The organism is Candidatus Magnetominusculus dajiuhuensis, assembly GCF_046044395.1.
GTDB lineage: Bacteria > Nitrospirota > Thermodesulfovibrionia > Thermodesulfovibrionales > Magnetobacteriaceae > Magnetominusculus > Magnetominusculus dajiuhuensis.
This window is the reverse complement of sequence record NZ_JBJUSG010000006.1, coordinates 1-57,671: the sequence shown is the minus strand read 5'-3', so window position 1 is coordinate 57,671 and position 57,671 is coordinate 1. Positions and strand designations below refer to the sequence as shown.

The window sequence follows — 57,671 nt, the reverse complement described above, 5'->3', positions numbered from 1 at the left end:
TATGCCTCATACGGTTTTTCAGTGTGCCATCAACACCGGCAACAGATAGTGAATCAATAAATGTCTCCCTTAAATCCGGAGCGCGATAGATGGCCATAAGCAACGCCACAAGGTGGCCGGGACTTATGAGATTATAGTCCGATACCCCTGAACCGTCGGCGATTTCAAGGGCGGCGCTGTCTATGCCGATGCCACTGAGAAACTCCTTAATCTCTCCAATGCCTTTTGTTGCCGCTCCCGGAGGCGATTGAAGCTCCGCCCCAAGTGTCTTCATCAATAGTTCAGCGTAGAGATTAATGCTCTTTTTGTTTGTCTCTTTGATTATCTCAGAAAGCGGCGCCGAGGTGTACCTGAGAAGTTCAGTGCGCTCTTCGGCCACGGCGGCGTAATGTAACCCCTCCGCTATGCCGATGTTATTGGCCGCAAGGATTTCTGAAAAAAGTCGGCAGGTATAATGGGCAGGCTCAGTGATTTCGATAACGAAGGTCTGCTCAGGCTGCCCAACTGCCATGCCCCCTGTTACATTAATCACATTTTCCCGCTCGCGCCATCTTCTTTCCACATGAAGTTGATGCGCTTCGTCTGTAACGGCGGTGTTATTAATTGTCACATAGGATGTTTGCGGCTCAATGGTGACAGCCAGCGGCTCTCCCGCGCCGCTTCCCGGGCTGACCCTTACGGTAACGCAGTTATTGTTGGCGGTGAGACCTCCAATGGGTGCGAAGTGGCTTGAGGAGGCATCGTCCCACATCCAGCCCTTGCCGTAGTACCAGTTGTCAAGATAGGTCTCGTCGCAGACAAGGTCCCCTGTGATGCGCCGCAGCCCGCGCGCCCTTAATTGGACAGCCATCCATGACAGGGACTCTGTTGTGAGCCGCGGGTCGGCGAATCCTTTAAGGTAGAGATTCCCCTGCAGGGTGCCATCTCTGATATCAGGGGAATCCGCGTAAAGCACAGTTTTGAATCTGAACCCGCCGCCGAGTTTTGACAGCGCGGCGCTGGTGGTGAATAGTTTCAGGGTCGAGGCCGGATGAAACAGGTGCTTGTCAAAGGCGGCGTAAATTATCTCGCCCGTTTTCAGGGATGTGATTTTAATACCAATGTGGCTTTGTGAGAGGGCGGCGCTCTTTAAATACGTATCAATCTCGTGGCGCAGCGCGCGCACTGCGGGTGCGGCAGGCTCTGCCGTCACGGTGGACACGGCAATTACAACCCACAAAAGCGCAATGACAGCATGTCTTACAAGATGTCCGGCCATATATGGCAATTTTAACTTTCATGTCCGAGAAAAAACAACACACGCCGTGGCAATTCCCCATCTTCTATAAAATAGTCTTCTATAAAATAGTCTTGACAAATGTTAACATACGAGTTAACATATAGGCGTGGCAAAGACTGTTATCTTCTACACAACCGCTGACGAGAAGTGTCCGATGTACAATTTTTTTGATGTGCTTGATGGAAAGACGGCTCAAAAGGTAACATGGGTTCTCAAATTGATAGAGGATTTGGACTCTGTTCCATCAGGCTATTTCAAAAAACTCTCAGGGACAGAAGATATATGGGAGTGTAGAGTTACATTTGGCTCAAATACCTATAGGATATTCTGTTTCTTTGCGGATAATTCAACGGTTGTGCTCACTCACGGGTTTGCGAAGAAGAGTCAGAAAACGCCAAGGGCAGAAATTGAAAAGGCCGAATCTTACAGGAGAGAATTCTTAAACAGGAGGAATACGCGTGTGTGATTTGAGGACGTACATAGCCGAAAGGAAGAACAAAGACAAGGATTTTGCCGCTGGATATGATGAGGGGTACAAGCAGTTCAAGGTTGGTGTAATGCTCCGGCAGGCGCGTGAGGAGGCAGGGCTGACCCAGGAGGACCTCGCCCTCAGACTCCACACCAAAAAAACGGCTATATCCCGAATAGAAAACCACGCCGAGGACATAAAGCTGTCAACGTTGGAACGTGTCGCATTGGCCCTGGGAAAAAAGTTAGAGATTAAAATAGCCTGACGTTAAGTGATAATGCCGGAAAGCGCGGGTACATTCAAAGTCTCCAAAGTCATAGAAGGGTTAATAATCGATGTCAAGGAAATGTTCAGAATATATTGAGCATCCCATATTCATAAAATAATTTGAAAGCACTTAGTAATGAAGTGTATAATAGCGCCATGGCAAATTCAGACGGCACATCGCATAGGATAGTCATAGGCGACAGTCGGCATATGGACGCAATCGCCGACGAGAGCGTCCATATGGTAGTCACCTCGCCGCCCTATTGGCAGTTGAAGGACTACGGCACGGACTCACAGGTTGGCTTTAACGATACGTATGAAGATTATATCAATAACCTGAGCGTCGTCTGGAGCGAATGCGCACGTGTCCTTCATAAAGGCTGCCGTCTTTGCGTTAATATAGGAGACCAATTCGCGCGCGCGGCATACTACGGCAGATATAAGGTGATACCCATACGAACCGAGATTATAAAGTTCTGTGAAAGCGCCTCTATGGACTACATGGGCGCTATAATATGGCAAAAAGTAACCACCTGCAATACCAGCGGGGGGGCGACTATAATGGGCTCGTTCCCGTACCCAAGAAACGGGATTATCAAGCTGGACTATGAGTTCATTCTTATTTTTAAAAAGCACGGCGACCCGCCGCCGGTTTCAAAGGCGATAAAGGAGCAGGCTGCCCTTACCACAGAACAGTGGAATACGTATTTCAGTGGACACTGGCACTTCCCCGGCGAAAAGCAGACTAAACACCTCGCCGCCTACCCGATTGAGCTGCCCACGCGCCTTATCCAGATGTTTACATTTGTTGGAGAGACCATCCTCGACCCGTTTTTGGGGAGCGGTACTACCGCGCTTGCCGCCCAAAATCTAAATCGAAACTCCATAGGATATGAAATCAACGAGGAGTTTCTACCCATTATAAAAGATAAACTCTCAATAGGCCAGGACTTGTACAGCCATGCCGCATATACGATAGAAAATGCCTCACCCGCGGCGATAAGCCCTGATGAGAAAATCGCGGCTCTGCCATATATATTCAAAGACCCACTGAGGATTAATTTACAGGTAAACCCCAAACGCGTGAGATTCGGCTCCGCCATAGACGGCGAGGCGCGCCAGTGCGAGACTTACCACAGGGTGAAGGAAGTCCAATCCCCTCAGCGTCTGTTATTAAGTAGTGGCGCGTTAATCACGCTGATAGGTGTGGTAACAATTGAGGCCATGAGGGAAAAGGCTCAGGAGTTTTTAGATGATTTAACAAAAGGCCAGCGTGTATTTATAAAATATGATAAACTTATACCGGATGAGACGATGTGCTATTTATTTTTAAGCAATAAGACATTCGTCAACGCCCGTCTGATAAAGTCCGGCCTCGTCGGACCAGACACCAACACGGCATATAAACACAAAGAGAGGTTTTTGAGATATTTAAGCGAAAGAGCCACATAACAACAGGAGGCATTGAGATGACAAAGGACAAAGACAAGGACAAAGATAAGGACAAGAACAAGGAAAAGGCAATAGAGGCGGCCATAGCGCAAATAGAGAAGAATTTCGGCAAAGGCTCAATAATGAAACTTGGCGCAGATGCCATCGCCGAAGGGATAAAGGTAATCCCAACGGGTTCACTCACGCTTGACCTTGCAACCGGCGTAGGGGGAATCCCACGGGGAAGGGTGACAGAGATATATGGCCCTGAGTCCTCCGGCAAGACCACCCTGGCCCTGAGCACCATAGCACAGGCGCAGAAGACAGGAGGTGTGGCGGCCTTCATAGACGCTGAACACGCCCTTGACGTTAGTTACGCCACACGTATAGGGGTGAAGGTTGGGGATTTGCTCATCTCTCAGCCTGACAGCGGCGAACAGGGCCTTGAGGTGTGCGAAACCCTTGTAAGGAGCAATGCCCTTGATATTATAGTGATTGATTCGGTTGCCGCCCTTGTGCCGCGTGCAGAGATAGAGGGAGACATGGGCGACCAATTGCCGGGGCTTCAGGCAAGGCTTATGAGCCAGGCACTGAGGAAGCTGACTTCCGCCATATCCAAAAGCAACACGGCGGTGATTTTTATAAATCAGATAAGACACAAGATTGGCGTTATGTATGGAAGCCCTGAAACCACCACAGGGGGCAATGCGCTGAAATTTTACTCCTCCCTGCGCCTTGACATAAGAAAGATAGACAGCATCAAGGTAAATCAGGAGGTAATGGGGGGGCGCGTAAGGGTAAAGGTACAGAAAAACAAGGTAGCCCCGCCGTTTCGGCAGGCCGAGTTCGATATTTACTACAACGAAGGCATATCAAAGGCCGGAGAGTTGGTTGACATCGGCGCTGACAAGGGAATAATCGAACGCGCAGGCACATGGTACAGCTACGGCAGCACCAAACTTGGCCAGGGCAGGGACAACGCAAAGAAATACCTCCTTGATAACGAGGCCGTTATGTCTGAAGTAGAGGCCAAAATTCGTGAGCAGGGACACATCTCAATTGCCGAAATTGTCCCGGATGAAGATTAAAAGAGGAAGGATGAGAGCTGCCCCGAACATTAAGAGTTACGCGATTAAATTGCTCAGTGTTCGCAACAGGAGCGAACTTGAGCTTAAAACGAGACTACGTGAAAAGGGCTACGACGAGGAATTGATTGAGGGCACTATCGGACAGCTCAAGGCAGCCGGTCTCATAGACGACCAGAAGACGGCCGAATACATCATGCGCTACTGCAAAGAGGGGAAGATGCTCGGTGAAAATGGCTCAAAATACTACCTCAAAAAGCGCGGCATTCCTGACGAGATAATCTCCCGGATGGCCATATCTGCTGAAGAGCAGATGGAAATGGCAATAAAACTTATCGGCAAAAAAGAAAGGGCTTTAAAAAAACTGCCATTAAAGGTTAAAATCAACAGGCTCTACGGTCAGCTCCAGAGGAAGGGTTATGACTATGGGATAATCCAGAGGGCCATAAGACAATATGAAGGGCTGTGTGACCCTGAAGAGGGGCTATGTGAATATGAGGAGTCGGCTGAAATGGCAAAGGCTGGGAAGAGATGAAGGGAAAAGAGATAAGGCAGCGGTACTTGGAGTATTTCCGTGAACGAGGGCACGAAAGGGTAAAAAGTTCTTCGCTTATACCTAAGAATGACCCGTCGCTCCTGTTTACAAGCGCCGGTATGGTGCAGTTTAAGGGCGCTTTCTTAGGGACTGACGCACCCGGCTACAGCCGCGCCACGTCGTGCCAGAAGTGTATGCGCGCCGGTGGCAAGCAAAGCGACATAGAAAATGTCGGCTTCACCGCGCGTCACCACACGTTTTTTGAGATGCTTGGGAATTTCTCGTTCGGGGATTATTTCAAAAAAGACGCCATAGTATTTGCGTGGGAACTCCTGACAGGCTGGTATAAACTACCCAAAGATAAACTCTGGGTATCCGTGTTTGAAAATGACGAAGAGGCTATAACCCTATGGACAGAGAATACGGAGTTAAAAAAAGATAAGATCGTGAGGCTTGGGGCGAAGGATAATTTTTGGCAGATGGGAGACACCGGCCCCTGCGGCCCGTGCTCAGAGATAATCATAGACCAGGGCGAGGCTATGGGGTGTGGGCGGCCTGAGTGCGCCGTCGGATGTGACTGCGACAGGTATCTGGAGCTATGGAATCTGGTCTTCATGCAATACGACAGGGCGGTGGACGGCACGCTCACTCATCTTCCTAAACCCAGCATAGACACGGGCATGGGGCTTGAGCGTATTACGAGTGTACTGCAGAAGAAACTGAACAATTTTGATACCGATATATTTGCGCCAATCATAGAGGCCATAACCACGAAGGCCCACGTCACTTATGGAAAAGACAAGTCGCATGACGTATCAATCAGGGTGATAGCAGACCATATCAGGGCGGTCACGTTTTTGCTGTCTGAGGGGCTGATGCCGTCAAACGATGGCCGCGGCTATGTGGCAAGGCGTATAATTCGCCGTGCGTCAAGGCACGCCCGAAAACTAGGCGTAGGGAAGCCCTTCCTACACAGATTAATACGCGCCGTTGTTGAGGCCTCCGGGGATGTCTATCCTGAGCTGTCGAAAGAGAGGGAGCGCTCAGAGGAGATATTAAAGTTTGAAGAGGAGAGGTTTTTCAGGACGCTTGACCAAGGCTCAGAGCTGTTGGATGAGATAATCGCCTCGGTGAAAGTTGAAGGACTGGGCGTTATCCCGGGTGGTGAGGCCTTTCGGCTTTATGACACATATGGCTTCCCGATGGATTTAACGATGGAGGCGGCCAAAGAAAACGGCCTCGCGGTTGATGAGGATGGCTTCAATGAGGAAATGAAAAAACAGAGGACACGGGGAAAGCTCTCATGGGCGGAAGACCAGGCAGGGATAAGCGGCGTGGTGAGTTCCATCTATAACAATGCCGTAAGGATAAGCGGCGAGACATATTTTCTTGGTTATGAGCTTTTAGAGACCGACGCGTCAGTCAATCTCATTCTTAAAAACGGCGAACCTGTGGATGTTCTGCACAAGGGGGACGATGCGGAGATAATCCTCGACAAGTCACCATTTTACGGCGAGTCCGGCGGTCAGGCCGGTGACAGGGGCATTATTCAAACTGATAGGGCAACTCTTGAGGTCAGAGATACAAAAAAGACACCTAATAATTTAATCATACATAAGGTTCATGTAAAAACCGGCTCTTTAAGGCAGTCTGAGGCCGTCTCATGCAGGGTTGATAAGAAGCTCAGGGCTGCCACAATGCGCAACCACACGGCGACACACCTGCTGCAAGCGGCTCTCAGGAGCTTGATAGGCGACCATATAAAACAGGCCGGTTCACTTGTAACCCCTGACAGGCTGCGTTTCGACTTCACGCATTTTTATCCCATTACAGAAGAGGAGAAACACAAGATTGAGGACATGATAAATGGCAAAATACTGGAAGACCTGCATGTGGCAACGCACACAATGGGCATAAACGAGGCCATAGACTACGGGGCAACGGCGCTGTTTGACGAGAAATACGGTTCTGAGGTGCGCGTGGTAGAGGTGGAGGGTTTTAGTAAGGAACTATGTGGCGGCACACACTGCCAGGTGACGGGACAGATAGGCCCGTTTATGATTATAGCGGAGGGAAGCATTGCCTCAGGCGTGAGGAGGATAGAGGCAATAACCGGCACGGCAAGCCTCGCCCTTGCAAGACATAAAATCGCTGAATTAAAGACGGTCTCAGAGTTATTAAAGACAGAGACGCCGCTTGAGAAACTCCCTGCAATAATAAAAAGGTTAAAAGAGCTTGAAAAGGAACTCCAGTCTCTGAAGACAAAGGACATGGGACGCGACATCTCGTCATTTCTGCACGCGGTAAAGGAAGTTGATGGCGTAAAGGTGCTGGTTTCAAAACGGGACGGGCTTGACCAAAAGAGCCTCAGGGACTTTGCCGACAAATTAAAGGAAAAGCTAGGTTCAGGCATAATCATAGCGGCCTCGACAATGGACGGGCAGTCGTCATTCATAGCGATGGTAACAAAGGACCTGACGGACAAATACCACGCGGGGAAGATTTTAAAAGAGGTCGCAGACCTTGCCGGAGGCAGAGGCGGAGGAAGGGCAGACATGGCCCAGGGCGGCACCAAAGATCTTGACAAGGCGGACTTCGCCCTGAACAGCGTTTACCATATCATAAAGGCTGGCCATTAACCCATCTAAACAGATGTTCATTGTTTTCACTAAAAGAACCTGTAGATGGATGAAAGTGTAATTCGGATTTCAGACCTGAGACATGCGGCCTCGTCGATAAGAATATTTCAAAAATCAAACGGTGATTTAATTGACAAGCCAGCGAGCGGTTGTGTTACACTGAGTAAGGTGGTTTGGAAGATGACGGAATATGAGATTGATAGGCGGCGGGTGCGATAATACCAGTAGCATTACTTCGAAGCAATGACTTTGCCGAGAGGTTAAATCAAAGTACCTCAATAGAGGGTTTGCGTTCTTTAGAAATCGAAATTTTAGACTATTTGAAGAATAACCCTGATGATTCCGTAACAGCGATGATTATTTTGATAGGATGTTACATAAGGTTAAACGATATAGATAATGCCGATCTGACAATTAATAAATGTTATAAACTCGTTGGGAGAAACGTTCCCTTTGGTTTGGCGATGTCCAAGGCGATAATTGAAAATATAAAGGGCAACAAGAAAGAAGCCATTGCGATACTAATGAAGCTGATTAAGAATAAGAAATTGACAGAAGGTGAGAGGATAGTGGTGTTTGTTCAGCTTATTATATATAATTCTAATTTAGCATATTTCGAAGAAATGTATAATAAAGTAGTAGAATTATGGAAGATGATAAACCATAACTCAGAAATGGATTTTGATGGTAACTCCTTTTATTCCGAGGTGGCGAAGTACGCTGACCATCTGCCATTAATCAGTGCAATGGATGATCTTAAGTCATACTTAAATGGAAAAGAACTATTAAAAAAGGATGATAAATATTCAGAGATATATAGAGATGTTAAAGATTACACAAAGGATAATCGGCTGATAGAAGACATAATCCCATACGAGGAGGTTGATCTCGACTTTCCTGATGTAAAATACTTTTCTTTAAAATTAATCTCAAAACCTATGTCTGTCGGGGAGAGCCATAACCTGGAGATTCAAATTGAGAAATTAATTGAATCTAAATACCCGTGTGTATTAGTATTGGTTTACGTTATGGCACGTGAATAAGTATGTTTCATTTTGATTATTATAAAAAAATTGCCGATGATCTTCCTGGGTTTTATAAGGACGGAGATCATGTTGCCGATGCCGGCATAAGGACTTCGATTAGTAGATATTACTGTTACATATTTCATAAGTACAAAGAAACAATATATAATTTGCTAACGGTGCCGACTAAAGATGAGCTGTTGAAGATGAAGTCACACCGCATTCACGAGCTGATTTCAAATATCATGACGTATTGTAATAAAGCTACTGTAGCCGGTGAGCTAATTAAGTTAAGACAATTACGAAACTTATGTGATTACAACAAGACAAAAATTGTTGGAGCAATACAATATCTCTCAGCCCAGAGCAGCGTTTTAACTTTGGAACAGGAATTGTCATCCATAATAACAGGGATTGAATTAAACGGCGCTTTCAAGAGGGCACTGAGTGAAATAAAACAAAAACAACGCCAAGCTGCAAATAAATGAGCATCCTTCGACAGGCTCAGGTTGATTCAGGTATTATAACGGATGTTTCCCTGAGAAAACCATGATAATCATTTGTTTTGGGGGTGAGAATCAGACATGAGAGACTATAATTAATGCCCAACATTCATATATTAAAAAATATCAATGTGAGGAAATAATATGAGTGGAGCAGATAATATATATAAGGGAATATTAGATGACATGAGTAATGGCATTGTAATAATAGATATGGATTGTAATATTCAATATATAAATAAATCATTAGAATCAGAATTTGGCGTCCATGATGGGAAAAAATGTTATGACTATTTTAACGATAGGGCTACGCCATGTCCGTTTTGTAATAACGCGGAAATATCCAAGGGTAGGATTTTTGAGTGGGAATGGAGCTGTCAGAAGAATAACAAAGTTTATAAATTAGTAGATAAACCTATTGTATTTAATGGTATCATTGCGAAATTAGAGGTGTTTCATGATATAACAAAACAGAGGAAGTTTGAAGATGAATTGAAATTAGAGAAGCAGTTCGTTGAGAGTATTATTAGTACCGCGCAAGCTATTATATTAGTTCTTGACAGAGAAGGCAAGATTGTTACTTTTAACCCATATATGGAAGAAACATCTGGCTACTTATCAGAAGAAGTTATAGGGGAAGACTGGTTTGATAATTTTATACCAGAACGAGATAGAGAGAAAATCAGAACCGTGTTTAGAGCGGCAATAAACGATATTCAGACACGCGGGAATATAAATCCAATTGTGTGTAAGGATGGCAAAGAAATAATAATAGAATGGTATGATAAGACTCTAAGAAATATTGATGATGAAGTAATAGGGTTAATAGCAATTGGCCAGGATATAACCGCTCGTAAGGAATATGAAACCAAATTGATAAGTTCTCTCAGGGAAAAAGAGGTACTTATGCAGGAAATTCATCACCGTGTCAAGAACAATCTGCAAGTAGTTTCCGGGCTTATCGGACTTCAACTCAGTTACGTAGAAGATGAGACTTACAGGGCTATGTTTATTGAGAGCCAGAGCAGGATAAAATCTATCTCTTTGGTTCATGATAAACTCTATAGATCAAAAGGACTTGCCGAGATAGATTTAAAAGAATATATATTAAGCCTCTCAAACGACCTGTTGAGTTCTTTGGGCGTCGATAAAAGCAGCCTTATGTTGACTCTGGATGTGGAAACTGTCTTAATTGGCATGGACAAGGCGATTCCTTGCGGGTTGATTATAAATGAACTTTTTACCAATATCTTAAAACACGCCTTCCCCGATAAAATCATAGGTGAAATAAACATCTCTGTTTGCTCAAAGAACAATGACGATATTGAATTGACAATAAGCGATAACGGAGTTGGTTTCCCCGAAGATGTGGACTTCAGAAACTCAAAAAGCTTGGGTCTGCACATAGTAAATATACTTGTGAAGCAACTCGAAGGGACTATCGAATTAGACAGGACGCGCGGAAGCAAATTCCGTGTTATTTTTAATCACGGGCACAAGTAAAAATCAGGGACAGCGGCCACCAAGAGGGCACGCAGAATTACAAGCCTTGTCCTAACATCGTCCTTTCTTACGAAAGCAGGATGACTGCCTTTGCCTTTTTTCGGAGCGATTTCAATATGTGATGTGAATTTCTCTTCAGTCGTTAAACTTTCCTCTATATCCTCTATCAGACCGAGTGCTTCAGCGTTATCAAGATAAAGCTCTACTGCCTCACGCAGATTTTTTACGGCCTCAGAAATAGTGTCCCCGCAGCTTGCAACACCCAACTCAGGGCATTTAGAAACATATCCCTCCTGTTCTTTCCACACAACTACCGTACAATCAAGAATTCTCATGAACTCACTCCCGTTGCCCGAATATACCGCATAATCTATTATATCAGATTTAAGATGGGTTATTGTTGAAAATTCGATTGTATTACAGGGCAATCGCATTAGAAACATCCTTTTCTGGATTCCAGCTTCCGCGGGAATGACAGACAACAAATGAACGCCTAAATATGTCAATGCCGCCCTCATTTTTGTCATTCCGGCTTGTCCGGAATCTGTCCTTATGCCTCAGAATAGGCAAAATCATCAAGAAACACCCACTTAAGGGAAGATTCCGGACAAGCCGGAATGACGGAGAGGGACAAGCCGGAATGAAGACATAGGCAATTTCTGCTTTTTTTCCTAATGCGTTTGCCCTGGATCGGATTAAGGATATGCGGCAAAAATCCTTGACAAATGACCCCTTTTTTGGGTTAAATACCCTATGGGTTTTAAACTCGAATGAGCGTGCGCTAAAAATGGAGGAACACATGAAGATATACAGGCCAGTCTTTATCCTGTTAATTCTTTCCCTGTTGGCATTCTTAACCTTTGGATGTGCAAAGACGTCAGGGATTGAGGGCAAGGTAGTAAATGGAAAAAACCAACCTATTGTCGGGGTAAAGGTAATAGCAAGACAAAACCAGCCTACTAAAGGCTATGAGCAATTTGAAGCAACCACGGGACCAGACGGCAAATTCACTTTTAACAAGTTATTACCTTCCTCGGCTTACACACTGTCAATTTGGCATAAAGACTGGAAAACCGATGCTACTATGGCCGTAGAAGCCGTTGAGGGGGAGACAACACCCTTAAAAGAGCCTATGAAGGTGCTCCTGACATCAGACAACGACGGGATAGTTACAAGCACTGCCACAGGACTTCAGTGTTATCTTGGCCCTGATATGGATACAAGTTGGGACCAGGCAAATACATGGGTTAAGAGCCTGTCAATCAGCGGTGGTGGCTGGCGTATGCCTACCAGAGCGGAACTGCGGGGTCTTTATGATGCTGGCGGGAGGCGTAACAATTGGGTATGGTCAGGCGAGCTTAACGGCCCGTACGCCGCGTGGGCCTTCTACTTCAACAATGGCAGCGAGGGTGCCTACGACCGCAGAGCCTCCACCTTGCGGGCCATTGCGGTACGTTCCAGGTAATGTTGAAAAGACTGGTTGAATAAATCAGCAACTCTAAAAAGTGAAAAAATGTTAACGGGGGCTTACAATGGCTATTAATCCACTGGTTGAGCTGCACAAGGCAGGGCAGAGTTTCTGGTATGACAATATCAGCAGGGGGCTTATAAACTCCGGCGAGCTACAACGCCTTATAACGGAGGACGGCGTCAGGGGCATAACCTCAAATCCAAGTATATTTTATAAGGCCATAAAGGATGGCTCCGACTATGCGGTGCCATTGTCTGAATTGTTTAAAAACGCGGCTCTCTCCGCCAAAGAAATCCTCTATGAACTCGAAATCGCCGACATCGCATCAGCAGCCGACGCGCTGCTTCCAATTTACGAATCATCAAAGGGCGTTGACGGCTACGTCAGCATAGAAGTTGACCCGCGCTTCGCCTACGATTCAGAGAAGACCGTATCTGAGGGCAGAGAACTCGTCAAACTCATCGCAAGGCCAAATATCATGATTAAGGTACCGGCAACTAAGGACGGCCTTGCTGCCATCACAGAGCTAATCGCCGAGGGCTGTAACGTCAACGCCACTCTGTTGTTCTCAGTACAAAGGTATGCCGAAGTTGCAACGGCATATTTGGATGGTTTAAATAAACGTATAGATGCCGGAGAGCCTATTGATTCAATAGCGTCAGTGGCCAGCTTCTTCATCAGCCGCATTGACACCGCCGTTGACAAGGTCATTGACAGCAGAGTAGAACACGCCTTAAACGACGCTGAAAAGGAATGGGCACTATCCCTCAGGGGAATGGCCGCCATATCCTCCGCAAAGGAGGCCTATCAAACAATGATAGCGCTGTTCTCGTCTGATAGGTTTATAGAGATTAAGCAAAAAGGTGGTAACGTCCAGCGCCTGCTCTGGGCAAGCACAAGTACAAAAAACCCGGCCTATCCCGATTGTCTCTACGTGGATTCATTAATAGGCCCCGGCACCATTAACACCATGCCCGTGGACACAGTTAAGGCCTTCAAAGACCACGGCAAGGTATTGAGGACCATAGACGCTGACCTCAAGGCAGTTGATGAGACACTCAGCTCCCTCACGGAATTAAATATTAATATAGAATCCATAGCGCAACAACTTGAAGACGAAGGAGTAAAACTCTTCAACGACGCCTTTGGCGCGCTGCTTAATCTGATAGAAGATAAGCGAAACAATCATTAGAGGATTAACGACGAAGGGGGGGTAACCCCCCCTTCACCCCGTATTTTTGCAACGTTTTATCTATCGCGTTTGGGCTGCCGCCGACAAGACGGGGGATTATCCCCCAGTTGGCGGCTTCGGTGTTCCTATTCATATTTCATGAATTCCATCCAGATAGGCAGCGCCGCGTGTGCCCCGGTTTCTTTCTCCCCAATGGGTTTGTGGTTGTCCCTGCCAACCCATACCCCAACGGCCAGCTTGTCGTCAAAGCCGAGAAACCACGCGTCTACGTAATCGTCCGTAGTGCCAGTCTTGCCGTAAACCGTTCGTGGCAGTGCCATAGCCGCATTACCCGTGCCTTCTGTCACGACCGCCCTTAGTACCGTTTTCATCTCCTCTATGACGGAGTTGTCTAATATAGCCTTTGGCGGCATCGCCTTTTGTTCCTCCAGAAGCAGGCCATCTCTATCAACTATCCTCTCCACCGAAAGGTGGTCAAATCTCTTCCCCGTTGCAAACGCCGCATACGCATATACCAACTCTATGAGTGTCATGTCCGACGCCCCAAGCGCCGAGGGCATGTATGGATGTATGGTGCTCTTTATGCCAAGCATTTTTGCGGTATCTATGACGTTCTTAATTCCAACCTTATCTGCCAGATATACGGTGGCCGCGTTCAGAGAATGAGCAAGGGCATATCTTATCGGCACGTCACCCTTGTACTCGCGTTCATAGTTTTGCGGCACCCACACGTCCGCCTTGTTTCTGCCGGTAAAACTTATCGGCCCGTCATATATAATGTCCTCAGGGCTGAATCCCTGATTAAACGCGGTTAAATATACTACGGGTTTAAAGGATGAACCCGGCTGTCTTATGGCCTGTGTGACCCGATTAAACTGTGTCTCCCAGAAATCAGTGCCTCCAACCATCGCCTTTATGCCGCCTGTTTTAAGGTCAATTGCAAGGAGCGCCGCCTGGATGTTTTTTCTGCCCCGTTTGTTCAGGCTCTCAATGCCAAATTCCACGGCGCTCTCAGCCGCCTTCTGCATTTTATAATCAAGGGTTGTATATATCTTTAGCCCCGCCGTGTATAATTTTTCATCGTAATCGTCCTCAAGCTCGTTTTTAACGTAATCCATAAAATACGGCGATTTGTATCTTCGTGTGTGCGGTATTGTAGGCAGTGGCTCGTTCAGCGCGGCGTCGTGCTGCTTTTCGTCAATAAAACCATTTTCAAGCATCTTTCTTATGGCGTAGTTCCTTCGATTCAGAGCCTTTGGGGCGCTTTTAAATGGTGAATATGAAGAGGGTGCCTTGGGTAGGGCGGCAAGGAGCGCCGCCTCGGCTATGCTTAAGTTGCTCGTCGTCTTTCCAAAATATGTATAAGCCGCCGCCTCTATGCCGTAGGCGCGTGTGCCGAAATAGGCCTGGTTCAGATAAAGGCCGATTATCTCGTCTTTTGTATAGTGTCTCTCAATCTGAATGGACAGCGCCGCCTCTTTTATCTTTCTGTTGATGCTGCGCTCCGGTTTCAGGAAAAGCATCTTGGCAAGCTGCTGCGTTATAGTGCTTCCGCCCTGGACAAACCCTCCGGCCTTTAAGTCTTTCACCACCGCCCCAAGCATTCGTACAAAATCAATCCCCTTGTGTTTGTAAAAACGGGCGTCCTCAACCGCTATAAAGGCATTTTTGACGTGCTGCGGAATGCTGAAATAGGGTACAAACGTCCGCCTTTCCACAAATAGCTCGGCCAATATCTCATTATCCGCAGAATACACAATGGAAGACTCAAGCGGCGTATATTGCTCAAGCTGCCGGATCTTCGGCAAATCCGAAAACGCCCAGAACAAATACCCGCTGAAAAATCCCAGCGATATCGCTATCGCAATCACTACAAGAGGAAGTAATACAAAAGACCCCTTTTTCTTTGGGTTCCTCCTCGCAATCGTTTTCTCGTTCGCAGTAGTTTTCTTAGCCACGCCGCCATTATAACAAAAAGGCCATGCGCCTGTCTTGATGGCAAACAGATAGGCACGGTAATTTTGTTCTAACGAATAAAACAAGTTATCACGGGAAGTTGTAATGATTTCCAGACTATTCTTTTCTTTGGCTGTCATTCCGGCTTGTCCAGAATCTGTCCTTATATCTCAGAACAGGGAAAATCATCATGAAACAACCATTTAAGGGACGATTCCAGACAAGCCGGAATGACGGAAAGGGACAAGGATGACAAAAAACCAAGCAACTACCGCTTACTTATGATGGAGAACAAATTTATCGTGACATATAGGGCATATTTGTGGCCAACATATGTTTGACATATTTTAATATTTGTGATATAGTAGCGGACTTGTGGCTGGTCATAGAGGGTATGAATAAAGTGATTGAAAGGGGTTGAATAAATGTGCCGTTTAAGTGCTATAACCGCGAAGGACTACTTCTCACCCGTTGAGAATATCCTGACGCTTGAGACAATGAAAGAGGGACATGACGGCTCAGGCATGGGCCTCATCCTGAAAGACCTCGGCGGTGAGTTCGAGGCTCTGAAGGACAAGCCGGTACTGTCGGGTATTTGCTCCACAGGCGGGCTTGAGATGTTGGACACTTATATGGACGAGGCGGGATTCAGACTCGTTCACCAGTGGACGCCAAAGATTAAGCCTGTCAGGGGAATTACCGCACGCGATAATTACTTCGCACGATTCTATGACTACCCGATAAGTACTAAAATACTGAATAATGACGAAAAAGAAGCGCTGCTCCTGCATACTCGCCTCTCGCTTCGTAAGATGGGGCAGGAGGACGAATCCATCATCGTGTTCTCTTTTTACCCCGATGTGATTACACTCAAAGAGGTGGGCGACCCGCTTGAGCTTTGTGAGTTTTTCGGTCTTGATAACTCGCCCCTCAAGGCGAAGATAATATTTGCCCAGGGCAGGCAAAACACCAACTATGCAATAAATCTCTACGCCTGCCACCCGTTTTTTATTCAGGGCTTCGGCTCAATGACAAACGGCGAGAACACCGCCTTTGTCCCCATCAGGGAATTTCTGGCAAGCAGGGGATTCCCCGGATATATAGGATATAACAGCGACAGCGAAGTTTTTACTCATATACTGCACTATGCGGCAAGAGGACTGAGCTACCCGCTTTATTACTATAAGGACATCATAACCCCGCTTAAACCGGCGGAGATAGAGAGTCGTTCCGATAAAGAGTTTGTAGGGCATTTAAAAAAATCGCTGCGGCCACTGTGTATTGACGGCCCGAACTGTGTCATAGGGTTTACGCCTGACGGGCAGTGCTTTATGGTTCAGGACTCAAAAAAGCTCAGGCCGGGAGTTGTTGGAGGCATAAAGGGCAAGATTTCCCTTGTCTCTGAGGAATGTGGCCTCAACAGGGCAGTGCCAGGCAGAGATACTGAAAAGGATATATTCCCCATGAGATACGACATGGTTATCGTCTCGCCCGGGGCAGAGGAGGTAAAGGTATGGAACCAACTGCAAGGTTGGACAACAACCATGAACTGACCTTAAAGGAGTTTCCATATATCATCAGGTGGAGAGACGACAGGTGCAAGCGCTGCGGCAGGTGTACCGCCGTCTGCCCGATGTTCGCTATCACGCCCACGGTGATTGCCAAAAGGGTGGTCAGCTCCTCAGGGGCAACGCCAACCCCGCAGGTGGACAGACAGGTCGTCACGGTGATAAAACAATCAACGGCTATTGCGAATTACTGCACGGGCTGCGCCACATGCTCACTCGTATGCCCAAATGAGGCCATTGAGCCGGAGTTTAATCCGAACAATAAATTTATAACTCATAAAAATGCAGGTGGGACTGCTTACACCAGAGGCGGCAGGAGAAACGACCCCCTTGTCTCAACGCTCGACAGGCTCAAGTTCACAAGGATATCCATGCTCACAGACCCCGCACTTGATGCGGGGAGGCATGAGTTTCGCATTCGCACGTATCTTGGCAGGATACTGCCAGCAGAAGACCTGCCGGTGAAGTTTGTAAACGGCAAGGGAGAGATAGACGCCTCAGTTGGCAAGTTCATCCCTCCGGTCAGGGAGATTTATCCCGTAATGATAGGAAGCATGTCCGTAGGGGCACTCTCTCCAACGATGTGGGAAGGCCTCGCTATGGGCATTACATATTTAAACGAAGTCGAGGGGATGCCCGTTGTGATGTGCTCCGGTGAGGGCGGGATGCCGTTGAGGCTGCTCAAGTCGCGGTTTGTGAAGTATTTTATACCGCAGATTGCCTCCGGGTATTTTGGATGGGATGAGATAATCAGGGCAATACCGCACATGACAGAAGACCCGTGCGCGATAGAGATAAAGTATGGCCAGGGGGCAAAGCCCGGCGACGGCGGTCTGCTCATGGCACATAAGGTGCTCAAATTAATATCAGAAATTCGTGGTGTACCGCAGGGCGTTGATTTACCCTCCCCCCCCACGCACCAGACCAAGTACTCAATAGAAGAGGCCGTTGCCAAGATGATCCAGTCAATGTCAATGGCATGGGGTTTTAGAGTGCCCGTGTATCCTAAGATTTCAGGGACGCGCACCGCAAAGGCCGTCCTGAATAATCTCGTCAGAAACCCGTTTGCCGCCGCCCTGTCAATAGACGGCGAGGACGGTGGCACAGGTGCCGCGTATAACGTCTCAATGGACAAGATGGGGCATCCAATTGCCTCCAATCTTAGGGACTGCTATCTTGATTTGGTAAAACAGGGCAAGCAAAACGAGCTTCCATTAATAGCCGCGGGCGGTGTAGGTAAAAAGGGGAATTTGGCGGCCAACGCGGCTGCCCTGATAATGCTTGGCGCGTCGGCTGTCTCTATAGGAAAGTATATCATGCAGGCCGCCGCCGGTTGTCTTGGCGATGAGAACAACCGATGCAACGTCTGTAACTTAGGGCGCTGCCCGCGCGGCATAACCACGCAAGACCCTAAGCTCTACCGAAGGCTTGACACCGACAAGGTGGCCATGCGGGTAGTAGAGGTATATAAGGCGCTTGATACGGAGTTGAAGAAAATTGTTGCCCCGTTGGGAAGAAGCACAGAGCTTCCAATAGGGATGTCCGACGCGGTCAGCGCGGATGACCCGGCAATTGCTGATAGATTGAACATCAGTTATGTGTGCTAAGAGAGCCAGAAAGAGAGGTTGAGAAGACTGATATGGCAGATATAGAGATAAAAGGGAATATAGACGGCAAGCGTGTGTCCTCGAAAATTATGGAGGAGCAGATCCAAAAGGCTGTAGAGGGCGGTGACAGAGATATATTGGTCACAGCCGACGGGCAGCACGGCATCGGCGGGCGGGTGTGGCCGCAAGGGCATAGCGTATCGGTAATAGTGGAAGGCCCGGCCGGACAGCGTCTTGGCAGCATGGGGATGTTCGGCACGGAAATACTGCTCAAAGGAAACGCCTCTGACGATGTGGGCTGGCTCAACTGCGGCGCCAATATCACAGTCTTAGGCGACGTGACAAACGGTGCCCACAATGCGGCAGCCCAGGGGAAGCTCTATGTACAGGGCGGTGGCGGCGCGCGCTGCGATACGATGACCAAACATAATCCGAAATTCGCTCCCCCCGAATCGTGGTATTTTAGAGACGTGGGCGACACGTTTGCGGAGTTTAAGGCCGGAGGCATTGCCGTTGTGTGCGGTGTCAATCCAAGGAATCCCGTCAGCATACTAGGCTACAGGCCGTGCGTTGGGATGGTTGGTGGGGTGGTTTATTTCAGGGGCAAGATTGACTCAACATACAGCCAGGGCGACGTAAGGCTGCTGGATTTGTCAGACCAGGACTGGCAGTGGCTTAATGAAAATTTAAAGACATATCTTAAGGCCATAGATAGGGAAACATTCTACGAAGAGCTCTCATCGCGTGAGGCATGGAAAAAACTCCTGCCATATACAGCACAGGAGAGGGCAAAGCGCAGCCCGGTTAAAAAGACGATGGCCGCGTTTCGTAAGGACATATGGGAAAACACAGGCGGCGATAATAAAGGGGTAGGGAAGGGCGGCATATTTGCCGAGTACGTAACACATCCCCTGACCCCGCTTCCATATATAACCACAGGGCAGGACAGGAGATTTCGCCCGGAGTGGCATAACGCCAAATACGCACCGCCGTGCCAGGGCGCCTGTCCAAGCGATATACCTACGCAACGGCGCGCCGCTCTGATTCGTGCCGATAAGATTGAGGAGGCACTGGAGCTTATATTACAGTATTCGCCGCTTCCTGCCAGCGTCTGCGGTGAGGTATGCCCTAATCTTTGCATGGCCGCCTGTACCCGGTCACATCTGGACAGGCCGTTAAATATTAAAGGGATGGGCGCGGCAAGCCTCAAGACAGATGCCCCAACGACCGGTCAAAAGACAGGTAAAAAGGCCGCGGTAATAGGCGGAGGCCCCGGCGGGCTTTCGGCGGCGTGGCAACTGGCTTTGAAGGGACACGAGGTAGAACTCTATGAGGCGGAGGAGAAACTCGGCGGCAAACTTGAGCTGTGTATCCCAAGAGAAAGGCTGCCACAAGAGATACTCACATATGAACTTGAAAGGTTTAAGTCAATCGGCGTCCATGTGCACCTGAATGCGAAGGTTGACGCGGCCATGTTTGATAAGATATATAAATCTAACGACGCGGTAATTGTCGCCTGTGGGGCGCATAAGGCCAGAAGGCTAAATATACCCGGAATTGAAGACACAATCAACGCGTATGATTTTCTCAGGGCGATTAACACCGGACAAAGGCCGGACTTTAAAGATAAGCGTGTTGTAATTATAGGCGCGGGAAATGTTGGGATGGACGCGGCGGCTCAGGCCTTCCACTGCGGCTCACAGGGCGTAACGGCCATAGACGTTCAGGAACCGGCGGCCTCTGGCAAGGAGCTTGAGATTGCAAAGGCGCTTGGCACGAATATCGTCTGGCCGAAATTTACTGATAGATATATTAAAAGCGAGCGCAAGCTATACTGTACCGATGGCAGCGCCCTTGAGGCCGATGAGGTAATCGTGTCCATAGGGGATATGCCCATCACCGATTTCCTGCCGCAGACGGTTCATACCGACAAAAACGGCTGGATTAAGTCAGACGAGGCCGGGCATACCTCAGACCCTAAGGTGTTCGCTATCGGGGATGCTACGAATCTGGGGCTGGTAACGCACGCCATCGGCCACGGCAAAAAGGCGGCAGACGCGGCACACGCCCTGCTTTCGGGGCGGTCATACAACAGGCCGGCACCCAAAATGCAAATCCCTTATGCGAAGGTAAAAGACGCCTACTATGAAAGATGCAATGACACATTGTTTACGCCTCAAAAGGAGGCCCACAGGTGCATGTCCTGTGCTGTCTGCAGGGATTGCCACATGTGCGAGGCCGTCTGTGCCTACGGGGCGATAAGCCGGAAGGAGACGTCTGACGATGTCGGCTATGAGTATGTAGTGGATGCCGCTCTGTGCATAGGCTGCGGTTTTTGTGCCGGGGTGTGTCCCTGCGGCATATGGGAAATGGTCGAGAATATATAATGGGTTTTACCCCATGCCGGCCCCTGATTGCTTAATTGATTGTCTTACTACAAAAATCTGAACATACAGGAGTATAAAACTATGGCAAGTGTACACAAGGTACCCGGCTCACCGTGGAGAGCAATAATTGAGAGCGCGATGTATGCTAATTCCGTAAGAAAGACCAACATGAGGGAACTCTATGAGTATTCCATCAGGCAGCCCGAGGTTATTGTAACCACAGAGCCGATGTATAAGCCGGAGGTCTATGGGCTTCCCGCTGATGCGAAGGTGCTTGTCTCAAACGATGGCGTTATCGTGGGAAGGACAGCAAAGGCCAGACGACTTGTCAGAGAAATGGGCGCGGAGAAGGACAAGTACATGACAATCCTGCGTGAGGCCGTCTATCAATTCAACAAAAAAGAGACTTTTCTCATGGAAGGCATCGTCGGCGTACATCCCGATTTCATGCTGAGGGCGCAGCTTGTAAGCCAGCGCACCGACGCCAAAAATATGCTCGACTGGGCGTTTAACTTCGCCCCGTGGATGGCGCCATGGACAGATACATACGAAAAATCCCGCAACCTCGACGAGCAGGACATCATGGTCATGGCCGATTCGGACTGGTCACACCCTGACTTTCCCGACGGGCTGATAATCGTTGATGAGATGCAAAACTGTATCGCCATATTAGGGCTGCGTTACTTCGGTGAGCGCAAAAAAGGCACCCTCACACTGGCCTGGGCAATAGGCGTAAGGCAGAACATGGTCGCCTGTCATGGTGGCATTAAAAAAATTGGCAATAACCTGCCGGTTGCGGTGTTTGGCCTCTCTGGCAGTGGCAAATCCTCCATCACCAACAGCCATGACCACGACGGCACGCTAAACGCGGACGAGCCTGTTACAGTCATCCACGACGACGCGTTCCTCATAGATTTAAATAGCAATTTCTCAGTTCCTATTGAGCCAAGCCTGTTTGACAAGACCGACGCGGTTGCGTACGAAGACCCGATAATCAAGTATTTCTATACAGCTCAAAACGTCGGCGTTACGAGGCTTCCTGACGGGCAGATAAAGCTCGTCTGCGAAGACATTCGTAACAGAAACGGCCGCTGCATAAAGACCCGTGATATGTTTAACCACACGGACTACTGCGAAAAGCCGGGCAAGGTCATATGGCTGCAAAAAGACCCGTCGCTGCCTCCGGTGTGTAAGATAAAAAACCCGTGGCTTAAGGTATCCATGGGTGCGTCTCTTAGTACAATGAGGGCAAAGGGCGTGGAGAATGTTGACTCCAGAGAGTTCGGCAAACTCGTTATTGAGCCATTTGCAAACCCCTTCAGGGTGCATCCCCTGATGTGGGACTGCCAGCAGTTTAACAAGCTCTTTCTCTCCGGCACAGAGTGCTACATAATGAATACACACGCCTTCGGCACGCCTGACGAGCTTACTGATATTCCAAAGTCCCTGTCCCTAAAGATCATGACCGAACTCATTCGCGGCACTATCGAATGGAAGGAGTGGAAGGCATTCCAGGGGCTTATGATCCCCAAAAATGGCAAAGAACTCTTCGGCGCTGACTTTGAAAAGAAATACAAACCCTCAAGAGACAGGCGCTATCTGTCTTACCTCAGAGAAAGGATGCAGGACAGGATAACATTCCTTACCAACAAGAGAGAGGCAAAGGACATGGACAGCGTGATTATAGACCCGATCGTTGCCGCAAGGACGATAATAGACAAGATATTAAGTGAAATCTGACCATTGGATATAGTCAACATACTGAGGAGTTTGACGGTTGCGGCGATACCGATTCTCTTCGCGATTACGTTTCACGAGGTGGCGCATGGGTGGGTTGCTGATAAGCTCGGCGACCCAACCGCCCGCTCTATGGGCAGACTCTCATTTAATCCTCTGGCGCATATAGACCCGGTCAACACTGTGGTACTGCCAATAGTGCTTTTTATCGTATCTAATGGGACGTTTATCTTCGGCTCTGCCAAGCCCGTCCCCGTGGATTATCGTAATCTTACAAATCCCAGAAGGGACTCCGCCCTTGTCTCTGCCGCCGGGCCGGTTATGAACATCATCCTTGCGATTTTCAGTCTCTTTACTCTGCTTATGCTTTATAAGGTGCTGCCGCACTTTATTGAGGGTTCTGATTTGCTTTCGTCTAAGATTATCCCGCCGGTGCTGCAGATGCTCCAGTACGGCGTGTCTTTTAATATTTTTATAGCGGCCTTTAATCTAATCCCCATACCGCCTCTGGACGGGGGCAGAATCGCCCTAAGCCTGCTGCCCCCAAGACAGGCTTACATGTTCAGCAGGCTTGAGCCTTACGGGATTTATATTGTACTAATCCTGTGGATGACCGGGCTGGCGAGGATAATAATATACCCCATACAGGTGTTTATTAAGTTTCTGATAAGCCTGTTTATTATACCGTTTGGGGGTTTAATGTGAGGAGTGTTATATGAAAGACAGGGTGTTAAGCGGGATGCAGCCAAGCGGGTATCTGCATCTGGGAAATTTCGCCGGGGCGCTTAAAAACTGGGTGCGGGCGCAGGACATATATGACTGCTTCTACTGCATAGTTGACTGGCACGCCCTTACGAGCAATTACGCCAATCCCGCGCCGATAGCGGACTACAAACGAGATATGCTCATTAATTTTATCGCGGCAGGGCTTGACCCGTCGAAATGCACGATATTTTTGCAATCCGTGGTGAAGCAGCACGCCGAATTGCATCTTTTATTAAGTATGATAACCCCGCTTGGATGGCTTGAGCGCGTGCCGACGTATAAAGAAAAGCAGACCGAGATAAAAGACAAGGACTTAAACACATACGGGTTTCTTGGCTATCCCGTGCTTCAGGCCGCCGATATATTGATTTACCGGGCGCGGTATGTCCCCGTCGGGGTTGACCAAATCCCGCACCTTGAGCTGACGCGCGAGCTGGCGAGGCGTTTTGAATTTCTATACGGCAAGGGGATACTGATTGAGCCTGAGGCACTGCTTACAGAATCGCCGAAAGTGGCTGGACTTGATGGAAGAAAGATGTCAAAGAGCTACGACAATGCCGTATATCTGAGCGACACGCCGGAGTTAATTGAAAAAAAGATCAGGACAATGATGACCGACCCGGCGAGAAAGCGAAGAACGGACAAAGGCGACCCGGAACTCTGCCCAGTTTATGCGCTGCATAAGATATTTTCGTCCGCCGAGGAAATAGGGCGTGTTGCGGCTGCCTGTAAGACCGCAGGGATAGGTTGCATTGACTGTAAACGAATTCTAATTAATAATATCCTCAAAGAGCTTGAACCGCTGTGGAACAAACGGCATGAGCTGATTAACAACCCATCCATGCTTGACGATATTCTAAATGAGGGGAACAAGCGCGCCGCGGCAGAGGCCGAAAAGACGATGGTGGATATAAGAGAGGCAATGAAACTTTCCTGAACTTATTTATTAAATAGACATCTGAGGAGGACTGATTATGCCGATTTTTGAATATAAATGTAGTAAATGTGACTGCGATTTTGAGCAGATAGTTAGTAAAAACACGGTGGTGCAGTGCGAGAAATGCGGCTCAAAGGACGTAAAGAAGAAGATGTCACTGTTTGGAGTGTCGGGAACTGACAAGCATGTCCACAGCGGAGGTGACTGCGGCGGTTGCCACAAAAGCTCATGCAGTACGTGTTAGCTGGCTGCAACTCTCATCATCAGATAATTACCCATCAGGGGCGGGGGAACTCTTAGGCAGGGTTATGTCGAATATGACGCCCTTTTCAATGTTTCGCGCGGTTACCGTGCCTCCGAGTTTGTTGACATGCGCCCTGACCTGAAACAGCCCGACGCCACTGCCCCCGGACTTTGTGGAATAAAACGGCTCAAATATCCTTTCAATATCCGCAATAGGGCTGCCAGAGTCAAAGGCTGAAACCTTTATCTTGTCAGGCTCGTCAGCTATCTCTATCAATAATTCCAACTCCTCTTCAAGGTATTTATCATACATGTTTTTTACTAAATTGTCGAAGATCAAAAAAATCGTCCCCTCGTTGGCGTAAACAGAGCCTTTCCCCCTGACTTCACATGGTAAATGGTACAGGCTTACCAACTGTTGCAGCACATCCTCAATTTTGATTGTCATCATAGCAGGCGGCTTATCAGAGGGCTTCAGATTCAGCGTGTTTATTATCTTATTCGCCTTTAACATCAGTGGGGCGTAGGAGTCCTTTAAATACCTTACATATCGTAGTTCATCGGCCTCGTCCGTGAGGTTTTGAAGATTATAGTAAGACGTCTGGATAAACTGTGCGATGTTCTTGATGTCATGCTGCACGAAGACCTGAACCTTTAAGACGTTTGTGAAGGCGTCATTAAGCGTCCTGATTTTCATAAGCATATCCTGCCTGATAATCAAAACAATATGCTCCAGCACTAATGTGTAGAGTGTCTTTAGGGCTACCGCGGGCGGCACCAGCGTAAAGGATACCCTTACGTCACCGTCGTCACAGGCTTTGACGATAGAGACGCCATCGCCTGACAGTTCTTTCTTAAAACTTGTCCCCCCGTGGCAGACGCTGTAGGCGAAGTCACTGACCCGAATTTTTTCAAGATAAGCGGGAATCTCTGACAAGAACATGGCCACATCATACTGCACGCGCTCATTTAATTCCGACAGCTCAAGGATGACACTCGCGAATCTGTTTGCCCTCATCGCCCTTAAATAACACACCGCACACACGGCAGCAGCAAACGCGGCTGCTACCGCACAGACGAAGACGGCAGGGTTTCCCCTAAACGGCATTCCTCATTATTTTCCAGCCGAATTTCTTGATGAAATAGTAGAGATTCTCACGCCTTATGCCTATTATCTTGGCAGACTTGTAGATATTGTAATTGTTCTCAAGGAGTACCTTGCGGATTAGTTTCCTCTCGGCCTCTTCTCTGATTGACTGCAGGCCATCGCCAAGTTTGGCGCTGACGTGTATCTGTTTTACACCCTCTTCTCCGATTCTTTGCTCGGATTCCCTGAAAAGAACCGCCCTTTCAATGGCGTAAATTACTTTTTCCATGTTGACGGGCTTGGGTATATAGTCAAAAACCCCGCGCCTTATTGAGGCCGCCGTCACGTCCTCGCTGTCCTGCCCTGTAAGGACAAGTATTTTTGTCTCGGAGTTCTCCATGATATAGTCTATAATCTTCAGACCCTCGTCGGGCGCGTTTGACGCCGGAGGAAGCCCAAGATCAAGGATTGCCACAGATATGTCCGCGTTTTTGAGAATGCGAATTGCCTCTTTCCGATTTTGCGCCTCGTAAACGGTGTAGTACTTTTCGACGGCAAAGCAAACCTGCTTTCGCAGCGCGGTGTCGTCTTCCACGATAAGCACATTGTGGGAAGTTTCTGTCCTGCCGGCCATCTGGTTTTCATCCATCATAATCTTTTCACCATCCTTGAGTAGTTACCCACCTTTGAGTGATTATAACATATTTAAAAAAAATTGTACATGTTTTATTAATGCCGCGCCCCGTAGATTATTTTTTTTTTATTTCCCCCTGTCTCTTACGCTCAAACAATAGAACCCCTGCGGCAACGGAGACATTCAGCGATTTTATTTTCCCGTACAGCGGGATTTTCACGGCGGTATCACAAAGTTCCCTGACTGTCCTTCTCAACCCCCGCCCCTCGGAGCCAAGAACAAAGGCCGTTGATGAGGTAAAATCAACCTCCCACAAAGACACGCCCGTCTCTGAGTCCGCCCCGCAAATCAGGACGTCTCGTTCTTTCAGCGCCCGGATTGCATTTTTGATGTTTGATATGACACACAGAGGCACAAGCCCCGCCGCCCCGCACGAGGCCTTCTCAACGACAGCGGTTATCCCCGCGTTGCGCCGCAACTGAAAGATTACCCCATCCACACCGGCGCACTCGGCCGTCCTTAGTATGGCACCAAAATTCCCGGGGTCCTCTATCTCATCGAGGATGATAAACACAGGCTCAGGTGGCGCCCTTCGTATCAGCTCATCAATAGACAGTAAATTTCTCCTTTCTATTAACGCGCACACGCCCTGATGGGAGACGTTTCCAAATCTGTCAAAATAGTCTTTGCCAACAATATTTACGGGCACGGATTTTGTGGCCGCGCAACTGCTTAGTTTTTCTATACTCTTGCAGGTTTTCCCGACGCATACAACTGACACGCCGCCATTGTCAGAGAGCAGGGCCTCTATAACCGGATTAAGGCCATATATCCAGTTGCCTCCACCACGGGCGATTTTGGAGTCCGCCACGCCTAGAATCCCGGGAAAACCTTCAGCTCTAAAGACCTCTTGTCCTGAAACTCACAATAGGCCGACAATATCCCGCCATCCACATAGCGCATCTTAAACTTGCCGTATCCGTGGTACACGAGGCTCTTTGCGTCAGCCGGACAGCCGTGTTCGCAGCCAGCAACCCCCTTTATCATCCTCCCAAGGAGACCCCTGATGTCAAGGTTTGATAATTCTATGCCCATCTGGCCGCCAAAATCATCAATTTCCTTTGCCACTTTGGGCAAATCGGCCTTATATGGATTTTCTATATCAATTGATAGGGATTTGCCGTCAATATTTACGTCTATTTCCATAGTATCTACCTCCTGCTAATGAACAAGCATATCTGAATAATAATTAATTCACCGCGCACCGGTCAAGCCCACTATTTCATGCAGATTTTTTCTTGAGGCAATACCGCCTGTCAATTCTCTTAATATCATGCTCAGAGGAACTTTTCCACTGAATTCTAAATGAATCCATCGGACAACAATTTCTCTTTAAATTTATCGAAATCAATAGCCGGTTCGTCTTTTCTTTCGGCTATAACTACAAGGTCATGAATGTCCCCGATGAGATCCTCATACTCTTCCAACGGCAAAACTACCGCTGTTTTGTTGCCCGTCTCATCAACTATAAATTGTCTGTGCCGTTGTTCCACTTAATCATCTCCTGTGATATATTATATCATTGTCACAGCCGGAAAATCGTTATGCCTTATTCATATGCCATCAGGAAAAAGCTAAGGGAGCGGCTAAATATGGTTGGGCTAACTGACGATTTACCAAATAATTTTGACGTCATATTGCTTAATAAATTGGTCATTCGTAACTATTGGTAATTCTTCAAACTGCGCTTGGGCAACAAGCAGTCTGTCAAATGGGTCCCTGTGGTACATAGGCAGGGTGTATAAACGAAAGGCGTGGTTTATGTTCATTGGCAAGCACTGTATAGAATTTATAACCATTTGATCTGCTATGAATATCTCTGGAGTCTCTGGCAAAGACAACCTTCCTGCCTGTGTCTTTATTACTATCTCCAGCACGCTGACAGCGCTAAGGTATAGCTCACTCCTGACATCGCTAATAAAACGCACAGCCCTGCCTGATAGCAACCCACTCCCAGTTATCCACCACAGAAAAGTATGGGTATCCAGTAAGGCTCTCATTTGTAGAAGGAATCAATCACGTCGTCGGTTAATGGAGCGGTGAAATCTTCATGCAGGATAATTTTACCTTTAGCGGTGCCAGGGATTCTCTCTACAGGCCGGCTGCCAACAGGTACAAGCCGGGCAACAGGCTTACCAGCTCTGGCTATTATTATCTCCTCGCCGCCACTTACCCTGTTTATCAGCTTTGATAAATGAGCCGCCGCCTCATGAATATTTACCTTCATACTTAAATTATAAACTAAGCTGCAAACTAAGTCAAAAGCTATTGTACATTCATAAGAAACTACCCCTTTATCCTATGGTAGTTGTGGTAAAATACCTCTGTGGTGGTTTATGGCAATACGCAGGGCATCAGTAAAAAGACCGTCTCTGGCCTTGAGAAGATTTATCGCCGGAAAGTTCAGCCAACCCGGATTATCTCTCAGGAGCTTGCCCGCTATCTCACAGAGCAGTCCTCAGAGATTAACAGGCAGCTTGGCGTGCTTATCACACGCGCTGGCACGATAAGCCATGTCATCATAGGCGATTCCAACTCCATATTCCTGCCAGACCTTCAGCACAGCTACCCGCTTGGAAAGAAATACCTGCGCGGCCTGAGATTTGTCCATACACATCTGAAAAACGAGCCGCTTACCAACGATGACCTTACCGACCTCGCCCTCCTGCGCTTTGACTACATTGCCGCCATTGGCGTAAAGGACAACCTGCCCGACAGGTTTTACGCCGCACATCTGACCGCCCAAACAGGCGATAAGCCATATGAAATTAACCCCGCCGCCAATTTCTACAACGATACAATTGATTTCCTCGCCGATGTCGGGGCTATTGAAGAGGAAATGGGCAGACAGCGCCCGGAAGCGGCAGACACGAATGGTGAAAAGGCCATTATAATATCAGTATCCCAGGGCCAGAAACACGAAATGGAAGAGTCCCTTGATGAGCTTCAGGAGCTGTGCGCCGCAAGCGGCATCGCCGTCGTTGACAGGGTAATCCAACGCCCCAAGACCATAAACCCCAGATACCTGCTTGGCGCTGGAAGGCTCAGGGAACTAATTATTGACGCACTGGGAAAAGGGGCAAGCCTTCTTGTGTTCAACGAAAATCTTTCGCCATCACAGACGCTGGCCGTTGCTGAATTGACCGAGATAAAGGTCATTGACAGAACGGCTCTGATTCTTGATATCTTCGCGCGCCGCGCTATGAGCCGCGACGGCAAGGTGCAGGTGGAGCTTGCCCAGTTAAAATACCGCCTCCCACGCCTCACAGGAAAAGGCACCGCCATGTCGCGCCTCACAGGGGGCATAGGAGGACGCGGCCCGGGTGAGATGAAACTCGAAATAGACCGCCGCCGCGTCAGAGACAGAATAAACATACTTGAAAAAGAACTCATAAAACTCTCAAAGGCACGCGTACAGCGCCGCGCCCGCCGCAGCAGTAGTACGCTGCCCATCGTCTCTATCGTCGGCTACACAAACGCGGGTAAATCCACACTGCTTAACAACCTCACCGAAAGCGCCGCGTTCGTTGAGGATAAGATGTTCGCCACTTTGGACACCTCTACGCGCAGGCTTCGATTCCCCCAGGAGCGGGACGTCATCATAACCGACACCGTGGGGTTTATTAAGGACCTGCCGCGCGACCTCATCACCGCGTTTAAGGCCACCCTTGAGGAGCTTGAGGACGCCGACACCCTTCTGCATCTCGTTGACGCGTCCAACCCAAGATTTGACCAGCATATCGAATCCGTAGAAAATATATTGAAAGACCTCATGATTGACGACAAACCCACTTTACTTGTGTTCAACAAAACAGATAAAATCCCTGAGGACGAGATAGAGGGTTTTATAACAAGATACGGGGCGGTTGGCATATCGGCAATTAATCCCGCCACATTCGGGCCGCTCATTGAGGCCCTGAAAGAGCGGGTGTTCTTTAGACACCCTGATAATCTACATGAGGAGGCAGAGCCAGTCAGTGGAGTTTGAACCAAAGTGGATAGCGTGGGAGATAACCCGACGGTGCAACCTGCGCTGTGTGCACTGCCGCTCTTCAAGCGAGGCAGCCGTAAGCGGCCACCCTGATTTTACCTTTGATGAGGCCTGCCGCGTCCTTGATGACATATCGGGCTATGCTAGTCCCGTCATTGTCCTCACGGGTGGGGAGCCGCTTATTCGTAAAGACGTGTTCGATATTGCCAGATACGGCGTCTCTAAAGGGCTTCGCATGTGTCTTGCCACAAACGGGACACTGGTGACGGACGCCGTCTGCGCTGCAATAAAGGACGCTGGCATTAAGATCGTCTCTTTAAGCATTGACGGTCCTACAGCAGAGATGCACGATAATTTCAGAGAACACAAGGGGGCGTTTGACGGCACGCTTGCCGCCGCGCGGCTTTTCAAACAACAAGGTATAGAATTCATAATAAACTCATCATTTACGAAGAGAAATCAGGAGGCAATCCCCGCGGTTTATGAACTCGTAAAATCCCTCGGCCCTACGGCGTGGTACATGTTTATGATAGTACCCACAGGCAGGGGCCACGACATCATGGACGAGCTTATATCGAAGGAGGACTACGAAAAGATACTCAACTGGCACTATGATATGGAAAAAAATGAGACAGACATGCTCGTCAGGCCGACATGTGCCCCGCATTATTACAGGATCGTCTTACAGCGCGCTAAGAAAGACGGCGAAAAGATGAGGCAGCGTACGCTGAAATTCTCAACCGGCGGCAGCAAGGGCTGCATAGCCGGGCAGCTTATATGCCTTATTGACGTTGATGGCCGGGTGCTGCCGTGCAGTTATTTCCACGTACCGGCGGGTAATATAAAAGAGCAGCCGTTTAAAGACATTTGGGAAAATTCCACTCTCTTTAAGGACTTGAGGGATTTCAAGAGCTACAAGGGCAGGTGCGGCAGGTGCGAGTTTATTAAGGTGTGCGGAGGATGCCGCGCAAGGGCATATTCTATGTGCGGCGATTATATGGAAGAGGAACCGTTTTGCGGCTATCAGCCCCATCAGCTCAATGAGTCAAAAAAACAAGGAGGCAAGTTGCCCCATGAATAACACTTTTTTAAATGCCTGCATGGGCAAAGAGACAGACTATACGCCTGTGTGGATTATGCGTCAGGCGGGGCGCTATCTGCCTGAGTATCGTAAGATTCGCGAGAAAGTGGATTTTTTGACCCTCTGCAAGACCCCTGAGCTGGCGGCGGAGGTTACCACACAGCCGGTTGACATACTCGGCGTTGACGCGGCGATACTATTTTCGGACATCCTGATACCCATAGAGAAAATGGGGCTTAAGCTCAAATTTTACGAAAAGAAAGGCCCAAAATTCAGCAATCCAATCAGAACCCAAAAAGACGCCGACAAATTAAAGGTAATAAATCCCGATGAGGACGTCCCCTATGTGCTTGATACTATCAGAATACTTCGCAAGGGATTGAAAGTCCCGCTCATTGGTTTCTCCGGTGCCCCATTCACGGCGGCCACATATATGATTGAAGGGGGCAGCTCGAAAAACTTCCTCAAAACCAAGCGAATCATATACAACGACCCACAGCTTTTTACATCGCTGATGGATAAAATAACTGAGACCACAATAGCATATCTTTCTGCCCAGATAAAGGCCGGGGCGCAGGCCGTCCAACTGTTTGACTCATGGGCGGGGGCGCTTGCGCCGTCGGACTACGAGGTGGCGGCGTTTCCCTATGCGAAAAAGGTAATTGAGGCACTAAAACCCCTCGGTGTTGCCGTTATATATTTCGTAAACGACTGCGCCGGAGTCCTTGACATCGCGGTGGGCGCAGGTGCCGATGTAATGGGCGTGGACTGGAGAATAGACATGGCGGAGGCGGCTAAAAAGATAGGTAAAAAACTCACCGTGCAAGGCAACCTTGACCCGTGCGTGCTTTTTTCCACAAAAAACCATATAAAAGAAATGGCGGTGGACATTATCAAGAAGGCAAAAGGGGCAAGGGCGCACATATTCAACCTCGGCCACGGCATCCTGCCTGAAACACCGCCGGAAAACGTAAAGACACTGGTTAAAATCGTACACGATGCCGGTTAACCATAGTGTAAGCGCATGGCCAGGGGATATGGTATATTAACAATGCGGCTTCGCCTCGTCCCTGCATTGACATATCGCCTATAGATATGCTATCTTTAATTCGTTATGAAGAAAGTCTTAGGCAATATCGTTTTGGAACCAGAGATTAAAAGAGGACTGAGCCTCTATATGGCAAAAGACAAGACAATCAATGAAGAGAGTGAATTTGATGATCAAACTAATGATGATAATATTGCCTCCGAAGAAATTCCTAAAGAAGAACGCAAGCTCCAAACACAGGCATACGATAAGAGTATTAGCGATCTCTATGCCAAGCTTACGAATAAGGATATTATTCTTGATCCAGATTACCAAAGATACTACATATGGGACAATAAGAAAGCCTCGTTACTCATTGAATCAATCCTGCTGAATGTCCCCATCCCAGTTATTTATGTAGCAGAAGATGTTAAAGGTAGGTGGATAGTTGTGGATGGGTTGCAACGTCTGAATTCTCTTAGACGATTTATGGATAACGAATTCAAACTTACAGGCCTTGACGTGCTTTCTGAACTTAACAGACAGCAGTTCAGCACATTAAATCCGAAGGCTCAAAGACTTTTAAAGAACGGTATGATTCGCACAATTGTCATTCTATCTGAATCACATCCTGAAATTAAATACGATATTTTCATGCGCTTAAATCGTGGCTCAATAAAATTGAATGAACAAGAATTGAGAAATTGTCTTTATCGTGGTCCCTTTATTCGGCTTCTTAAAAAATTAACGAAAAATACTTCTTATCTTGAATGCTTGGGGTTTGTTGAGCCCCATAAGAGATTCTCTGACGCTGAATTAGCTTTACGCTTCCTTGCTTTACATGCGGCCTTTGATCCTAAGACTGGCACTGTAAAAGGCTACCCAGGTAGGATGAGAACTTTCCTAAATGAGTATATGGAGTTGAAGAAAAATATCGCACCTGATGAAGCCCAATCATTAGAATCTCTCTTTACGAATACGGTTGAAAAGGTCTCCTTTATGTTTGAAAAGCCCGCCTTTCGTCGCATTAATCCAGTTGAGGGTACAACAGATAAACCGCTAAACAGGGCGTTAATGGATGTTGCAATGGTCGGTCTAAGTTACGTGTCACATGAGCGCCTCAAATCTGTCAAGAATGAATTGCTGAAATTATATACAAACTTGCCGCAGACAGATACGAAGTTCAATGAAGCCATTTTATATGCTACATCTGATAAAAGCAAACTTGAGTATAGACTTTCTACATGGTATAAAGAAATGATGAAAATCGTGACAATCTAAATGCCGAGTTCCTTTCAACGTATCGAAACTTTCAGGGAAGCTTTAAAAGAAGTAGATTTTCTCGTGGAGTGTGCCATAAAAAGCGAACGTGAAGCACATACCTATTCTATTTACAATAAAGTTGCAATATTATTGTTGAGTGCCAAGTTCGAGAATTTTTTAGAAGAAATAGTTGAGGAGTTTGGATTCAAATTGGAAGAAGCAAATCTAATGCCTATCAAATTACCGGAGACAATAAAGATTTTATCATCGCAATATCTCATAATGAAGGATGATTTTCTTGGAGCTTTAAAGTCAGGCAAAAATTCAACATCAACTACACTACATAAAATTGCAGAGATATGGGATTCTGAAAGGCCAATTAAATCATTAGATATTGATAACTCTTTCGACTATGGTAAGCACGGTCCAAAAGCCATTGTAAAGCTATTTAAAAGAATAGGCGTAGAAGATATTTTTGATTGCTGTCCAGTTTATGAGACTCAAGAAAGTATGTCGAGTGAGGCGGGGTCACCTGTTCAAATTGATATTACTGCATCTGTAAATGCGCTCACTGGCTATCGTAATAAAATAATTCATGAAGATGGCTCTCCTTCTTCTCTGACGTATGAACAGATACGAACATACATAGGGCATCTCGTCTTATTTGCTGGTGAAGTTGGCAATTGCTTAGAAAGAAAACTCGGTGAAATAGTATCTCACCCCATATGATAAGGAAGATTAAGCAGTATTGGTATTAAGTAATTGCAAATTATTTGATATTTTAAAGGAGCGATAACATGGAGACAATTGGCGTCTTACTATTAAACCTCGGCGGGCCTGATTCGCTTGAGGCCGTGCGCCCGTTTCTTTATAACCTGTTTTCAGACAGGCTGATAATCAAGCTTGGCCCGCCGTTTATGCAAAGGCCGATAGCCGCCCTGATAGCCGCCACTAGGGCAAAGAAGAGCCGCGCCATGTACGCCCAAATAGGCGGTGCCTCCCCCCTTGTGCGCATCACAGCCGCCCAGTCAGAAGCACTGTCGAATGCCCTAAACGAAGGCAGCCCTGAAGGAAAACCTCCCTTTGCCGTATTTACCGGCATGAGATACTGGCGTCCATATATTGAGGACGCGGTAAAAACCGCCTATGACGCAGGTATAAGAGAATTCGTCGCGGTAGGACTCTATCCCCATTACAGCCTTGCCACAACAGGGTCTTCGTTTGCTGAACTTGAGCGTGTGTTGTCAAAGAAAATATACCCCGCACACTGCCGGTATATAAGGTCGTGGCCTGACAACCCCCTCTATATCGCCGCCCTTACTGAACTTATCAACAATGGGATTGCGGAGTTTGGAGGCAGACGCCCCCATATAATCTTCAGCACCCACGCCCTGCCGGAGTATTTTATTACACAGGGCGACCCCTATGTTGCGGAGATTAACAGGACTATCGCCGCCCTCACTGCGGCACTCAATGGCTATGAAGTCCATCTCTCATATCAGAGCAGGAGCGGCCCCGTGAAATGGCTTGCACCCTCAACAGAAGCTACGATTATAAAACTCTCTGAGGCTGGCGTAAAGGACATCCTCGTAGTGCCGATAAGTTTTGTCTCTGACCACATAGAAACTTTATATGAGATAGATATTTTTTATAGGGATTTTGCATTAAAACGTGGTATAATCCTAAAGAGGGTTAGTGCGTTAAACACACACCCGGTGTTTATACAGGCACTAAAGACCCTCATACTTGATGAGCTTAAATAACGATTTGCCGACGGTACGGCAAAAGGGGGGCGGATGAAACAGCGGAATTGCCCGCGCGTCGGGATATGAAGACGGCCATAATAGGCGGCGGCATCTCGGGGCTTGCCCTCGCGTATTTATTAAAAGAGCAATGTCCCAATGCCGATTTGACGATATATGAGGAGCTGGCGCGCCCCGGCGGTAAGATTTGGACTGAAAGACACAACGGCTTTCTGCTTGAGGGCGGCGTAAACGGCTTTCTCAATAACAGGCCCAAGACCCTTGAGTTTGCGGCAAGCCTCGGCCTCATGCCACTGAGAAGCAGCGACAGGGCAAGAATCAGATATGTGTTCTCAAAAGGCAGGCTTAATCGCATACCGGAGGGTGTATTAGATTTTTTTCAATCCAACCTGCTCAGCGTGCGCGGGCGGGCGAGGATAGTCCTCGAAACCATAGCGCGGCGTTCGTCCTCCACTGATGAGACACTTTCTGAGTTTGCCACAAGAAGGCTTGGGCGCGAGGCCTATGAGACACTTATTGACCCTATGGCGTCGGGCATCTACGCGGGGGATTCGACGCTGCTGTCATTAAAGTCGTGTTTCCCTAAGATATATAACCTTGAGGCCAAATATGGGGGCCTGATAGTTGGAATGCTGAAGATGAAATGGGCGGCAAGAGAGACGGGCAAAAGCGTATCGGCCGGTCCTGGGGGAATTTTGACCTCATTTCAGGACGGGATGGGCGCATTAATTGACGCCCTCGCCGCAAAACTTGGCAGCGCCCTTGTCAACAACAGCCGCGTTACCGCGATAGAAAAGACGGCGAATAAGTATCATATCCATTTCAAAGACGCCCCGGCTGAGGAGGCGGACATAGTGGTACTTGCCGCCCCGGCACACGCCGCGGCTGACATATTATATGCCCTCGATAAGAATCTCTCACTGCATCTGGCGAGGATCCCCTATCCATACGTAACGGTTGTGTCAATGGCATTTAAGCGGGAGGCGGTGAAGAGTGACTTCGACGGGTTTGGTTTTCTTATCCCGTACAAAGAGGGCAGGAAGATACTGGGAACCCTTTGTGACTCAAACACCTTTGGCGGCAGGGCACCAGAGGGGTATATGCTCTTTCGCACAATGCTTGGGGGGGCAAGGGCGGGTGGCGTTGCAGCCCTTGACGACGAAAAAATAATTGATACCGTATTTTCCGAACTTTCTGATATAATAAAAATAAAAGGTACGCCAGAAATGGTAAAGATATTCAGACACGAGAAGGCCATACCACAGTATAATAAGGGGCACGCAGCCCTTTTAGGCGGCATTAATGAATCGCTCAAGGCGCACGACGGACTCTTCCTCCATGGGAACTCATACACTGGAATAAGTGTAAACGACTGCATCGAACAATCGTACCCTCTGGCATACTCTCTGGGCAACTTGATAATGGGTAAAAGTAAGGGATTGGATATTAAATCATGAGGGCCAGCGGCCCTGTTAATACGTTACGTTAAGGAGGCCAAAATGACGGAAGCGGAGATCATTGAGCAGTTGAGACAACAAAACGAGTTATTCAAGCAACTGGAGGAAGACCACAGGCATCTCGACACTCAGATAGACGAGTTTGACAAGAAGAGATACCTGACGACCGAAGAGGACATCAAAAGGAAGGAACTGCAAAAGACAAAACTCTACAAGAAGGACAGGATAGCGGAGATGATAAGAGACTATAAGCGCTCGGTGAATTAGTCCGGCGCGCTCCGAAATAATATGAAACAATGAAGGAGACACGAGATAATGCGAAGCGATAAGATAAAAAAAGGCGTGGACAGGGCACCGCACAGGGCGCTGCTCTATGCAACGGGCATCCCTAAGTCTGAAATAAACAAACCCTTCATAGGCGTTGCAAGCAGTTTTACCGACGTAATCCCCGGTCATGTGGGGATGAGGGAGCTGGAGCGTTTTATAGAGAAAGGGGTTCATACGGGCGGGGGATATCCTTTTTTCTTTGGTGTGCCCGGCATATGCGATGGGCTGGCTATGGGACATAGCGGGATGCACTATTCGCTTCCATCGAGAGAGCTGATAGCCGACATGGTAGAGGCAATAGCAAACGCGCATCAGTTTGACGCGCTGGTATTATTGACTAACTGCGACAAGATAACCCCGGCGATGCTGATGGCCGCGGCACGGGTAAATATCCCATCCATAATAGTAACGGCCGGGCCAATGCACTCCGGCCACCTGAAGGGCAAGCGCCTGTCGCTGGTTAATGACACATTTGAGGCCATCGCTAAACACAGACAGGGTCTCATAGGGGACAAAGAGCTTGAGGCGCTTGAGATGTGTGCCTGTCCGGGTGCGGGTTCGTGCCAGGGCATGTACACGGCCAACACGATGGCCTGCGTGACGGAATCCATAGGGATGTCCCTGCCATTTTGTGCCTCTGCCCTTGCCGTATCATCAGAGAAGAAGCGAATCGCCTTTGAGAGTGGCCGAAGGATAATTGAGCTGGTAAAAAAAGGGATAACACCCAGAAAGATAATGACGAAAAAAGCGTTTGAAAACGCCATAAGGGTTGATACCGCACTGGGTGGTTCAACCAACACGGTGCTGCATATACCGGCGATAGCCCATGAAGCGGGCGTAAAGCTGCCCATAGATGTGTTTGACGAGTTGAGTAAGACCACGCCGCATATAGCGAACATGCTTCCCGGCGGTCATCACTACCTTGAAGACCTGCACTACGCCGGTGGCATCCCCGCGGTGCAAAAAAGGCTCGCACACCTCATGCAAGACAACATAACCGTATCGGGACGCAAGGTGTTTGAAATAATAGCAGACGCGGCCATTGAAGATGAGGAGGTCATCGTGCCAATAGACAAGGCATACCACGCGCAGGGCGGCATAGCTATTATGAAGGGTACGCTTGCCCCGGGCGGTGCCGTTGTAAAACAGTCGGCGGTGATAGAGAAGATGATGAGGTTTGAGGGTACGGCGCGCGTGTTTGACTCTGAGGACGACGCAATAAAGGAAATACTGGAGGGCAAAATATGGCCTGGCGACGTGGTGGTGATAAGATATGAAGGCCCAAGAGGCGGCCCTGGCATGAGGGAAATGCTCACGTCAACAGCGGCAATAGCGGGCATGGGGCTGAGTGAATCGGTGGCCCTGATAACCGATGGCCGGTTCTCCGGCGGTACGCGCGGCCCGTGTATAGGGCATGTCTCGCCTGAGGCGATGGAGGGCGGCCCGATAGCGGTAATCAGAGACGGCGACAAAATAAAGATAGATATACACGAAAGACGCCTTGATATATTGCTCTCTGGTGACGAAATAAAACAGCGGTTTAAGAAGTGGAAGCCGATTAAGCCCAAGATAACGACCGGCTACCTGTCCAGATACGCCCAAATGGTCACATCGGCGGGGACGGGCGCGATAATGAAGACCTTCGGGGAGTAGTTATTCGTAAATACGGGTGAAGGGGGGTTACCCCCCTTCGTCGTTAATCCTTTAATCCTTACCCTGCCCCAAAAGGAGACAATCATGTTGACATACGCAAAAAAACACTATTTACGATGATTTTGATGGGTCTGCTGCTGTCGAGTAGTTCGGCAGGGGACAACGCAGGCTACCATGTAGTCAATAAGCTCCAGCTTGGCGGTGAAGGTGGCTGGGACTACCTGACCGTGGATAGCGCGGCGCGGCGGCTCTATGTCTCGCGCGGCACTCACGTAATAGTGGTAGATATTGACACAAATAAAGCGGTGGGCGATATTGCCGATACGCCGGGCGTACATGGAATAGCCATCGCTCCGGAGCTGAACCGCGGTTTTATCAGCAACGGCAAGGCCAACACGGTCGCCATCTTCGACCTCAAAACACTAAAAATAACAGCTACGGTTAAAACCGGAGAAAACCCCGACGCCATCCTCTATGACACGGAAACTAAGCAGGTGTTCACATTTAATGGCCGCAGTAAAGACGCCACCGTATTTAACGCCGCCACTGGTGAGATTGCCGCAACGATTGCCCTTGGAGGGAAGCCGGAGTTTGCCGCGGCTGACGGCAACGGTAAAATTTACGTAAACATCGAAGACACTAATGAGGTCGTCGAAATCAACAGCCGCAAGCTGTCTGTAACGAAGCGCTATTCACTCAGCCCATGCGAAGAGCCAACAGGGATGGGATTTGACCCTGAACACCACCGTGTCTTTTCCGGATGCCATAACAAGTTAATGATGATTCTGGATACAAACATTGGCAAGGTTACCGCAACCGTACCGATAGGCGAAGGCGTTGACGGCAACGGTTTCGACACGGGCACCGGACTTGCCTTCAGCGCCAATGGCGATGGCACGCTGACCATTGTACGGGAATCATCCCCCGGCAAGTTTGAGGTGGCAGATACAGTTATCACACAACGGGGCGCCCGAACGATGGCAATTGATACCAAGACACACAACATATATCTGCCCACCGCGCAATTTGAAGCACCTGACGGGAAAAAGCAACGTCCAGTGCCGGTTAAGGACACGTTTGTAGTGCTTGTGGTTGGGAAATAAATCGTAAGTTCACGCTGAACCGTGACGATTGGAGATTATCATTTATGCCTGATGCAGGGCTTAGTGAACTAAAAATAGATAAAACATCTGTTGTCAATCGAAAGCAACCCAAAAAGCTCGTCTATCTGATTGTCATAGTACTGATAGCAATAGCCGCGGCCGGGTTTTATGTCAGGGTGGTCAGCGTATTAACGGTTGACGCGTCGGTAGTGTCGCTGATGTATCCGTCTGAGTCTGTGACGATTTTAAACGCAAGCGGGTATGTGGTTGCAGAGCGTAAAGCCGCTGTTTCTTCTAAAATCACGGGACGGCTGGTTTCTATTAACGTCGAGGAAGGAAGCCGGATAAAAAAAGGCGATATCCTTGCAAGGCTTGAAAACAATGATGTGATTGCGGCCAAAGACCAGGCAGCCGCTAATCTTCAGGTATCTAAAAACGAACTCGACGTAGCCCATGCGCAATTCACAAACGCGGAAGTCAATTATAAACGATTTAAAAAACTCTCAGACGCCAATGTTATTTCCCGCTCGGACTATGACGATGCACTGATGAAATACCAGACGGCAACAGCTCAAAAAGGTGCAGCCCAATCTAAAATCAGAGCCAGCGAGGCTGCCCTCCGCTCTGCCGCGGTAAACATCGAATACACCGTAATACGCGCCCCCTTTGACGCCGTCGTTCTTACAAAAAACGCCGATGTCGGAGATATCATCACACCACTTGGCGCTACCGCAAACGTTAAGGCGGCAGTGGTCAGCATAGCGGATTTAGGTTCCCTTATGGTGGAGGTGGATGTCTCTGAGTCTAACATAGCAAAGGTCAAAGCCGCACAGCCATGTGAGATAACCCTCGACGCCATACCCGATAAACGCCTGCGCGGAAACGTTCATATGATAGTCCCCACGGCAGACAGGACAAAGGGGGCTATCGCAGTTAAGGTGAATTTCATTGAGAAAGACCCGGAAATCCTTCCCGATATGAGCGCAAAGGTCGCATTTCTATCCAGAGCCATAGCTGATTCTGAAAAATACCCCCGTACTGTTGTGAACGTCAGCGCAATTTCAAAAAACAGGCAATCGGTGTTTGTTATTACAGACAACGGTACACTAAAGGAAACCGCAATAAAAACCGGCGGGTCATTTGGCGATATGACAGAAATTACAGAGGGCCTTAAGGTTAATGATAGAGTGGTCTCCTCTGGCATATCGAACCTGAGAGACGGCCAAAAGATCAAAATTAAAGAGAAGTAAAATCAATCCTATAGTTGAAATAGAAAACGTCTGGAAATCATATGTACGTGGAAGCGAGAAGATTCCAGTGCTTGAGGGGTTGACCCTGTCGGTGGAGGAGGGAGAGTTTTTGGCTTTAATGGGGCCATCAGGGTCGGGCAAGAGTACGCTTTTAAATCTCATCGCGGCCATAGACCACGCCGAAAGCGGCACAATACGAGTGGGCGGCGTGGATATTACGTCATTAAACGACAGGGAATTGTCCCGCTGGCGGGCAACTCACGTGGGTTTCATTTTCCAGTTTTATAATCTAATCCCCGTGCTGAGCGCACAAGAAAACGTAGAGCTTCCGCTTGTTCTTACAAACCTTAGTAAAAAGGAACGCCTTCTGCACGCCACGGCGGCACTTCGCGTAGTTAATCTTCTCGATAGAGCCAGGCACTACCCGTCTCAACTGTCAGGGGGGCAGCAGCAACGGGTTGCCATAGCACGCGCCATAGTTACCGACCCCACAATAATTGTTGCGGATGAGCCTACGGGAGACCTTGACCGCCACAGCGCAAAAGATATTTTAGAGCTTATGACAATACTAAATGCTCAACATGGCAAGACCATAATTATGGTAACTCACGACCCGAGGGCGGCAGAAACGGCTCATATCATCAGAAACTTTGACAAGGGTGTTCTTACCGGATGTATAGAAAACCAACACGCGGCACTGAAAACATAGGGAAAACATAGTTGTTCCTTCTAAAACTGATACTCAGAAACTCTCTGAGGCATAAGCTGCGCACGGTGCTGACAATGCTTGCGGTAGCGGTAGCGGTTTTAGCGTTTGGGATGTTGCGTTGCATGGTAGATGCGTGGTATGCCGGGGTTGACGCAGCCGCCGCAAACCGCCTCATTGCGCGTAATGCAATTTCATTGAATTTCTTTTTACCGCTCTCGTATAAGGAAAAAATCAGGCAGGTTGAAGGCGTCGCAGGCGTGGCATACGGGAATTGGTTTGGCGGCATATATATTGACGAAAAGAATTTTTTTGCCAATTTCGCTATGGATATGAAATCGTTTCTGGGGCTTTATCCTGAGTTTCAGGTTGCCGGGTCGCAAAAAAAAGCGCTGCTTACCGATAGGAAAGGAGCCGTTGTCGGTGAAAAACTTGCCAAAAGGTTTGGCTGGAAGATTGGCGACACCGTCACCTTGCGGGGTACGATCTTCCCCGGAAACTGGGATTTCACAATACGTGCTATCTATAAGGGACGGGATAAAAACATTGATGAGACTCAGTTTATCTTTCACTGGGATTACCTTAACGAAAAGTTGAAAACTATGAACGCTGCCAGAGGAACAGACTCAATAGGGTGGTACATTATTGCTGTGGCTAAACCTGAACTCGCCGCCGAGGTAGCTCAGCGAGTGGACAAACTATTTAAAAACTCAATGGCTGAGACCCTTACCGAGACAGAAAAGGCGTTTCAGATGAGTTTTGTCTCTATGACGGAGACAATCCTGACCGCGGTACAATTAGTCTCATTCCTTGTGATATTTATAATACTGGCTGTTGTGGCAAACACGATGGCAATGACAGCCCGTGAGCGCATACGTGAGTACTCGGTGTTTCGAAGCCTTGGATTTAAACCTTTATATCTATTTATGATGATAGCCGGAGAGTCGGTGTTTATAACCATAGTAGGCGGGGGGATTGCGATAGCGTGTACATTTCCGGCAGTCAAAGGATTTGGCGATTATATGTCGGCGTATTTGCCGGTTTTCAATGTGTCTTTAGAGACGATAGCGTTAGATGCCGTTATTTCACTGGCTGTGGGACTTTTGGCAAGTATCATACCTCTTTGGTATACGCTTAAGATACGCATAGCAGATGGGCTAAGGGCTATTGCATGATAGGGCTTTTGTTGCAGTATTCTCTTAGGAACCTTCTCAGACGGCGGCTGACCACCTCCCTGACTGCCTTAGGTATGGGGCTTGTGGTGTTTGTGTTTGCAGCGGTGCTGATGCTTTCAAATGGACTTGTCAAGACACTTGTTACAACCGGCTCATCAGATAACGCCGTAGTGTTGAGGAAATCGGCGGGGGTGGAGGTGCAAAGCATGATAACCCACGAGGATGCAGACATTATAGAAAGCCACTCTAATGCAAAAACAGACGTTGACGGGCGAAAACTCTCGGCACGGGAAATGGTAATACTTGTAAGCCTTCCTAAGAAAATAACCGGTAAACCGGCTAATGTGACAATTCGCGGCGTAACGGATAAGTCTTACAAACTAAGGCCGGTAGTTAAACTCACTGAGGGCAGGCTTCCCCGTGCCGGTTCAACAGAGATTGTTATAGGAAAAAGCATCGCAAAGGGATTTAAGGGAACAGACATTGGACAGAGTCTTCGTTTTGCCATGCAGGACTGGGTGGTGGTGGGCATATTTGATGCCGAAAACAGAGGGTTCAGCTCAGAAATATGGGGTGATGTAAATGTGCTTTCACAGTTTTTTAAGAGAAACGTGTATTCCTCAGTAATTTTTAAACTAAATGGCGGCAATATGTTTGATTCCGCAAAGGAGAGAATCCTCCGCGACCCGCGCCTTAAAGTTGACGTCAAGCGTGAAAACCTCTACTACGAGGAACAGTCTGAGATGATGTCAAAGTTTCTTACGATACTGGGGATATCCCTGACCCTGATTTTTTCCCTTGGGGCGATAATCGGGGCTATGATAACCATGTACACGGCAACCGCAACGAGGACAGCCGAAATCGGAACGCTCAGGGCGCTGGGATTCGGACGCCTTAGCATACTGACGGCATTTATTTCTGAATCACTGTTTTTGGGGGGTGTTGGAGGAATTGCAGGATTATTTTTTGCGTCTTTTTTGCAGTTTTTTACCGTATCCACTATGAATTGGCAGACATTTTCCGAGCTGGCCTTTACGTTTTCTATAAACTTTGAAGTAATCCTGTCGGGGTTTGCATTTTCCCTGATAATGGGTTTAGCCGGAGGCGTCCTTCCTGCCATAAAGGCAGCACGCATGAACATAGTGGACTCACTAAGGAACGCATAATTCTTACAAAGATGTGATAAAAATTCGCCCTACCGGTTCATAGCCGGCAGGGCGATCTCGAGAATCCTATGTTTTAGGGTTGCCCCTCTTGCTTACTTCCAGAATGCGCCGTTATTGCCCAGAACACCGCCGCTATATACATTTGCAAGTCCATTAGTAAATGTATATATGTACCCGTTTCCTACATAGGCAGTACCTTCATAAGCGCTCTGGTAGCCTAAAGTTGAGTATGCTGTACCACCAGCATAAATATATACATATCCGTCTGGCCACGCTACGATGGCATAACCATTGTTAAATCCCTGGACATAGTATACACCAGTTGCATCTAATCCTTGTGTCAGGCCGCCATATAGGCCACCATAAAACGAAGCGGACGTAGTGTAGAAGTTGCCAATCACCTGGCTTGCCTTCATGACGTCAGTGAATGTCTTCCAATACAGACCCGTAGAAAACCACTGGCCACCGGAAGATAAAAGGATAGACCCATCTGACCATGCTACAAGGAAATTACCATTGGTTAACCCCTGGACATAGTACATGCTGGTGTTATATGTGTATGCTGTAAAGCTGCCATACGGTGTACCAAAGTAGTTGGAAAGTGAGTAAAGTGTCGCTAAGGCAAGGTTATAGTCCGCGGTAACCGAAGTAACACTCAGATTTTTAATTTCGTGTATGTTGGTTGACCCGCCTGTACCTGCTGAGAAACCAAATTTGAATGTCCCAGGCATTGAACTCTGCCCAATCGCCGTTGAAATGTCGTAATTGTTAATAACCGTTTTGCCATTAAGGACAACGGTAACTTTAAAATCGAGAATTGTAATAGTTACAGTATTCGCGCCTGACCTGCTGCCTGTGGCTATCGTAGCAGGGGCATTCGTTAGAAAGTTATATCCCATCAACTTATTGCCTGAACCACGAATAGCGACCGAGTTCGGCGAAATCCCCGGGCAACCTGAGCTACAAGTCCCAACATAGGAACTGCTGAAATAACCCCCTTCGTCAAATCCTATACCAAGATAACCATTTGTTACGCCGTTAGCGCCGGTTAAACCGTTGGAGGAATATCCGAGTGCTCCACCAGATGCGCCCGTGGTTATTGATGAGGCTCCCGTGGCGCCATCAATGAGGTAAAATGTTAATCCATCTGCCCCAGTGCCGCCATAAGAGGCATAGGTGAATGATACCTGCACACCCTGTACACTTGTAAATGCCGTGCCATAGACGGCTGAACCAGCCTGATTTTTTGTCACGTTATCTGTAAGTCTTAACCATCCACTCCCACCAGTAACGTTGTCTACACCACCGCTGGCGGCGGTCAATTTTGCACTACCCGACAATGTCCATCCCGAGGCCGTTGCTTTCGAAAATGTTTCATTATCAACTGTGTTGTCGCACCTCGCCGTGGAAGCCGTGCATATCAGTGCCAATGCCAAAACCAACGAAAAAACTGTTACTATCCCCAACAATTTCTTATAGGTAATCATAACACTCCTCCTGAATTTTTTTTAAGCTCAATGAGCCATGTCAGGCAGCTTACTAAATTATGGAAGATTCTGTCAAGGGTTTATTTGATAAATATGCTATTACAAAAAAAATTGTGCAAATGAAAAAACGAATCACCGGATTATCCCATATGACAGCATGAAAACCCGCATTTTTATTGAAGTGGGAACAAGGGCAACATAGACAAAACGATGGCAATCGGCTGCATTTTAGTATCTATCCTAATCACTGCGCGACAAAAAAGTGTATCCTCCCTGCTTGCCTTTCTCCTCCCTGCTTGCCTTGCCGTCATTCCGGCTTGTCCGGAATCTGTCTCTCCACTACATCCTCAAGCCAAATAAGATTCCGGACAAGCCGGAATGACGGACTAAGAATGACGGACTAAGAATGACGGACTCCAGAATTACGGATTAAGGGTAAATTCGCTATTCCTTAGTTCATTGGGAATCTGCAGCAGCATCTTCCAATCTTTATAAAATCTTAACACTCCCCCCGCGTTTATTAACACCTATTTTATGGAAGTACCTGCTACGCTATAACCAGATATCGGCAGATACCGGAGTGATTCCGGTTTTATCAAAGTTCGTGTGGGGGTAGATTATGGAGAGTTTTTACTGGATTGGGGGCATTGTCAGCATAGTGTTGCTTGTCTATCTGACTGTAGCGCTACTAAAACCGGAGGTGTTTTAATATGACAGAAAACGGATTACTCCAGATAGTGTTGTATTTTGTCGTCCTGGGATTGTTAGTTAAACCCCTGGGCGGCTACATGGCGGCGGTATATGAAGGCACGCCAAATATGTTCACTTCACTTTTGAAACCAGTCGAAAGGCTCTTGTACCGCTTGTTTGGCTCGAAATGCTGCGAGGAGGATATGTCATGGAAGCGATATACGGCGTCTGTTTTAGTGTTCAGCCTTGTCGGGGCGATAGTCTTATACATTCAGCAACGCTTCCAGAGCCATCTGCCGCTCAATCCGCAGGGATTTCCTGCCGTGTCGTGGGATTCGTCTTTAAACACGGCGGTAAGTTTTTTGACCAACACCAACTGGCAGGGTTACGGCGGGGAGTCAACAATGAGTTATCTTACTCAAATGGCCGGACTTGGCCTTCATAATTTTCTGTCCGCCGCAACCGGCATGGCCGTGCTGGTCGCGTTAATAAGGGGATTTACCAGACGAAGCGTTCAAACAATCGGTAATTTTTGGGTTGACCTTACGCGCTCAACCCTGTATATACTCTTACCTCTTTCGATACTGTTTACAATTATCCTGGTGTCTCAGGGGGTTGTTCAGAACCTTAAACCCTATCAAACCGTACCTCTTATGCAAAAGGTAACGTACGACAAACCAATTGTGGATGCTCAGGGCAATACCGTTAAAGACTCCGCCGGCAAAGACAAAACTGAACCAGCCGAAATGGCGGAACAATCAATCCCCGGCGGCCCGACGGCCTCGCAGATAGCCATTAAACAGCTCGGCACCAACGGCGGCGGTTTTTTTAACGTAAACTCCGCCCATCCATACGAAAACCCCACGCCTCTTTCCAATTTCCTGGAAGTCCTTGCCATATTACTTATACCGGCGGCACTTTGCTATACCTTTGGCAAGATGGTAGGAGATACCCGCCAGGGGTGGGCGCTGCTTATTGCTATGTTTGTGATTCTCATACCCTTGCTGGTGCTATGCTATCACAGCGAGACAGTTGACGCGCCTTATGTTAAGGGCCTGGGCGCGGCTTTAACCTCTGACGGCAATATGGAGGGTAAGGAGGCCAGGATAGGAGTTGCAAACTCTGCCCTTTGGGCCACCGTTACTACTGCTGCCTCAAACGGCTCGGTAAATTCCATGCACGATTCCTTCAGCCCATTAGGCGGGCTTGTCCCGATGTTTCTTATGCAACTGGGTGAAATAGTCTTCGGCGGCGTGGGTTCGGGGCTTTATGGGATGATCATATTTGTCGTGATTTCCGTATTCATCGCAGGGCTTATGGTAGGGCGCACACCTGAGTATCTGGGGAAAAAGGTCGAGGCCTTCGAGATGAAAATGGCGTCGCTGGTTATCCTGATTCCCGCCGTCTGTGTCCTTTTGGGCACGGCCATAGCTGTTGTCCTAAAAGACGGGATAGCGGGCATTGCTAATCCCGGCCCGCATGGGTTTTCAGAAATTCTATACGCGTTCTCATCGTGCTCCAATAACAACGGTAGCGCCTTTGCCGGGCTGTCCGCAAATACGCCCTTCTACAACGTATCGCTTGCGGTTGTTATGATATTGGGGAGATTTGGCGTAATTGTCCCCGTACTTGCGGTGGCGGGGTCTCTGGCAAGAAAAAAATACGTGCCGACAGGTTCAGGTACCTTGCCTACCCATACGCCCCTGTTTGTGGTTTTTTTGATAGGGGTAATTATTATAGTTGGGGCATTAACGTTTCTGCCTGGCCTTTCACTGGGGCCTATAGCGGAACACTTCATGACTGTTAAATAAAAAAATAGGAGGGATGAGCATATGACAGCAAAAGTAAAACAGAATCTTTTCGATTGGCGTCTCATCGCCAGGGCATCCGTTGACTCGGTTATTAAGTTAAATCCACTATACCAGATTCGTAAACCCGTTATGTTTGTCGTAGAGATTGGAAGCATTCTCACAATGGCGCTTTTTGTCTATTCTCTTTCGAAACCATCGGGGGACCCGCCGTCGTTTATATTGGCCGTGTCTCTGTGGCTCTGGTTTACCGTGATATTTGCTAACTTCGCGGAGTCAATGGCAGAGGGCAGGGGGAAGGCTCAGGCTGAAAACCTCCGAAACAGCAGACGCGATATTCAGGCAAAGCTGCTCTCTGCACCCAGACGTAACGCCACAGTAACCCTCGTAGTGTCGCCAAAGCTTAGAAAAGGCGACTGCGTACTTGTTGAGGCGGGGGATATAATCCCAAGCGACGGCGAAGTAATCGAGGGTGTTGCATCGGTAAATGAAAGCGCCATAACCGGAGAAAGCGCCCCTGTAATAAGAGAAAGCGGCGGCGACAGGAGCGCCGTTACCGGGGGCACCCTTGTAGTGTCCGACTGGTTAGTAATTAAGATAAGCGCTAACCCGGGTGAAACCTTTATTGACAAGATGATTTCTATGGTTGAGGGTGCAAAAAGACAAAAAACACCCAACGAGATAGCCCTGGATATTTTGCTTGCCGGGCTGACTATCATCTTTCTGATAGCCACGGTTACGATAGTGCCGTTTTCTATTTTCAGCGTTAAGGCGGCTTCACATGGCAGTCCTGTCACCGTAACGACGGTAGCGGCCTTATTGGTCTGCCTTATCCCCACAACAATAGGGGGGCTTCTCTCCGCTATAGGAATTGCCGGTATGGACAGGATGATACAGGCAAACGTGATAGCCATGTCGGGGCGGGCAGTGGAGGCCGCGGGGGATGTGGATGTATTGCTGCTGGATAAGACCGGCACCATAACGCTTGGCAACAGACACGCCACTGAATTTATACCTGTAAAGGGGATAGATATAAAAGCGCTGGCCGATGCGGCACAACTAGCGTCCCTGGCGGACGAAACTCCCGAAGGTCGAAGCATAGTCGTCCTTGCCAAAAATGAATATGGCATCAGAGAGCGCAATATAAGCACTCTTCACGCCGTATTCGTGCCGTTTTCCGCGCACACACGCATGAGCGGTGTAAACATGGACGGGGTAGAGATACGCAAGGGTGCCTCAGATGCCGTTGCTGAGTATGTAAAAAAACAGGGCGGGATATTCCCCGCTGAGGTCATAAACATCGTAGAGGGCATAGCCCGTGAGGGTGCTACCCCATTAGTTGTGGCACAGGGGAAAAGCGTTTTAGGCGTCATTCGTCTGAAGGATATAGTTAAGGGGGGCATAAAGGAGCGATTTGCTGAGCTCAGGAACATGGGAATCAAGACCATTATGATTACCGGCGACAATCCCCTCACGGCAGCCGCGGTTGCGGCCGACGCCGGAGTTGACGATTTTCTGGCCGAGGCAACCCCTGAGGCCAAATTAAAACTCATACGCGACTATCAGACAGGCGGCAAATTAGTCGCCATGACAGGCGATGGCACAAACGATGCCCCTGCCCTTGCCCAGGCCGATGTCGCCGTTGCGATGAACACAGGGACTCAGGCGGCTAAAGAGGCCGGCAACATGGTTGATCTGGACTCTAACCCGACCAAGCTCATAGAAATTGTTGAAATCGGCAAGCAGCTCCTCATTACCCGCGGCACGTTGACCACATTTAGCATTGCTAACGACGTGGCAAAGTACTTTGCCATTCTGCCCGCGGCGTTTTTAGGTATTTACCCTGAACTTGGCACGCTTAATATCATGAGATTGGCCACCCCTCACAGCGCTATACTGTCGGCTGTAATCTTTAACGCCATTATTATCGTGATATTAATTCCACTTGCCCTCAGAGGTGTAAAATACCGCCCGCTCGGCGCTCATGCCCTCTTAAGGAATAACCTTCTGATTTACGGGCTTGGAGGCGTTGTCGTGCCGTTTGTTGGGATAAAGTTAATTGATATGTTAATCGGTGTGTTGAATATATTTTAAAGGAGGATAGATTATGGCAGTTATCAGAACGTCCATCATATCACTGGTTGTATTTACGGTAATGTTAGGGATTATTTACCCTATGGCAATGACAGGCGTCTCACAGGTGCTTTTTCCGGATAAGGCAAACGGAAGCATTATTGAAAAAAATGGCAAGGCTGTTGGGTCTGCCCTCATAGGGCAGCCATTTAGCGATCCCAGGTATTTTTGGAGCAGGCCGTCTGCCACTACGCCGTATCCATATAACGCCAGCTCATCTTCGGGGTCGAACCTGGGCCAAAACAATCCCGACCTTCAGAAGGCATTATCTGACAGGATTGCCGCGTTAAAGGCGGCTGACCCCGAAAACACGCAGCCAATACCAGTTGATTTAATCACCGCGTCGGGAAGCGGCCTTGACCCTCATATCAGCCCCGCGGCGGCGCTTTATCAGGTGCGCCGCGTTGCGAAACAAAGAGGTATAGGCGAGGGTCTGGTTTTGTCGCTGGTCGAGACTTATAAAGAATCCCGGCAGTTGGGGATTTTGGGAGATCCGGTAGTTAACGTTGTAAAATTAAACATGGCCCTGGATGACGTAGGAGTTGGACGACCCAGGCGTAAATAAACCTGATACAAAGCCGGGGCAAACTCACTATGAGTGTTACAAAAAATTAAATGGAGGAATATGAAATGGAAAGACTAACACGGGCAAAATTAACACGTGCGTTGAATACTTTTTTACTATCTATGGCGCTATTAATCGCCATGGCCATCATCGCGTCGGGCGTTCCTGCCTATGCTGAAGAGGAAAAGGGCGCTCATCATGCCAAGGAGGAGGCCGCCCCTGCACCTGCCAATGAGGAGGCCGCGTCTATCCCGCCCGAAGGCACAGCCGGGCCTGATAACGCCTCTGTCAGCGTGGTGTTCAGCGCCTTTAACAGGTACATCTTCAGAGGATATGAGGTAAGTACCCACAGCATGGTTTTTCAGCCGTCCATAACTCTTTCCTATATGGGGTTTTCGGCAAACGTGTGGAGCAACATAGACACGCATGAGCAGGCGACTCAGAATTTTATCCCGGACAACCCCGGCGGGGCCAGTTATAACGAAGTGGATATAAAGCTCAGCTATACGCGCTCATGGGGTTTGTTCAGCCTGACAGGCGGGTACGTTTATTATGGTGTTAAATATGCCAATAAGACTCAGGAGGTTTTCATGGCCGCGGCGCTGGATATGATTACAAAGCCCGTCCTTACGGTGTATAGGGATTTTGACTCCTTCCCTGGGACATATTTTAATCTGGCCTTCAGCCACTCTGTCCCGCTTCCGATGATTATGAAGGATATGACGCTTGACCTCGGCGCGTGTTTTGGTTATATGGACGGCAGTTCCGGCTACTGGCATACGTATGAGGCAGCATCAACAGCGGGTGGCACAGACGCCTACACGGGCAAAAAATACAGCGCCTTTCACGACGGCATGTTATCGCTTGGCGTAACCATTCCGATAGTAAACAACTTGACCGTGCAGCCGGTGGCGATGTACACATTCCCCCTGTCGCACGACGCCAGCAGGATGGTTAACGGCGTATCGTATAATCCAAACGGCGCGCTTGACCAGAATTTCATATACGGCCTGAATTTGACGTATAATTTCTAATAAACAACAGCCCACCGCCACCTCTGCCGGGTGGCGGTGGCGTTGAAATATATCAGAGGGATATGGTATAACAAAGGCATGAGCGTGATAGCGATACCCAGGTTATTACGAGAGAAATTGGGCGATGGCGGCGTTGACGATTTAATCACCATTATCTAATGAAGTGGGGATGGGGTCTCGTTTGAACATGGCAACTAAAGACGATATTGGAGAAGTAAAAGATGAGATTAAGGAAGTAAGAGACGATGTGTCCAGACTTGAAGTCAAAATGGAATCAATCAAGGGATTAATCAAGAAATCCAAAGTAGATTCCATCAAATGGATGTTTGCCTTATGGGCAACTCAAATCGGCATAATGATAGCCGCCCTGAAGTTTTTTATAAAGTAATTTGATATAAGCTGTTAATCCACTCATCAACCGCAATCATGGCGCCTAAAAAGTGAGAAAATAGGGACGATATGGAAGAACAAAGGCCATCGCCTGATGCCCTGTTGGCACAGTTTAAACAGGACGAGGCGCGTAAACGACAGGGCAATCTGAAGATATTCTTCGGCTCAGCCCCCGGCGTGGGAAAGACCTATGCCATGCTTGAGGCCGCAAGGCAAAAGAAATCTGAAGGCGTGGATGTCATCGTTGGAATAGTGGAGACGCACAAACGCAAAGAAACAGAGCAACTCCTTGACGGCCTTGAGGTAATACAACGTAAGGGAATCGAATACCGCGGCTCTGTCTTGTATGAATTTGACATTGACCAAGCCCTTAGGCGCGCCCCCGCGCTCATCCTTATGGATGAACTTGCCCATACTAACGCCCCGGAGAGCCGCCACAAAAAGAGATGGCAAGACGTGTTTGAACTCCTTGAAGCCGGTATGGATGTTTACTCCACGCTCAATGTTCAGCATGTGGAGAGCCTCAGCGATGTTGTTACACAAATTACCGGCATAGAGATAAGGGAGACGCTGCCTGATTTAGTCATAGAACGGGCAGATGAGATTGCGCTTGTTGATATCACCCCGGATGAGTTATTACAACGGCTTAAGGATGGCAAGGTCTATATGCCTGAGCTGGCAGATGCTGCAAGGGGGAATTTTTTCAGGATGGGCAACCTTCTTGCCCTCAGAGAACTTGCCCTTCGCACAACCGCCGGGCGCGTTGATGAGCAGATGCAGAGTTATCGTGAGGGAAAGAGCGTCAAAGAGGTGTGGCCGGCCTCCGAGCGGATTCTGGTAAGCATAAGCTCAAACCCTCGCTCTATACGTCTGATACGGGCGGCAAAGAGGATGGCCACCGGCCTGAGAGCCGAGTGGATAGCCGTTAACGTGGAAGCCCCATCAAAGGTAAAACCCACCAAGGCTGACCTTGTAAAACTTGCCGGGCATATTCGCTTAGCCGAAACCCTTGGCGCTGAAACCGTAACTCTGACCGCTCAAAAGGCCAGCGAGGAAATCCTGCACTATGCCAGAAGCCGCAATGTCACAAAAATAATCATTGGCAAGCCCGCGCACCCTCGCTGGAAAGATATTATATTTGGCTCTATGCTGGATGAGATAGTGCGTGGAAGCGGCGATATTGATGTGTACGTGATAAGCGGCGATAAGGGGCAGCCAATACCTGCGCCGGCTATAAAATCAAAAAAACAGAAACTGGCAATGAGAGATATTACACTTAGTGTCACCACAGTTGCGATATGTACCGCCGTTGACCAGTTGATGTACCAATATGTCGCATTGGCAGACATTGCTATGGTTTATCTGCTTGGGGTGGTGTTTACGGCGACGCGGGCAGGGAAAGTGCCGTCTTTCCTGACTGCGTTATTTGGTGTTTTAGCGTTTGATTTTTTCTTCGTACCTCCACGTTATAGCTTTGAAATAGCCTCTCCAGGATATCTTGTTACGTTTGCCGTAATGTTTTCCATAGCGCTTGTTATCAGCAGACTTACGTCACGGGTTAAGGCACAGGCCGATGTTGCGCGGCAGCGTCAGCAAACAACCGCGTCACTCTATAACCTAAGCCGCAGGCTGGTTAACAAACAGGATTTGGACCACGTATGCGCACTTGTCATAAATCATGTAACTGAGGTCTTATCCTCCAGGGCAGTTGTGTTTGTACCTGATGAGTTGGGAAAATTGGAGATTAAGGCGGCCACATCTGATAGCTTTGCGCTTGATCAAAAGGAATACGTCGTTGCGAAATGGTGTTTCGACCACGAACAACGGGCTGGTTTTTCTACGGATACGCTGTCCGGCGCTAAGGCGATGTATCTGCCGCTTGTTTCGGGAGCTAAGGCCGTAGGGGTATTAGGAGTGCTTATTGAGCCTGGTCAGGAGTATTTTGACCAGGGACAAATTCACATACTGGAGAGTTTTGCAAACCAGACAGCGGTGGCCATAGAGAGGATAATGCTTGTAAACGAGGCTCAACATGCCATGCTGAAGGTGGAAACAGAAACCATGCGCAACACGCTTCTCAGCTCCATCTCCCACGACCTGCGCACTCCCCTTGCTGCCATTACCGGGGCGGCCTCTACCCTGCTTGAAAAAGACATGGCCTTTGATTCCAATGAAAAGCATGAGCTGCTTCTGACCATATACGAGGAGGCCGAGCACCTTAACCAGATAATCCGAAACATCCTCAACATGACACGCATAGAGGCTGGGGGCATAACCGTAAAAAAACAGTGGCAGTTCATTGATGAAATCGTTGGGGGCGCGCTTAACCGCCTGTCAGAAAAGATAGGAGACAAACCTGTGGAGGTGAATTTTCCGGAGGACTTGCCGATGCTTTTTTTTGATCCGCTGTTGATTGAGCAGGTGATGATGAATCTCCTGGATAACGCCATTAAGTACACGCCGCACGATACACCCATAGAGCTTTCGGCAGCCGTTAAAGAAACCAACGTTGTTGTGGAAGTCAAAGACAGGGGGCCGGGGGTGCCGCCCGGTGAAGAGGAGCGGATATTCGATAAGTTTGTGCGAAGCTCTTCCAAAGGTGGGGGCATAGGGCTTGGGCTGACCATCTGCCGCGCTGTCATAACTGCTCACGGGGGACAAATAAGCGCGCAAAACAGGCAAGGCGGAGGCGCGGTGTTTAGTTTTTCGCTGCCTGTTGAAAATCAACCCGACACGTCGGCTCAACCAATGGGGGTGAGATAATTTGGAAAACGGCCTGATTCTTCTTATAGAGGATGAGGCTCAAATGCTGCGCTTCCTGCGTATAACAATCAAGGGGCATGGGTACGGGCTTATAGAGGCCGAAACTGCAAAGGATGGATTAATGCAGGCCGCAATGCGCAACCCCGACGTTATCCTGCTTGATTTAGGGCTTCCCGATATGGATGGGATTGATGTAATAAAGCAGCTTCGCGGCTGGAATGAAGCCTCCATTATAGTCATCTCTGCAAGGGAGCAGGAGGAGGACAAGATAAGGGCGCTGGACACGGGGGCAGACGATTATCTTACAAAACCATTCAGCGCCGGTGAACTGCTTGCCCGCGTACGAGTGGCCTTTCGGCGCAAGACACCGGTTCAACAGGGCGAGCACATCTTTGCTGTTGATGATATGAAGGTTAATCTTGTTACAAGACAGGTGTTTATTAAGGATGTCGAAACTCACTTAACTCCAATTGAGTACAGCCTGTTAACGGTACTCATTAAGAATGCCGGCAAGGTTGTGACGCATTCTCAACTGCTCAAAGAGGTCTGGGGGGCAAATTACGCTAATCAGCCGCAATACCTGAGGGTATACATGGCTCAGTTGCGCCGCAAGCTCGAATCCAATCCTGCGCGCCCAAAGTTTTTAGTAAATGAACCGGCAATCGGTTACAGACTTAAACTGCAATAGGGACAAATTAACCGGACTGCCTGTTATATCCCCTTCCTCGGAGATCATGTCAATCGTTCTCCCCTGCTGAGATTAAAGCAAATGGCGGCCCCATTAAGCCGCCACGGCCAATCACTTCAACGCTACTTAGGGCTTATACCCGTTATTTTATTTCCATTTAATACCCATAGAGTACACATTAGTGCCATCCCAATAATACATGTATCCATCAGTGTACGCTATAAGCGCCATACCATTGGTAAACCATTGGACATAGTATGTGCCGCCTGTCGTTGTTCCTGATGTTACACCCCCGGATTTTGTTCCAAGGTACGTGGAATATTGACTGTATATTGTGTTAATCATCGTGCTTGCCGCGGTATAGTCGCTGCTTGTTTTCCATGATGTCCCCAGAGAGTACCAACTGCCGCCATAATATAAATACATATATCCATCTGACCATGCCACAAGCGCGCCGCCGTTTGTATACCATTGAACATAGTATGTGCCGCCATTAGCGTCTGTCGCCGTAGTTACACTTCCGGATGCTGTTCCAAACCATGAGGCATATTGGCTATATATTGAGTTAATTGCCGCAGCGGCAAGTGTATAATCCGATGACCCTGACGATGTAAATGTTACGGTTACAGACTTATTCGCCGACATCGCAACGGTACAGGCAACGCCGCTTGTTGAAGCACACCCGCTCCAGCTTGAAAAAGTAGAGCCGGAAGCCGTAGCTGCCGTTAACGTTACCGATGTACCGGAGGCATATGATGTAGAACAGGTTGAGCCGCAGCTTATTCCCGATGGGCTGATAGTTACTGTGCCTGAACCCGTGCCGGATTTAGTTACGCTCAGGGTATAATAAGCAGTTTGAGATAAGGTAAACGTTGCCGTGACAGACTTATTCGCCGACATTGCAACGGTACATGTGGCGCCGCTTGTCGAATCACACCCTGTCCAGGCTGAAAAAGTAGAGCCTGAGGCCGCCGCTGCCGTCAGCGTTACAGATGTGCCGGATGTATATGACGCAGTGCCTGTATTGCCGCTCCATGATAACGTCCCCGAATTCGCGGTTACAGTGCCTGACCCCGTGCCGGCGTTGGTTGCCGTTAAGGTATAGGTGCTGGCAGGCGCGAATACCTGGACCCGAGAGTTATTAACCTCTGAAGTATAAATGTTCCCGCTGCTGTCTATCGCTATACCCTGTACGTTATCAAACTGGCCATCCCCTGAACCTTGACTGCCCCATCTTCTGATAAAAGTTCCATCGCTTGCATATTTAATGATTTGATAATTGGACTGGTCAATAACATAAACATACCCGCTGCTATCTACCGCCACGCCACCAGGATAAAACCATTCGGTGCTCCCTTGGCCTAATCTGCCCCATTCTGCAAGTATGGTCCCATCGCTTGAATATTTCTGTGTTCCAGTCTGGTCAGTAGTATATAAATATGTCCCGCTGCTATTTACTGCTACGCCCTCAGGGCCTCCCCAATACTGGCCGGCCCCCGTACCCTGACTGCCCCATTTTTTGACAAAAACCCCATTATTTGTAAATTTTTGTACCCGTGCATTACCTCGATCGGCCACATAAACATTCCCGTTGCCATCAACTGCTAAACCTTGCATGAAATGAAACTGACCATCCCCTGTACCATCAATGCCCCATTTTTTGACAAAAGTATAACTGTCCGCTGAAGCTGTAGTTGACGATAAAATGTTGAAAGGAATGTAAGCGTCAAGAAAACCCCATCTTTACAGTGGGGGTAGCAGATGTCATAAT

52 protein-coding genes and 1 pseudogene (1 of these 53 running past the window's edge) are annotated in these 57,671 nt (G+C 48.3%); 40 read left to right on the top strand and 13 right to left on the bottom strand.

The window, feature by feature from the left end; all coding sequences use genetic code 11:
* Nucleotides 1–1,258, bottom strand: partial view of a D-alanyl-D-alanine carboxypeptidase/D-alanyl-D-alanine endopeptidase gene (gene dacB, locus AB7D94_RS01875; RefSeq protein WP_420263975.1) — the 5' portion only. The gene continues 200 nt to the left of window position 1, outside the view; the window shows 1,258 of its 1,458 coding nt (coding positions 1–1,258); it begins with the start codon at nucleotides 1,256–1,258; the stop codon falls past the left edge of the window.
* Nucleotides 1,259–1,385: 127 nt separating this feature from the next.
* On the opposite strand from dacB, the gene AB7D94_RS01870 reads away from it, so the two are divergent.
* The 9 genes from AB7D94_RS01870 (at nucleotide 1,386) to AB7D94_RS01830 (ending at nucleotide 10,736) form a co-directional block, all read left to right on the top strand.
* Nucleotides 1,386–1,745 (top strand): type II toxin-antitoxin system RelE/ParE family toxin, encoded by a 360-nt coding sequence (locus tag AB7D94_RS01870; protein ID WP_420263974.1) that lies wholly within the window; start codon nucleotides 1,386–1,388, stop codon nucleotides 1,743–1,745.
* Complete coding sequence (locus AB7D94_RS01865) at nucleotides 1,738–2,013, top strand: helix-turn-helix domain-containing protein (RefSeq protein WP_420263973.1); 276 nt, start codon at nucleotides 1,738–1,740, stop codon at nucleotides 2,011–2,013. Before AB7D94_RS01870 ends, AB7D94_RS01865 begins: the two co-directional genes overlap by 8 nt.
* A gap of 158 nt (nucleotides 2,014–2,171) precedes the next feature.
* Nucleotides 2,172–3,467, top strand: coding sequence for a DNA methyltransferase (locus AB7D94_RS01860; RefSeq protein WP_420263972.1), 1,296 nt, complete (start codon nucleotides 2,172–2,174; stop codon nucleotides 3,465–3,467).
* 17 nt (nucleotides 3,468–3,484) lie between these two features.
* The gene (gene recA / locus AB7D94_RS01855; RefSeq protein WP_420263970.1) at nucleotides 3,485–4,534 is read left to right on the top strand and encodes a recombinase RecA; all 1,050 of its coding nucleotides are present in this window, start codon (nucleotides 3,485–3,487) and stop codon (nucleotides 4,532–4,534) included.
* A 10-nt stretch (nucleotides 4,535–4,544) separates the two neighbouring features.
* Nucleotides 4,545–5,066 carry a regulatory protein RecX gene (locus tag AB7D94_RS01850; protein WP_420263968.1) on the top strand — a complete coding sequence of 174 codons (522 nt, stop codon included), beginning with the start codon at nucleotides 4,545–4,547 and terminating at the stop codon, nucleotides 5,064–5,066.
* Nucleotides 5,063–7,705 carry an alanine--tRNA ligase gene (alaS, locus tag AB7D94_RS01845; protein ID WP_420263967.1) on the top strand — a complete coding sequence of 881 codons (2,643 nt, stop codon included), beginning with the start codon at nucleotides 5,063–5,065 and terminating at the stop codon, nucleotides 7,703–7,705. Before AB7D94_RS01850 ends, alaS begins: the two co-directional genes overlap by 4 nt.
* Before the next feature lie 287 nt (nucleotides 7,706–7,992).
* The gene (locus AB7D94_RS01840; RefSeq protein ID WP_420263966.1) at nucleotides 7,993–8,748 is read left to right on the top strand and encodes a hypothetical protein; all 756 of its coding nucleotides are present in this window, start codon (nucleotides 7,993–7,995) and stop codon (nucleotides 8,746–8,748) included.
* A 2-nt stretch (nucleotides 8,749–8,750) separates the two neighbouring features.
* A complete protein-coding gene (locus AB7D94_RS01835) occupies nucleotides 8,751–9,218 on the top strand; it encodes a hypothetical protein (protein ID WP_420263965.1) in 468 nt (155 codons plus the stop codon).
* 159 nt (nucleotides 9,219–9,377) lie between these two features.
* Nucleotides 9,378–10,736: a sensor histidine kinase gene (locus AB7D94_RS01830; RefSeq protein ID WP_420263964.1), complete on the top strand. Its 1,359-nt coding sequence runs from the start codon at nucleotides 9,378–9,380 to the stop codon at nucleotides 10,734–10,736.
* On the opposite strand, the gene AB7D94_RS01825 is transcribed toward AB7D94_RS01830, so the two are convergent.
* On the bottom strand, nucleotides 10,721–11,263 hold the full coding sequence (locus AB7D94_RS01825; protein WP_420263963.1) for a type II toxin-antitoxin system HicB family antitoxin: 543 nt from the start codon (nucleotides 11,261–11,263) through the stop codon (nucleotides 10,721–10,723). The two genes, AB7D94_RS01830 and AB7D94_RS01825, sit on opposite strands and share 16 nt — an antisense overlap.
* Nucleotides 11,264–11,535: 272 nt before the next feature.
* On the opposite strand from AB7D94_RS01825, the gene AB7D94_RS01820 reads away from it, so the two are divergent.
* Both AB7D94_RS01820 and tal read left to right on the top strand, forming a co-directional pair.
* Nucleotides 11,536–12,201, top strand: a complete 666-nt coding sequence (locus AB7D94_RS01820) for a carboxypeptidase regulatory-like domain-containing protein (protein WP_420263962.1) — start codon at nucleotides 11,536–11,538, stop codon at nucleotides 12,199–12,201.
* Between the two features lie 67 nt (nucleotides 12,202–12,268).
* Nucleotides 12,269–13,399: a transaldolase gene (gene tal / locus AB7D94_RS01815; RefSeq protein WP_420263961.1), complete on the top strand. Its 1,131-nt coding sequence runs from the start codon at nucleotides 12,269–12,271 to the stop codon at nucleotides 13,397–13,399.
* A gap of 125 nt (nucleotides 13,400–13,524) precedes the next feature.
* Here the strand turns inward: tal and AB7D94_RS01810 are convergent, their stop codons facing one another.
* The gene (locus AB7D94_RS01810) at nucleotides 13,525–15,495 is read right to left on the bottom strand and encodes a penicillin-binding protein 1A (RefSeq protein ID WP_420263960.1); all 1,971 of its coding nucleotides are present in this window, start codon (nucleotides 15,493–15,495) and stop codon (nucleotides 13,525–13,527) included.
* A 285-nt stretch (nucleotides 15,496–15,780) separates the two neighbouring features.
* Between AB7D94_RS01810 and AB7D94_RS01805 the strand changes: the two genes are divergently transcribed.
* The 7 genes from AB7D94_RS01805 to AB7D94_RS01775 all read left to right on the top strand — a co-directional run bounded on the left by AB7D94_RS01805 (nucleotide 15,781) and on the right by AB7D94_RS01775 (nucleotide 24,600).
* Nucleotides 15,781–16,908, top strand: coding sequence for a class II glutamine amidotransferase domain-containing protein (locus AB7D94_RS01805; protein WP_420263959.1), 1,128 nt, complete (start codon nucleotides 15,781–15,783; stop codon nucleotides 16,906–16,908).
* Nucleotides 16,869–18,530, top strand: a complete 1,662-nt coding sequence (locus AB7D94_RS01800) for a glutamate synthase-related protein (RefSeq protein ID WP_420263958.1) — start codon at nucleotides 16,869–16,871, stop codon at nucleotides 18,528–18,530. The genes AB7D94_RS01805 and AB7D94_RS01800 overlap by 40 nt, the downstream gene beginning before the upstream one ends.
* Nucleotides 18,531–18,562: 32 nt before the next feature.
* A complete protein-coding gene (locus tag AB7D94_RS01795) occupies nucleotides 18,563–20,917 on the top strand; it encodes an FAD-dependent oxidoreductase (RefSeq protein WP_420263957.1) in 2,355 nt (784 codons plus the stop codon).
* A gap of 81 nt (nucleotides 20,918–20,998) precedes the next feature.
* On the top strand, nucleotides 20,999–22,657 hold the full coding sequence (locus tag AB7D94_RS01790; protein WP_420263956.1) for a phosphoenolpyruvate carboxykinase (ATP): 1,659 nt from the start codon (nucleotides 20,999–21,001) through the stop codon (nucleotides 22,655–22,657).
* Between the two features lie 3 nt (nucleotides 22,658–22,660).
* Entirely contained in the window at nucleotides 22,661–23,359 is a 699-nt protein-coding gene (locus tag AB7D94_RS01785; RefSeq protein WP_420263954.1) for a site-2 protease family protein, read from the top strand.
* 10 nt (nucleotides 23,360–23,369) lie between these two features.
* Nucleotides 23,370–24,356 carry a tryptophan--tRNA ligase gene (trpS, locus tag AB7D94_RS01780; protein WP_420263953.1) on the top strand — a complete coding sequence of 329 codons (987 nt, stop codon included), beginning with the start codon at nucleotides 23,370–23,372 and terminating at the stop codon, nucleotides 24,354–24,356.
* A gap of 37 nt (nucleotides 24,357–24,393) precedes the next feature.
* Complete coding sequence (locus tag AB7D94_RS01775; protein ID WP_420263952.1) at nucleotides 24,394–24,600, top strand: FmdB family zinc ribbon protein; 207 nt, start codon at nucleotides 24,394–24,396, stop codon at nucleotides 24,598–24,600.
* A gap of 27 nt (nucleotides 24,601–24,627) precedes the next feature.
* Here AB7D94_RS01775 and AB7D94_RS01770 read toward each other — a convergent pair whose 3' ends face one another.
* The 7 genes from AB7D94_RS01770 to AB7D94_RS01740 form a co-directional block, all read right to left on the bottom strand.
* Nucleotides 24,628–25,707, bottom strand: a complete 1,080-nt coding sequence (locus tag AB7D94_RS01770) for a sensor histidine kinase (protein ID WP_420263950.1) — start codon at nucleotides 25,705–25,707, stop codon at nucleotides 24,628–24,630.
* The gene (locus AB7D94_RS01765; RefSeq protein WP_420263948.1) at nucleotides 25,697–26,338 is read right to left on the bottom strand and encodes a response regulator; all 642 of its coding nucleotides are present in this window, start codon (nucleotides 26,336–26,338) and stop codon (nucleotides 25,697–25,699) included. The genes AB7D94_RS01770 and AB7D94_RS01765 overlap by 11 nt, the downstream gene beginning before the upstream one ends.
* A 97-nt stretch (nucleotides 26,339–26,435) precedes the next feature.
* Nucleotides 26,436–27,191, bottom strand: a complete 756-nt coding sequence (gene rlmB, locus AB7D94_RS01760) for a 23S rRNA (guanosine(2251)-2'-O)-methyltransferase RlmB (protein ID WP_420263947.1) — start codon at nucleotides 27,189–27,191, stop codon at nucleotides 26,436–26,438.
* A gap of 2 nt (nucleotides 27,192–27,193) precedes the next feature.
* A complete protein-coding gene (locus AB7D94_RS01755; RefSeq protein WP_420263946.1) occupies nucleotides 27,194–27,526 on the bottom strand; it encodes a hypothetical protein in 333 nt (110 codons plus the stop codon).
* Nucleotides 27,527–27,681: 155 nt separating this feature from the next.
* Nucleotides 27,682–27,873 (bottom strand): type II toxin-antitoxin system Phd/YefM family antitoxin, encoded by a 192-nt coding sequence (locus AB7D94_RS01750; protein WP_420263944.1) that lies wholly within the window; start codon nucleotides 27,871–27,873, stop codon nucleotides 27,682–27,684.
* Between the two features lie 120 nt (nucleotides 27,874–27,993).
* On the bottom strand, nucleotides 27,994–28,380 hold the full coding sequence (locus AB7D94_RS01745) for a type II toxin-antitoxin system VapC family toxin (RefSeq protein ID WP_420263943.1): 387 nt from the start codon (nucleotides 28,378–28,380) through the stop codon (nucleotides 27,994–27,996).
* Entirely contained in the window at nucleotides 28,377–28,607 is a 231-nt protein-coding gene (locus AB7D94_RS01740; protein WP_420263942.1) for a type II toxin-antitoxin system Phd/YefM family antitoxin, read from the bottom strand. Before AB7D94_RS01740 ends, AB7D94_RS01745 begins: the two co-directional genes overlap by 4 nt.
* Nucleotides 28,608–28,706: 99 nt before the next feature.
* Between AB7D94_RS01740 and hflX the strand changes: the two genes are divergently transcribed.
* The 14 genes from hflX (at nucleotide 28,707) to AB7D94_RS01670 (ending at nucleotide 44,342) form a co-directional block, all read left to right on the top strand.
* The gene (gene hflX / locus AB7D94_RS01735) at nucleotides 28,707–30,368 is read left to right on the top strand and encodes a GTPase HflX (protein ID WP_420263941.1); all 1,662 of its coding nucleotides are present in this window, start codon (nucleotides 28,707–28,709) and stop codon (nucleotides 30,366–30,368) included.
* Nucleotides 30,358–31,452, top strand: a complete 1,095-nt coding sequence (locus AB7D94_RS01730) for a radical SAM protein (protein WP_420263939.1) — start codon at nucleotides 30,358–30,360, stop codon at nucleotides 31,450–31,452. The genes hflX and AB7D94_RS01730 overlap by 11 nt, the downstream gene beginning before the upstream one ends.
* Nucleotides 31,445–32,461, top strand: coding sequence for a uroporphyrinogen decarboxylase (hemE, locus tag AB7D94_RS01725; RefSeq protein ID WP_420263937.1), 1,017 nt, complete (start codon nucleotides 31,445–31,447; stop codon nucleotides 32,459–32,461). The genes AB7D94_RS01730 and hemE overlap by 8 nt, the downstream gene beginning before the upstream one ends.
* 168 nt (nucleotides 32,462–32,629) lie before the next feature.
* On the top strand, nucleotides 32,630–33,760 hold the full coding sequence (locus AB7D94_RS01720; RefSeq protein WP_420263935.1) for a DUF262 domain-containing protein: 1,131 nt from the start codon (nucleotides 32,630–32,632) through the stop codon (nucleotides 33,758–33,760).
* On the top strand, nucleotides 33,761–34,471 hold the full coding sequence (locus tag AB7D94_RS01715; RefSeq protein WP_420263934.1) for a HEPN domain-containing protein: 711 nt from the start codon (nucleotides 33,761–33,763) through the stop codon (nucleotides 34,469–34,471).
* A gap of 68 nt (nucleotides 34,472–34,539) precedes the next feature.
* Nucleotides 34,540–35,505: a ferrochelatase gene (gene hemH, locus AB7D94_RS01710; RefSeq protein ID WP_420263933.1), complete on the top strand. Its 966-nt coding sequence runs from the start codon at nucleotides 34,540–34,542 to the stop codon at nucleotides 35,503–35,505.
* A gap of 65 nt (nucleotides 35,506–35,570) precedes the next feature.
* On the top strand, nucleotides 35,571–36,962 hold the full coding sequence (gene hemG, locus AB7D94_RS01705) for a protoporphyrinogen oxidase (protein ID WP_420263932.1): 1,392 nt from the start codon (nucleotides 35,571–35,573) through the stop codon (nucleotides 36,960–36,962).
* Nucleotides 36,963–37,004: 42 nt separating this feature from the next.
* Entirely contained in the window at nucleotides 37,005–37,229 is a 225-nt protein-coding gene (locus AB7D94_RS01700; RefSeq protein WP_420263931.1) for a DUF465 domain-containing protein, read from the top strand.
* Nucleotides 37,230–37,277: 48 nt separating this feature from the next.
* Nucleotides 37,278–38,942, top strand: a complete 1,665-nt coding sequence (gene ilvD / locus AB7D94_RS01695; protein WP_420263930.1) for a dihydroxy-acid dehydratase — start codon at nucleotides 37,278–37,280, stop codon at nucleotides 38,940–38,942.
* A 125-nt stretch (nucleotides 38,943–39,067) separates the two neighbouring features.
* Complete coding sequence (locus AB7D94_RS01690; protein ID WP_420263929.1) at nucleotides 39,068–40,045, top strand: YncE family protein; 978 nt, start codon at nucleotides 39,068–39,070, stop codon at nucleotides 40,043–40,045.
* 44 nt (nucleotides 40,046–40,089) lie between these two features.
* Complete coding sequence (locus AB7D94_RS01685) at nucleotides 40,090–41,295, top strand: efflux RND transporter periplasmic adaptor subunit (protein ID WP_420263928.1); 1,206 nt, start codon at nucleotides 40,090–40,092, stop codon at nucleotides 41,293–41,295.
* 1 nt (nucleotide 41,296) lies between these two features.
* The gene (locus AB7D94_RS01680; protein WP_420263990.1) at nucleotides 41,297–42,004 is read left to right on the top strand and encodes an ABC transporter ATP-binding protein; all 708 of its coding nucleotides are present in this window, start codon (nucleotides 41,297–41,299) and stop codon (nucleotides 42,002–42,004) included.
* Between the two features lie 11 nt (nucleotides 42,005–42,015).
* The gene (locus AB7D94_RS01675; RefSeq protein ID WP_420263927.1) at nucleotides 42,016–43,176 is read left to right on the top strand and encodes an ABC transporter permease; all 1,161 of its coding nucleotides are present in this window, start codon (nucleotides 42,016–42,018) and stop codon (nucleotides 43,174–43,176) included.
* The gene (locus AB7D94_RS01670) at nucleotides 43,176–44,342 is read left to right on the top strand and encodes an ABC transporter permease (RefSeq protein WP_420263988.1); all 1,167 of its coding nucleotides are present in this window, start codon (nucleotides 43,176–43,178) and stop codon (nucleotides 44,340–44,342) included. The genes AB7D94_RS01675 and AB7D94_RS01670 overlap by 1 nt, the downstream gene beginning before the upstream one ends.
* Nucleotides 44,343–44,434: 92 nt before the next feature.
* On the opposite strand, the gene AB7D94_RS01665 is transcribed toward AB7D94_RS01670, so the two are convergent.
* Entirely contained in the window at nucleotides 44,435–45,829 is a 1,395-nt protein-coding gene (locus tag AB7D94_RS01665) for a hypothetical protein (protein ID WP_420263926.1), read from the bottom strand.
* 619 nt (nucleotides 45,830–46,448) lie between these two features.
* Here AB7D94_RS01665 and kdpF point away from each other — a divergent pair.
* From kdpF to AB7D94_RS01625, 8 genes are all read left to right on the top strand, one after another.
* The gene (gene kdpF / locus AB7D94_RS01660) at nucleotides 46,449–46,538 is read left to right on the top strand and encodes a K(+)-transporting ATPase subunit F (RefSeq protein ID WP_420263925.1); all 90 of its coding nucleotides are present in this window, start codon (nucleotides 46,449–46,451) and stop codon (nucleotides 46,536–46,538) included.
* 1 nt (nucleotide 46,539) lies between these two features.
* Nucleotides 46,540–48,330, top strand: coding sequence for a potassium-transporting ATPase subunit KdpA (kdpA, locus tag AB7D94_RS01655; RefSeq protein WP_420263924.1), 1,791 nt, complete (start codon nucleotides 46,540–46,542; stop codon nucleotides 48,328–48,330).
* A 21-nt stretch (nucleotides 48,331–48,351) separates the two neighbouring features.
* A complete protein-coding gene (kdpB, locus tag AB7D94_RS01650) occupies nucleotides 48,352–50,421 on the top strand; it encodes a potassium-transporting ATPase subunit KdpB (protein WP_420263923.1) in 2,070 nt (689 codons plus the stop codon).
* A gap of 13 nt (nucleotides 50,422–50,434) precedes the next feature.
* Nucleotides 50,435–51,025, top strand: coding sequence for a potassium-transporting ATPase subunit KdpC (kdpC, locus tag AB7D94_RS01645; RefSeq protein WP_420263922.1), 591 nt, complete (start codon nucleotides 50,435–50,437; stop codon nucleotides 51,023–51,025).
* 65 nt (nucleotides 51,026–51,090) lie between these two features.
* Entirely contained in the window at nucleotides 51,091–52,059 is a 969-nt protein-coding gene (locus AB7D94_RS01640; RefSeq protein WP_420263921.1) for a hypothetical protein, read from the top strand.
* A 187-nt stretch (nucleotides 52,060–52,246) separates the two neighbouring features.
* Complete coding sequence (locus tag AB7D94_RS01635) at nucleotides 52,247–52,447, top strand: hypothetical protein (protein WP_420263920.1); 201 nt, start codon at nucleotides 52,247–52,249, stop codon at nucleotides 52,445–52,447.
* A 71-nt stretch (nucleotides 52,448–52,518) separates the two neighbouring features.
* Entirely contained in the window at nucleotides 52,519–55,212 is a 2,694-nt protein-coding gene (locus AB7D94_RS01630; RefSeq protein ID WP_420263919.1) for a DUF4118 domain-containing protein, read from the top strand.
* A 1-nt stretch (nucleotide 55,213) separates the two neighbouring features.
* Nucleotides 55,214–55,900 carry a response regulator gene (locus tag AB7D94_RS01625; protein WP_420263918.1) on the top strand — a complete coding sequence of 229 codons (687 nt, stop codon included), beginning with the start codon at nucleotides 55,214–55,216 and terminating at the stop codon, nucleotides 55,898–55,900.
* 147 nt (nucleotides 55,901–56,047) lie between these two features.
* Here AB7D94_RS01625 and AB7D94_RS01620 read toward each other — a convergent pair whose 3' ends face one another.
* Together AB7D94_RS01620 and AB7D94_RS01615 are read right to left on the bottom strand one after the other, a co-directional pair.
* Nucleotides 56,048–57,226 (bottom strand): InlB B-repeat-containing protein, encoded by a 1,179-nt coding sequence (locus AB7D94_RS01620; protein ID WP_420263987.1) that lies wholly within the window; start codon nucleotides 57,224–57,226, stop codon nucleotides 56,048–56,050.
* Between the two features lie 225 nt (nucleotides 57,227–57,451).
* Nucleotides 57,452–57,517 (bottom strand): annotated as a pseudogene (locus AB7D94_RS01615) (SBBP repeat-containing protein); the annotation flags it as partial.
* Nucleotides 57,518–57,671 lie beyond the last annotated feature (154 nt).

Bases quoted from the DNA above. Each gene is read 5' to 3' on its own strand.
- recA (WP_420263970.1), top strand. From the start codon at position 3,485: ATGACAAAGGACAAAGACAAGGACAAAGATAAGGACAAGAACAAGGAA.
- AB7D94_RS01745 (WP_420263943.1), bottom strand. From the start codon at position 28,380: ATGAGAGCCTTACTGGATACCCATACTTTTCTGTGGTGGATAACTGGG.
- AB7D94_RS01770 (WP_420263950.1), bottom strand. From the start codon at position 25,707: ATGCCGTTTAGGGGAAACCCTGCCGTCTTCGTCTGTGCGGTAGCAGCC.
- AB7D94_RS01795 (WP_420263957.1), top strand. From the start codon at position 18,563: ATGGCAGATATAGAGATAAAAGGGAATATAGACGGCAAGCGTGTGTCC.
- AB7D94_RS01830 (WP_420263964.1), top strand. From the start codon at position 9,378: ATGAGTGGAGCAGATAATATATATAAGGGAATATTAGATGACATGAGT.
- hemG (WP_420263932.1), top strand. From the start codon at position 35,571: ATGAAGACGGCCATAATAGGCGGCGGCATCTCGGGGCTTGCCCTCGCG.
- AB7D94_RS01685 (WP_420263928.1), top strand. From the start codon at position 40,090: ATGCCTGATGCAGGGCTTAGTGAACTAAAAATAGATAAAACATCTGTT.
- AB7D94_RS01640 (WP_420263921.1), top strand. From the start codon at position 51,091: ATGGAAAGACTAACACGGGCAAAATTAACACGTGCGTTGAATACTTTT.
- AB7D94_RS01635 (WP_420263920.1), top strand. From the start codon at position 52,247: ATGGCAACTAAAGACGATATTGGAGAAGTAAAAGATGAGATTAAGGAA.
- hemH (WP_420263933.1), top strand. From the start codon at position 34,540: ATGGAGACAATTGGCGTCTTACTATTAAACCTCGGCGGGCCTGATTCG.
- AB7D94_RS01665 (WP_420263926.1), bottom strand. From the start codon at position 45,829: ATGATTACCTATAAGAAATTGTTGGGGATAGTAACAGTTTTTTCGTTG.
- AB7D94_RS01700 (WP_420263931.1), top strand. From the start codon at position 37,005: ATGACGGAAGCGGAGATCATTGAGCAGTTGAGACAACAAAACGAGTTA.
- AB7D94_RS01755 (WP_420263946.1), bottom strand. From the start codon at position 27,526: ATGGAAATAGACGTAAATATTGACGGCAAATCCCTATCAATTGATATA.
- tal (WP_420263961.1), top strand. From the start codon at position 12,269: ATGGCTATTAATCCACTGGTTGAGCTGCACAAGGCAGGGCAGAGTTTC.
- AB7D94_RS01820 (WP_420263962.1), top strand. From the start codon at position 11,536: ATGAAGATATACAGGCCAGTCTTTATCCTGTTAATTCTTTCCCTGTTG.
- kdpB (WP_420263923.1), top strand. From the start codon at position 48,352: ATGACAGCAAAAGTAAAACAGAATCTTTTCGATTGGCGTCTCATCGCC.
- AB7D94_RS01740 (WP_420263942.1), bottom strand. From the start codon at position 28,607: ATGAAGGTAAATATTCATGAGGCGGCGGCTCATTTATCAAAGCTGATA.
- AB7D94_RS01800 (WP_420263958.1), top strand. From the start codon at position 16,869: ATGGAACCAACTGCAAGGTTGGACAACAACCATGAACTGACCTTAAAG.
- AB7D94_RS01790 (WP_420263956.1), top strand. From the start codon at position 20,999: ATGGCAAGTGTACACAAGGTACCCGGCTCACCGTGGAGAGCAATAATT.
- AB7D94_RS01860 (WP_420263972.1), top strand. From the start codon at position 2,172: ATGGCAAATTCAGACGGCACATCGCATAGGATAGTCATAGGCGACAGT.
- AB7D94_RS01775 (WP_420263952.1), top strand. From the start codon at position 24,394: ATGCCGATTTTTGAATATAAATGTAGTAAATGTGACTGCGATTTTGAG.
- hemE (WP_420263937.1), top strand. From the start codon at position 31,445: ATGAATAACACTTTTTTAAATGCCTGCATGGGCAAAGAGACAGACTAT.
- AB7D94_RS01765 (WP_420263948.1), bottom strand. From the start codon at position 26,338: ATGATGGATGAAAACCAGATGGCCGGCAGGACAGAAACTTCCCACAAT.
- AB7D94_RS01825 (WP_420263963.1), bottom strand. From the start codon at position 11,263: ATGACAAAAATGAGGGCGGCATTGACATATTTAGGCGTTCATTTGTTG.
- AB7D94_RS01810 (WP_420263960.1), bottom strand. From the start codon at position 15,495: ATGACAGCCAAAGAAAAGAATAGTCTGGAAATCATTACAACTTCCCGT.
- alaS (WP_420263967.1), top strand. From the start codon at position 5,063: ATGAAGGGAAAAGAGATAAGGCAGCGGTACTTGGAGTATTTCCGTGAA.
- kdpC (WP_420263922.1), top strand. From the start codon at position 50,435: ATGGCAGTTATCAGAACGTCCATCATATCACTGGTTGTATTTACGGTA.
- AB7D94_RS01630 (WP_420263919.1), top strand. From the start codon at position 52,519: ATGGAAGAACAAAGGCCATCGCCTGATGCCCTGTTGGCACAGTTTAAA.
- AB7D94_RS01720 (WP_420263935.1), top strand. From the start codon at position 32,630: ATGGCAAAAGACAAGACAATCAATGAAGAGAGTGAATTTGATGATCAA.
- kdpA (WP_420263924.1), top strand. From the start codon at position 46,540: ATGACAGAAAACGGATTACTCCAGATAGTGTTGTATTTTGTCGTCCTG.
- AB7D94_RS01690 (WP_420263929.1), top strand. From the start codon at position 39,068: ATGGGTCTGCTGCTGTCGAGTAGTTCGGCAGGGGACAACGCAGGCTAC.
- AB7D94_RS01805 (WP_420263959.1), top strand. From the start codon at position 15,781: ATGTGCCGTTTAAGTGCTATAACCGCGAAGGACTACTTCTCACCCGTT.
- AB7D94_RS01850 (WP_420263968.1), top strand. From the start codon at position 4,545: ATGAGAGCTGCCCCGAACATTAAGAGTTACGCGATTAAATTGCTCAGT.
- AB7D94_RS01715 (WP_420263934.1), top strand. From the start codon at position 33,761: ATGCCGAGTTCCTTTCAACGTATCGAAACTTTCAGGGAAGCTTTAAAA.
- kdpF (WP_420263925.1), top strand. From the start codon at position 46,449: ATGGAGAGTTTTTACTGGATTGGGGGCATTGTCAGCATAGTGTTGCTT.
- AB7D94_RS01835 (WP_420263965.1), top strand. From the start codon at position 8,751: ATGTTTCATTTTGATTATTATAAAAAAATTGCCGATGATCTTCCTGGG.
- trpS (WP_420263953.1), top strand. From the start codon at position 23,370: ATGAAAGACAGGGTGTTAAGCGGGATGCAGCCAAGCGGGTATCTGCAT.
- ilvD (WP_420263930.1), top strand. From the start codon at position 37,278: ATGCGAAGCGATAAGATAAAAAAAGGCGTGGACAGGGCACCGCACAGG.